Source organism: Synechococcus sp. JA-3-3Ab (assembly GCF_000013205.1).
GTDB lineage: Bacteria > Cyanobacteriota > Cyanobacteriia > Thermostichales > Thermostichaceae > Thermostichus.
Genome location: NC_007775.1, coordinates 453649 through 509214 on the forward strand (window position 1 = coordinate 453649; position 55566 = coordinate 509214).

The 55566-nt window shown below is 60.4% G+C and carries 54 protein-coding genes and 1 tRNA gene (1 of these 55 only partly in view); 22 read left to right on the plus strand and 33 right to left on the minus strand.

Annotated elements, in window-relative coordinates:
- From CYA_RS02050 to CYA_RS02060, 3 genes are all read right to left on the minus strand, one after another.
- Nucleotides 1–751 carry the beginning of an efflux RND transporter permease subunit gene (locus tag CYA_RS02050; protein ID WP_011429342.1) on the minus strand. It extends 2450 nt beyond the left edge of the window, so only the first 751 of its 3201 coding nucleotides appear in the window; the start codon lies at nt 749–751; the stop codon falls past the left edge of the window.
- 67 nt (nt 752–818) lie between these two features.
- Complete coding sequence (locus tag CYA_RS02055) at nt 819–2102, minus strand: efflux RND transporter periplasmic adaptor subunit (protein ID WP_011429343.1); 1284 nt, start codon at nt 2100–2102, stop codon at nt 819–821.
- A gap of 170 nt (nt 2103–2272) precedes the next feature.
- Nucleotides 2273–3523, minus strand: a complete 1251-nt coding sequence (locus CYA_RS02060) for an RNA-guided endonuclease InsQ/TnpB family protein (RefSeq protein ID WP_011429344.1) — start codon at nt 3521–3523, stop codon at nt 2273–2275.
- Nucleotides 3524–3573: 50 nt separating this feature from the next.
- On the opposite strand from CYA_RS02060, the gene tnpA reads away from it, so the two are divergent.
- Nucleotides 3574–3978 carry an IS200/IS605-like element ISSoc6 family transposase gene (gene tnpA / locus CYA_RS13930; RefSeq protein WP_011429345.1) on the plus strand — a complete coding sequence of 135 codons (405 nt, stop codon included), beginning with the start codon at nt 3574–3576 and terminating at the stop codon, nt 3976–3978.
- Between the two features lie 222 nt (nt 3979–4200).
- The gene (locus tag CYA_RS02065; RefSeq protein WP_041438081.1) at nt 4201–4980 is read left to right on the plus strand and encodes a hypothetical protein; all 780 of its coding nucleotides are present in this window, start codon (nt 4201–4203) and stop codon (nt 4978–4980) included.
- A 48-nt stretch (nt 4981–5028) separates the two neighbouring features.
- Here CYA_RS02065 and CYA_RS02070 read toward each other — a convergent pair whose 3' ends face one another.
- The 7 genes from CYA_RS02070 to CYA_RS02100 form a co-directional block, all read right to left on the minus strand.
- A complete protein-coding gene (locus tag CYA_RS02070; protein WP_011429347.1) occupies nt 5029–6324 on the minus strand; it encodes a class I SAM-dependent methyltransferase in 1296 nt (431 codons plus the stop codon).
- 30 nt (nt 6325–6354) lie between these two features.
- Nucleotides 6355–7437 carry a hypothetical protein gene (locus tag CYA_RS02075; protein WP_011429348.1) on the minus strand — a complete coding sequence of 361 codons (1083 nt, stop codon included), beginning with the start codon at nt 7435–7437 and terminating at the stop codon, nt 6355–6357.
- Nucleotides 7438–7441: 4 nt separating this feature from the next.
- Entirely contained in the window at nt 7442–8335 is an 894-nt protein-coding gene (locus CYA_RS02080) for a DMT family transporter (RefSeq protein ID WP_011429349.1), read from the minus strand.
- Entirely contained in the window at nt 8335–8673 is a 339-nt protein-coding gene (locus CYA_RS02085; protein ID WP_011429350.1) for a hypothetical protein, read from the minus strand. Before CYA_RS02085 ends, CYA_RS02080 begins: the two co-directional genes overlap by 1 nt.
- Nucleotides 8674–8737: 64 nt before the next feature.
- Nucleotides 8738–9025 (minus strand): hypothetical protein, encoded by a 288-nt coding sequence (locus tag CYA_RS02090; RefSeq protein WP_099834676.1) that lies wholly within the window; start codon nt 9023–9025, stop codon nt 8738–8740.
- A 95-nt stretch (nt 9026–9120) separates the two neighbouring features.
- Nucleotides 9121–10176 (minus strand): leishmanolysin-related zinc metalloendopeptidase, encoded by a 1056-nt coding sequence (locus CYA_RS02095; RefSeq protein ID WP_228375409.1) that lies wholly within the window; start codon nt 10174–10176, stop codon nt 9121–9123.
- A 534-nt stretch (nt 10177–10710) separates the two neighbouring features.
- Complete coding sequence (locus CYA_RS02100; protein ID WP_228375410.1) at nt 10711–11136, minus strand: hypothetical protein; 426 nt, start codon at nt 11134–11136, stop codon at nt 10711–10713.
- 724 nt (nt 11137–11860) lie between these two features.
- Here CYA_RS02100 and CYA_RS02105 point away from each other — a divergent pair.
- From CYA_RS02105 to CYA_RS02115, 3 genes are read left to right on the plus strand one after another with little or no spacing between them, the layout of a single operon-like run.
- Nucleotides 11861–14068 carry a transketolase gene (locus CYA_RS02105; RefSeq protein WP_011429355.1) on the plus strand — a complete coding sequence of 736 codons (2208 nt, stop codon included), beginning with the start codon at nt 11861–11863 and terminating at the stop codon, nt 14066–14068.
- Nucleotides 14069–14114: 46 nt separating this feature from the next.
- Nucleotides 14115–15437 carry an AAA family ATPase gene (locus tag CYA_RS02110; protein ID WP_011429356.1) on the plus strand — a complete coding sequence of 441 codons (1323 nt, stop codon included), beginning with the start codon at nt 14115–14117 and terminating at the stop codon, nt 15435–15437.
- Nucleotides 15430–16074 (plus strand): hypothetical protein, encoded by a 645-nt coding sequence (locus CYA_RS02115; protein ID WP_011429357.1) that lies wholly within the window; start codon nt 15430–15432, stop codon nt 16072–16074. The genes CYA_RS02110 and CYA_RS02115 overlap by 8 nt, the downstream gene beginning before the upstream one ends.
- A gap of 36 nt (nt 16075–16110) precedes the next feature.
- Here CYA_RS02115 and CYA_RS02120 read toward each other — a convergent pair whose 3' ends face one another.
- A complete protein-coding gene (locus CYA_RS02120; RefSeq protein WP_011429358.1) occupies nt 16111–16656 on the minus strand; it encodes a GDYXXLXY domain-containing protein in 546 nt (181 codons plus the stop codon).
- A 59-nt stretch (nt 16657–16715) separates the two neighbouring features.
- Between CYA_RS02120 and CYA_RS02125 the strand changes: the two genes are divergently transcribed.
- A tRNA-Met gene (locus CYA_RS02125) sits at nt 16716–16787 on the plus strand.
- A gap of 112 nt (nt 16788–16899) precedes the next feature.
- Here CYA_RS02125 and CYA_RS02130 read toward each other — a convergent pair.
- Both CYA_RS02130 and CYA_RS02135 read right to left on the minus strand, forming a co-directional pair.
- Nucleotides 16900–17310 (minus strand): DUF29 domain-containing protein, encoded by a 411-nt coding sequence (locus tag CYA_RS02130; RefSeq protein ID WP_011429359.1) that lies wholly within the window; start codon nt 17308–17310, stop codon nt 16900–16902.
- A gap of 106 nt (nt 17311–17416) precedes the next feature.
- Nucleotides 17417–17932: a TIGR02652 family protein gene (locus tag CYA_RS02135; RefSeq protein WP_011429361.1), complete on the minus strand. Its 516-nt coding sequence runs from the start codon at nt 17930–17932 to the stop codon at nt 17417–17419.
- A 321-nt stretch (nt 17933–18253) separates the two neighbouring features.
- Here CYA_RS02135 and rimP point away from each other — a divergent pair, with 321 nt between their 5' ends.
- From rimP to CYA_RS02150, 3 genes are all read left to right on the plus strand, one after another.
- Nucleotides 18254–18727 carry a ribosome maturation factor RimP gene (gene rimP / locus CYA_RS02140; protein ID WP_011429363.1) on the plus strand — a complete coding sequence of 158 codons (474 nt, stop codon included), beginning with the start codon at nt 18254–18256 and terminating at the stop codon, nt 18725–18727.
- 159 nt (nt 18728–18886) lie between these two features.
- Nucleotides 18887–20254, plus strand: coding sequence for a transcription termination factor NusA (gene nusA / locus CYA_RS02145; protein WP_011429364.1), 1368 nt, complete (start codon nt 18887–18889; stop codon nt 20252–20254).
- Nucleotides 20255–20309: 55 nt separating this feature from the next.
- Complete coding sequence (locus CYA_RS02150) at nt 20310–20957, plus strand: flavin prenyltransferase UbiX (RefSeq protein ID WP_011429365.1); 648 nt, start codon at nt 20310–20312, stop codon at nt 20955–20957.
- Nucleotides 20958–21098: 141 nt separating this feature from the next.
- Here CYA_RS02150 and CYA_RS02155 read toward each other — a convergent pair whose 3' ends face one another.
- On the minus strand, nt 21099–22169 hold the full coding sequence (locus CYA_RS02155) for an alpha/beta fold hydrolase (protein WP_011429366.1): 1071 nt from the start codon (nt 22167–22169) through the stop codon (nt 21099–21101).
- 493 nt (nt 22170–22662) lie between these two features.
- Here CYA_RS02155 and CYA_RS02160 point away from each other — a divergent pair, with 493 nt between their 5' ends.
- Genes CYA_RS02160 through CYA_RS02170 form a run of 3 tightly spaced genes read left to right on the plus strand, consistent with a single transcriptional unit; the run spans nt 22663 to nt 25473 of the window.
- The gene (locus CYA_RS02160; RefSeq protein ID WP_011429368.1) at nt 22663–23292 is read left to right on the plus strand and encodes a cobalt-precorrin-8X methylmutase; all 630 of its coding nucleotides are present in this window, start codon (nt 22663–22665) and stop codon (nt 23290–23292) included.
- Between the two features lie 33 nt (nt 23293–23325).
- On the plus strand, nt 23326–24213 hold the full coding sequence (locus tag CYA_RS02165; protein ID WP_228375411.1) for a hypothetical protein: 888 nt from the start codon (nt 23326–23328) through the stop codon (nt 24211–24213).
- Nucleotides 24214–25473, plus strand: coding sequence for a bifunctional cobalt-precorrin-7 (C(5))-methyltransferase/cobalt-precorrin-6B (C(15))-methyltransferase (locus CYA_RS02170; protein ID WP_011429370.1), 1260 nt, complete (start codon nt 24214–24216; stop codon nt 25471–25473).
- 34 nt (nt 25474–25507) lie between these two features.
- On the opposite strand, the gene CYA_RS02175 is transcribed toward CYA_RS02170, so the two are convergent.
- Nucleotides 25508–26104 carry an NYN domain-containing protein gene (locus CYA_RS02175; RefSeq protein WP_011429371.1) on the minus strand — a complete coding sequence of 199 codons (597 nt, stop codon included), beginning with the start codon at nt 26102–26104 and terminating at the stop codon, nt 25508–25510.
- A 190-nt stretch (nt 26105–26294) separates the two neighbouring features.
- On the opposite strand from CYA_RS02175, the gene sfsA reads away from it, so the two are divergent.
- The 3 genes from sfsA (at nt 26295) to msrA (ending at nt 28580) form a co-directional block, all read left to right on the plus strand.
- The gene (gene sfsA, locus CYA_RS02180; RefSeq protein WP_011429372.1) at nt 26295–27014 is read left to right on the plus strand and encodes a DNA/RNA nuclease SfsA; all 720 of its coding nucleotides are present in this window, start codon (nt 26295–26297) and stop codon (nt 27012–27014) included.
- Nucleotides 27015–27038: 24 nt separating this feature from the next.
- Complete coding sequence (gene xth / locus CYA_RS02185; RefSeq protein ID WP_011429373.1) at nt 27039–27824, plus strand: exodeoxyribonuclease III; 786 nt, start codon at nt 27039–27041, stop codon at nt 27822–27824.
- An 81-nt stretch (nt 27825–27905) separates the two neighbouring features.
- Nucleotides 27906–28580 carry a peptide-methionine (S)-S-oxide reductase MsrA gene (gene msrA / locus CYA_RS02190; RefSeq protein WP_011429374.1) on the plus strand — a complete coding sequence of 225 codons (675 nt, stop codon included), beginning with the start codon at nt 27906–27908 and terminating at the stop codon, nt 28578–28580.
- Between the two features lie 13 nt (nt 28581–28593).
- On the opposite strand, the gene cysW is transcribed toward msrA, so the two are convergent.
- The 10 genes from cysW to pflB all read right to left on the minus strand — a co-directional run bounded on the left by cysW (nt 28594) and on the right by pflB (nt 42407).
- A complete protein-coding gene (gene cysW / locus CYA_RS02195; RefSeq protein ID WP_011429375.1) occupies nt 28594–29433 on the minus strand; it encodes a sulfate ABC transporter permease subunit CysW in 840 nt (279 codons plus the stop codon).
- Nucleotides 29423–30235: a sulfate ABC transporter permease subunit CysT gene (cysT, locus tag CYA_RS02200; protein WP_011429376.1), complete on the minus strand. Its 813-nt coding sequence runs from the start codon at nt 30233–30235 to the stop codon at nt 29423–29425. The genes cysW and cysT overlap by 11 nt, the downstream gene beginning before the upstream one ends.
- A 6-nt stretch (nt 30236–30241) precedes the next feature.
- Nucleotides 30242–31285, minus strand: a complete 1044-nt coding sequence (locus CYA_RS02205) for a sulfate/molybdate ABC transporter ATP-binding protein (RefSeq protein WP_011429377.1) — start codon at nt 31283–31285, stop codon at nt 30242–30244.
- A gap of 174 nt (nt 31286–31459) precedes the next feature.
- Entirely contained in the window at nt 31460–32548 is a 1089-nt protein-coding gene (locus CYA_RS02210) for a sulfate ABC transporter substrate-binding protein (RefSeq protein WP_228375412.1), read from the minus strand.
- Between the two features lie 39 nt (nt 32549–32587).
- Nucleotides 32588–35383 (minus strand): bifunctional acetate--CoA ligase family protein/GNAT family N-acetyltransferase, encoded by a 2796-nt coding sequence (locus tag CYA_RS02215; protein WP_011429379.1) that lies wholly within the window; start codon nt 35381–35383, stop codon nt 32588–32590.
- A 25-nt stretch (nt 35384–35408) separates the two neighbouring features.
- Complete coding sequence (adhE, locus tag CYA_RS02220; protein ID WP_011429380.1) at nt 35409–38039, minus strand: bifunctional acetaldehyde-CoA/alcohol dehydrogenase; 2631 nt, start codon at nt 38037–38039, stop codon at nt 35409–35411.
- A gap of 90 nt (nt 38040–38129) precedes the next feature.
- Entirely contained in the window at nt 38130–38540 is a 411-nt protein-coding gene (locus CYA_RS02225; protein WP_011429381.1) for an OsmC family protein, read from the minus strand.
- 181 nt (nt 38541–38721) lie between these two features.
- Nucleotides 38722–39474 carry a pyruvate formate-lyase-activating protein gene (gene pflA, locus CYA_RS02230; RefSeq protein ID WP_011429382.1) on the minus strand — a complete coding sequence of 251 codons (753 nt, stop codon included), beginning with the start codon at nt 39472–39474 and terminating at the stop codon, nt 38722–38724.
- A 161-nt stretch (nt 39475–39635) separates the two neighbouring features.
- Nucleotides 39636–40013, minus strand: coding sequence for a pentapeptide repeat-containing protein (locus tag CYA_RS02235; RefSeq protein WP_011429383.1), 378 nt, complete (start codon nt 40011–40013; stop codon nt 39636–39638).
- A gap of 87 nt (nt 40014–40100) precedes the next feature.
- Nucleotides 40101–42407, minus strand: coding sequence for a formate C-acetyltransferase (pflB, locus tag CYA_RS02240; protein WP_011429384.1), 2307 nt, complete (start codon nt 42405–42407; stop codon nt 40101–40103).
- Nucleotides 42408–42804: 397 nt separating this feature from the next.
- Here pflB and CYA_RS02245 point away from each other — a divergent pair, with 397 nt between their 5' ends.
- Nucleotides 42805–43857 (plus strand): VOC family protein, encoded by a 1053-nt coding sequence (locus CYA_RS02245; RefSeq protein WP_011429385.1) that lies wholly within the window; start codon nt 42805–42807, stop codon nt 43855–43857.
- Nucleotides 43858–43938: 81 nt separating this feature from the next.
- Here CYA_RS02245 and CYA_RS02250 read toward each other — a convergent pair whose 3' ends face one another.
- Nucleotides 43939–44304, minus strand: a complete 366-nt coding sequence (locus CYA_RS02250) for a response regulator (protein ID WP_011429386.1) — start codon at nt 44302–44304, stop codon at nt 43939–43941.
- Nucleotides 44305–44615: 311 nt separating this feature from the next.
- Nucleotides 44616–45548 carry an NAD(P)H-dependent glycerol-3-phosphate dehydrogenase gene (locus tag CYA_RS02255; protein ID WP_011429387.1) on the minus strand — a complete coding sequence of 311 codons (933 nt, stop codon included), beginning with the start codon at nt 45546–45548 and terminating at the stop codon, nt 44616–44618.
- A 119-nt stretch (nt 45549–45667) separates the two neighbouring features.
- Between CYA_RS02255 and CYA_RS02260 the strand changes: the two genes are divergently transcribed.
- On the plus strand, nt 45668–46573 hold the full coding sequence (locus tag CYA_RS02260) for an alpha/beta fold hydrolase (RefSeq protein WP_011429388.1): 906 nt from the start codon (nt 45668–45670) through the stop codon (nt 46571–46573).
- 78 nt (nt 46574–46651) lie between these two features.
- Complete coding sequence (gene gcvH, locus CYA_RS02265; RefSeq protein WP_011429389.1) at nt 46652–47041, plus strand: glycine cleavage system protein GcvH; 390 nt, start codon at nt 46652–46654, stop codon at nt 47039–47041.
- A 3-nt stretch (nt 47042–47044) separates the two neighbouring features.
- Here the strand turns inward: gcvH and CYA_RS02270 are convergent, their stop codons facing one another.
- From CYA_RS02270 to CYA_RS02280, 3 genes are all read right to left on the minus strand, one after another.
- The gene (locus tag CYA_RS02270; protein WP_228375413.1) at nt 47045–47935 is read right to left on the minus strand and encodes a diguanylate cyclase; all 891 of its coding nucleotides are present in this window, start codon (nt 47933–47935) and stop codon (nt 47045–47047) included.
- Between the two features lie 139 nt (nt 47936–48074).
- Nucleotides 48075–49022, minus strand: a complete 948-nt coding sequence (locus CYA_RS02275) for a UDP-glucuronic acid decarboxylase family protein (RefSeq protein ID WP_011429391.1) — start codon at nt 49020–49022, stop codon at nt 48075–48077.
- Nucleotides 49019–50437, minus strand: coding sequence for a UDP-glucose dehydrogenase family protein (locus tag CYA_RS02280; protein WP_011429392.1), 1419 nt, complete (start codon nt 50435–50437; stop codon nt 49019–49021). The genes CYA_RS02275 and CYA_RS02280 overlap by 4 nt, the downstream gene beginning before the upstream one ends.
- 141 nt (nt 50438–50578) lie before the next feature.
- On the opposite strand from CYA_RS02280, the gene CYA_RS02285 reads away from it, so the two are divergent.
- The gene (locus CYA_RS02285) at nt 50579–51493 is read left to right on the plus strand and encodes a cation diffusion facilitator family transporter (RefSeq protein WP_011429393.1); all 915 of its coding nucleotides are present in this window, start codon (nt 50579–50581) and stop codon (nt 51491–51493) included.
- Here the strand turns inward: CYA_RS02285 and CYA_RS15205 are convergent.
- Nucleotides 51444–51791, minus strand: coding sequence for a metallophosphoesterase family protein (locus tag CYA_RS15205; protein WP_228375496.1), 348 nt, complete (start codon nt 51789–51791; stop codon nt 51444–51446). The genes CYA_RS02285 and CYA_RS15205 overlap by 50 nt on opposite strands.
- Before the next feature lie 514 nt (nt 51792–52305).
- Between CYA_RS15205 and CYA_RS02290 the strand changes: the two genes are divergently transcribed.
- Entirely contained in the window at nt 52306–52842 is a 537-nt protein-coding gene (locus tag CYA_RS02290) for an HNH endonuclease (RefSeq protein WP_011429395.1), read from the plus strand.
- A gap of 9 nt (nt 52843–52851) precedes the next feature.
- Here the strand turns inward: CYA_RS02290 and CYA_RS02295 are convergent, their stop codons facing one another.
- Nucleotides 52852–53787 (minus strand): alpha/beta fold hydrolase, encoded by a 936-nt coding sequence (locus CYA_RS02295; protein ID WP_011429396.1) that lies wholly within the window; start codon nt 53785–53787, stop codon nt 52852–52854.
- A 116-nt stretch (nt 53788–53903) separates the two neighbouring features.
- Here CYA_RS02295 and ruvA point away from each other — a divergent pair, with 116 nt between their 5' ends.
- The gene (ruvA, locus tag CYA_RS02300) at nt 53904–54518 is read left to right on the plus strand and encodes a Holliday junction branch migration protein RuvA (RefSeq protein ID WP_011429397.1); all 615 of its coding nucleotides are present in this window, start codon (nt 53904–53906) and stop codon (nt 54516–54518) included.
- On the plus strand, nt 54515–55138 hold the full coding sequence (gene nadD / locus CYA_RS02305; RefSeq protein WP_011429398.1) for a nicotinate-nucleotide adenylyltransferase: 624 nt from the start codon (nt 54515–54517) through the stop codon (nt 55136–55138). Before ruvA ends, nadD begins: the two co-directional genes overlap by 4 nt.
- Before the next feature lie 160 nt (nt 55139–55298).
- Here the strand turns inward: nadD and psaC are convergent, their stop codons facing one another.
- Nucleotides 55299–55547 carry a photosystem I iron-sulfur center protein PsaC gene (gene psaC / locus CYA_RS02310; protein ID WP_011429399.1) on the minus strand — a complete coding sequence of 83 codons (249 nt, stop codon included), beginning with the start codon at nt 55545–55547 and terminating at the stop codon, nt 55299–55301.
- Between the last annotated feature and the right edge of the window lie 19 nt (nt 55548–55566).

The following is a 55566-nucleotide window of genomic DNA, read 5'->3' on the forward strand; positions in this document are numbered from 1 at the left end:
GGGCAAACTCCTCCGGCTGCGACAGCCGCCCCGTAGCCTGGACGCTGATCTGAACCTCCTGATCCGGGGGGCTGGGCTGGCTGCCGATCTGTCCGGCAGGCACCTGGATGTTTTGCTGGCGCACGGCGTTCACCACATCCAGCGCCGTCAGCCCATAGCCGGCCAGCCGCGTCGGATCCAGCCAGATGCGCATGGCATAGGTGCGCTCCCCGAAGACGATGACATCGCTGACGCCGCGAATGCGCCGCAGGGCATCGCGCACGAACAGCTCGGCGTAGTTGCTCACAAACAGCTCGTCGTATTCCCCTGCCTCTGAGCGCAGCGCCACCACCTGCACAAAAGCGCTATCGCCGGCCTTTTCTACACTAAGGCCGTTTTGGATCACCTCTGCCGGCAGCCGCGCCTGCACCCGTGCCACCCGGTTTTGCACATCCACAGCCGCCGTGTCCAGATCCCGATCCGGGCTGAAAGTGACGGTGATCTGGCTGGTGCCGTTGCTGCTGCTCACCGAAGAGATGTAGCGGATGCCCTCGACGCCGTTGATCTCCTGCTCCAGCACATTGGTTACCGCCGTCTCCACCGTCTCGGCATCGGCTCCAGGGTAAACGGCGGTCACCCTCACCGCCGGCGGCGCCACCTGCGGGTAGTAGTCCACCGGCAATAGGGGAATGCTCACCGCTCCCACCAGCACAATGATGATGGAGCAGACGCTGGCAAAAACAGGACGGCGAATGAAAAAGTCGACAAACATAGGCCAGGGATCCGCGTAAGGAGTAGAAGGGGATGACCAAGTTGGGAAACCGCTCAAGAGGAGAAATCTAGGGCGGGGATCCAGGCGGTCTCCCCTCCCCTTGCATCCTCTGCTGCAAAAGCACCTCATCGACAATCGGGGCGCCATCGCGGATTTTTTGCAGGCCGCTCAGCACAATCGGCTCGTTGGCCTTCAGCCCCTCCAGCACCTCGTAGCTGTTGCCGTAGAGGGATCCCAGCCGCACCGGCCTTTGCACCGCCACCGCCCCGGGGGGCTTGCCCTCCTCAGGTGGCTCTGTCGTCTGCACCGTGTAGACAAAGGTTTGGGCGCCCAGACGGGCTACCGCCGTTGCCGGCACCAGCAAAGCTGGCCGCTCCTCCCAGATGACCCGAATCCGCACAAACTGGGCCGAGCGCAACTGGCCGGCAGGGTTCTCCAGAAGAGCCTTGGCCAGCACCGATTGCGTGGCGGCGTTGGCTTCGGGAGCAATGAAAGAGATTTGGCTGCTGCCGATCACCTCGCCGCGGCTATCCAGGATCTGCACCGGCGTGCCAATGCGCAGCTGGGGGGCCCGCTGCAACGGGATGTTGAGGTTCAGCTCCAGCGCCTGGGTTTGGGTCAAGGTGGTCAAAACCGTCTGAGGCGTCACGTAGTCTCCCTGCCTCACCAAAACATCCCCCACAATGCCCGCAAAGGGAGCCGTGACCTGGAAAAACTGCAATTGCACCTGCTGCCGCTCCGCCTCGGCCCGGGCCCGCTCCACCTCCCGCTCTGCCCGCACAATGGCCGCCTCTTGGGCCCGGATCTGCTCCTGTTGCGCCGCCAAGGCCGCCTCCGCCTGGCGCAGATCGCGGCTGGACTGATCCACTTGCGCCTGGCTGATGGCCCCCTCGGCCAAGAGGCGCAGGTTGCGCTGGTGTTGATCCCGGGCGAACTCCGCCGCTGCCTCCAGCCGCAGGCGATCCGCCCGCAATTGGCTGAGCACGGCTCGGCTGCTCTCCAGGTTGGCCTGAGCCGCCGCGATCCCGGCCGCTTGGCCGGCCACCGCCGCCTGTTGTTGCCGGCTGTCGATGGCAAACAGAGGCGCCCCGGCAGAAACCTGGGATCCCAGCCGCACGAACACCTGGGTCACCTGGCCGCTCACCTGGGGCCGAATACTGGCCACCTGCTGGGATCCGAGGCTGGTGATGAACTCCGACGTCTCCTGAATGAGCCGTTCTTCCACGGCGCCGATGGCCACCGGTGTCGGCTGGCCTTCTCCACTCTCCATGCCGCGAGGGGGCCCGCCGGGCCGACAGGCAGCCAGGAGCAAAGAAAAACCCAACAGCGGCAGAACTGTTCGCAATCGCATCCTCAACCTGCTCCCCCAACGAGCACCCAAACAGAGGGATCCCCCATCTGCATTGGCTCAACCAACCAAGGTAATGAGCCTGTGCCTTCCTGTGCCTGTGCAAAAGCGCTGGCCATCCTTCCCAATCCAGAACTAAGTTGACACTCCCGCCGCCTGAAGGCGGGGGATTCTTACGCAGTCCACAGAAGGACCCGTAACGGCGTTGTCAAAGCGCCTCTAGACAGTTCCTTAAGGCAAAGCCCCAAGGTTCTGCTTACTTTCTTAAGCAGGTTGGCGGCAGCATTAGCATCAGCGTTGACCAACCACCCCTTTGCCGTTTGGTACAGGCCCCGCTTGACACGCTTCCCAGAGGGTCTCCACCCGTCGGGTTTTTCACCATAATTAGGTAGCTCATCTCCATCTAGGAAGCTCGCCTGCGAACTGTACGCCTCCTCCGCCTCGATAAACTCAATGCCATAGTGCTGACATAATTCCGCAATACGCTCCTTTAACCAACCTGTTGGAATTAAAACAAAGTTTTGGTTATTGACCTTCCCTAAACCGCATTCTTGCTTTTGTTCTTTGTTCCAACCAAAGATGATTCTCCCAATCGAGTGGTGCAAACAGAAGTCAATGACCTTGCGCGCAGCTTTGTGAATTGCATCTCGCATCCTCCGGCTTCTTTTTTCCGTAATTCGCTCAAGTTTCTGCGACCAAAACCCCTGCGGCTTGTCAGTCTTAAGCCTAGCCACCTCCTTGTTGTACCACTGGTTAAAGGATTTGACTTTGCGTCCGTCAATGATGAAGCTATGCCCTAAGTTGCTAACGCACGTAAGCCAGTTGTTTACTCCGTGGTCAATTGCTAGTACCTTTTTTGGATCCAGCGATTGCGGTTGAGCGGGCTTAGCATAGATCCACTCCAAGTAGAACACCCCATGCCTGGGCAGAATTCTTAGCTCCTTAATATTTTTCCAATCTAAGTTGGTAGGAAATCGTATCCAGAAAGCGTCTATCCCAAACCAAGCTTTGACCTGGTTGCCGAGCGGCACTCTGACTCTTCCTTCTTGGAACTTAAGCCACTTCTTCGGGTATGCTACCGTGAACATTCCCTTCTTACGGTAGCGCGGTAGGTTTGGTCTTAAGCTAATCTCTTCTTGCAAGAAAAGTTTCAGCTTTGTCTTAAAACTACTTAGTGCCTCAGCTACAGACTTACACGTCTGTTGTGCGGCGGAAACATACATTGCGATAAAGTGCTTGTTTTTGGTTCTCACCATTTCAGCGCAAAGCTCACCATAGCTTGCCAATCGCTTTGTTTTGAAATAGACTTGTCGCGCATAGTACAAAGCGCAGTTGTACACCTTATTAGACTGTTGACACAAGTACTCTAATACGGGGAGTAGCTCCCTGTCCCTGACGAGAACCTGCTGACAGCCGTACCCCATACTTGTTGGTAAGTGGCATGATAACTGCAGTCTAACATAAGTAAGCAACAATGCGAGAGGGAAGCCAACGGTACAATCACTACAACCATGCTGTGGGGCTAGCGGTTGTTCGCCTCGTTTTTTGCCCAAAGAGAAGGAAAAAGGTCTTGGTAGGAGAAGTCAGGAACAGGTTGTTTGAGCTATGGCAGGAGCTGTCTAGCGAGAAGGGTTGGCATGTGAGAGCGATTGAAATAGCTCCAGACCATGTCCACCTGTTTCTTGAGATTAAGCCTACCGACCCAATTCATCTTGTGGTAAAAGCATTCAAAGGTAGAGCTTCCAAATATTTAAGGCAGAAGTTTCCTAACCTGCGAAAACTACCTAGCCTTTGGAGCAGAAGTTATTTTTTCTGTACTGCGGGGAATGCTAGCGCTGAGGTAATTCAAAACTATATCAATGACCCACATCATTGGTAAGCGACTAAAGTCGCTCTCGGGCTTTTCCGCCCCGCGCTAAAGTGCGAGGCTACCAAGCTATCCCTCTGTGTAGGCTTAGCCAAAAGCCCAGCTTCGGGATCCAGAGCCCCAACTGGCCGGACAACGGCCATCTTCGGCTAGACTGTTCCAAAGTTGTCGCGCAAGCAGCGGGTCTTTTGTTGCCTGGCGCGAAGGCGAGTTGCCGGGGTTAAAAAAGCTGACATGAGAACTGTGGCCGTAACCTGGTTTCGCCCACCGCAGCTTCAGCTTCGTCCTCAGCACTGGCTGTGGAGCTGCCTCGGGGCAGCAGCCATCACAGCCCTCACGGCGGCTGCCGCTTGGGCGCGGCCGGTGTTGGAAGTGCGCATGACCATGGGCTTGCCCATCAGCCCCAACTACTGGTACCTGGTGGCCCTCAGCCGGGCCGGCAGCCCCGGCCCCACCGCCAATCTGGTGGATCCCAATGTCCGCGTCGGGCCCAATGAGTATGCTTTTGTCCAGAACTGGGACTACCTGATCCGGGTTACCCCCCTCAACGAAGAGTCGGTCTTGCAGTCCACCATCCAGCGGTTTGGCGAGCCGGAGCGGGAGTTTGCCGTCGGCTTCAACCAGGTGCGGGTGGAGCGCCTCAGCCGCGACCGCGACACCCTCCGCTTGCAGATCGACATCTCCGAGCTAGAGGGCCTCGACGGGCGGGATCAGGATATCCAGGTGGCTCTCCTCACCGCCCGCGCCCCCTTCCGCGTCGCCCCCGAGGAAACCAACTTGGCCATTGACGCCACCCGCGGCGAGCTGCCCCACTACTACCGCCTCAGCCTCTCCAACCAGCGGCAGGTGGTCGTGGACGATCCCCAGCGCCAGGAGACGATGCGCCGCAGCCGAGAATTGATCCAACAAAGTGGCTCCGGGGCTGCCCTCAGCCGCGAGCTCATCGAGGGGGGAGCCTTGGAAATTTTGGCCGCCAACATCCTCACCTTTGAGCTGCGCCTGGTGGATCGCTAGGGATCCGCTCCCCTGCGCGCCCAAGGCGGGGCCCAGATTGCCGCCATTTCAAGCCCCTTCTGCGCCAAGAGAAGCTGGGCTGGGATCCAACATCACAAACAGAAACGACTCCAGCCCCGCCAGGTAGGTGAGCGCCTGCTCCTGGGCCGCTTCCGGTTCTATCTGATGGGCTTGGGCCGCCTGCTCGATCAAGCTGGCCACCGCCACTGGCCCCTGCAAGAGGGATCCCAGCCAGGCCATCTGGGGAGCCGGAATGGCGAGGCGGCCGCGGCTGGCCCCCGGCCAGTTCATAGTAAACTCCAGCTTCTTTTCGTAGGCCTGGGCGAAGTTGCGGCGAAATTCGGCATTGTCCATCAGGATGGGGTTGAGCTGCACCCTGCCCTCCAGCCAGTCGGCGTCGCTCCAGGGCAAGACCAGGGAAGAGCCGGGGTGCTCGGCCCAAAAGTCGATCAGGCGGTGGTCGGGGTAGATCAGCTCGTAGAAGTGGTTTTGCTCGGCGGGAGAGAGCTTGTCCAGCTCCACCTGCAGCCAGGCCGGCATCGCCCTGTCTTTGAACAGCAGCGCCGGATCCCAGTCGGCGTAGTCCACCAGGCAAACCAAGCCCAGCTCCGCCTCCTGGAGCATACGCATCAAGTCTGGGATTAAAAACCCCTTGTCGCCGGGCAAGAGGTAGTTGGCGCGGATGTTGGTGTCGTCGCTGTAGATCTGGGGATCCCAGTGCAGGGAGACCCGCAGCTCGTCAGAGGCCAGGCTGGCCATGAACTCCCGCACCCGCCGGCAGGCTTCGGGCGTGGGCAGATCAAACAACCCCAGCAGCCGGAACGCCTCCTGCATGCGCAAGATCACCTGCCGCTGGTAGGCGTGGTGCAGGTTGGCCCGCAGGATGCCGTCCGGCTTGAGCACCCGCTTGAGCGCCTTCAAGCCCGCCACCGGATCCTCGAGCAAATAGAGCACGTCGTTGAGGCTGATGAAGTCAAACTGCTGCCCCAGTTGTTCAATTTCCAGCAGGTCGAGGGCGTACAGCTCCACCTCTCCGAAGCCGTGGTAGCGCAGGCGTCGCTCCGTCGCCCGCACCGACTCCGGCGAGAGGTCGCAGGCCACCAGCCGTGCCCCCGGGTTGGCCTCCGCCAAGATCAAGGTCTCCCAGCCGGAGCCACAGCCGACATTGAGGATGGCGATCCCCTCGCTGGGCAGGATGGCGCGGGTGCGGGCGTATTGGGCCGTCGTCCAGCTTGAGCGGTATAGGCTGCCGATGGCGTTGCGCCCTGAGGCCTCAACGGGCACGTTGGGATAGGGCAGTTCCTCGTAGACTTGCCGCAAAGACTCGGTCGTGCTGCCGGCCATGGGATCCGCTCCAAGAAGCTGCTCCCTATGCTACTGCCTCAGGAAGGCCGCGATGGCAGCGGCAATGGCCTCATTGCCCCCCCGATCCAACTTCTCCGACGCCTGGGGTGGGTAGGGGGGATCCCGCAGGAAGTCCCAGGATCCCGCAAAGAACTCTTCCGGCGAGAGGATGCGGTGCCATCCGTAGCGCCGCAATCCCTCCACCAACAGGGGCGACTCGGCAAACCCCGACCGGTTGACACAGGCCATGGGCGTGCCACAGCGCAGCGCCTCTGCCAAGGTGCCATAGCCCGGCTTGGACACCACCCAACGGCAGAGGGGCATGACATCCACCGGCCGCCACACCTGGCCGTCTAGAATCTGCAAGTTGGGCAGAGCAGGAGCCTTTGGGTCGAAGGTGAGAAACTGCCAGTCGGGAAAATCCGTCAGCCGCTCGTAAGGCAAGCCCTGCAACCCCAGCCCGCCAAAGGTTAACAAAACCGTGGGCCGCTCCCGCTCCAGCCCCAGGCGCCGGGCCACCTCCTCTCCTGAGTAGCGCGGATCCGACCCCGTCAGCCCCACTGCCTCTTGGTGAGGGAAGGCGGCCATAGGCTCGGCAAAGGGCAGGCGAAACAGCCGCTGGCAGCGCCCGTACAGCTCGCGGATCCAGGCCACCAAGGGCTGAAACTGGGGGCCGTAGTCTTGGTAGATAAAATCCCAGCCGAAGTTGCTGGCCATCCAGCAGGGGATCCCGGCGGCCTCGGCAATGGCGGTGGCGATGGGGGGCACATCCGCCAGGATCAACGGCACCCCCTGGCTGCGAATGAACTCGGCCTCCTCCCGGATGAGGTCGGCAGCCCCCGCTTGAAACGCCTTGAGAGCAGCCAGCGTGGCCGGCAGATCCGCCTGCAAGCCATCCGGCTGCACCACCCCCACATCCAAACCCCGCGGCCGGTGCACAAACTCCCCTTCCCCGTAGCGCTGCAGCAGCCAGGCGGGGGCCGGCGTCACCCAAATGGGCAGGATCTGCGCATCCTGCCGCCGCAAAGTGTTCACCACCGCCGCCAGCCGGGTGACGTGCCCAAACCCGTGGGCCGTTGCCGCTACATAGAGAGGAATGGGATTCACCGCCATAGCCTTAAGAAAGAACAGGCTGAGGTTTTTCCCGCCGGGATCCCCAGAGGTTGCCGGCCAAGATAAGTCCCAGGCCCAGCACCGATCCCGGCGCGATCGGCTCCCGCAACAGCACCCCAATCAGCCCCAGCGACAAGAATGGCGTTACATAGACCCAATTGGCCAGGGATCCGCGCTCGTGGGCCAGCTCCAGGGCCCGCAGCCAAAACACAAAAGTCAACCCCATCTCCGCCAAGCCGATGTAGGCTGCCCAGGCCAGCCCCGCCATTGTCCACCTCAGCTCCTGAAACGGCAAGAGCAGCAGGCAGTAGAAGCTGCCGAAGACAAACCCCATGAACAGCTTCAGCACCGCGTCCCGTCCATCCCGCACATTGAGCAGCCAGTAGAGGGCCCAAATGGCAGCGCTGCCCACCGCCAGCCCCACCCCCCAGGGATCCTCCACCTGCCAGGTGTCCCAGGATCCCCCCGTGGCCACCAGCACCGCCCCCACTAGGCTCATGCCCAAAGCCAGCAGCAGCCGCCCGCGCAGGCGCTCCCCCAACAGCGGCGCCGCCAAGAGAGCCAGCAGCAGCGGCCAGGTGTAATTCAAAGCCAGCGCCGCCTGGGCCGAGAGGCGATCATAGGCCTGGAACAGCACCCCGTAGTAGCCAAGCGGGTTAAGTAGCCCCTGCAGCGCCGACAAGGCAATCTGGGATCGCTTCTGCTGGCGGACAAGATGCGCCCGCCCTGTAGCCACCAGAACCATCCCCAAGATCAGGCAGGAGCTGCACGCGGAAAAAATTAGCAAAAGCGTTGGCGCAAGGTGTTGCAGGCCAAACTTAAAGGCGCTGGCCGCCGTGGCCCAGCCCAAGATAGCTGCCGCCAGGTAGGCATAAGCCCGCCAGGGATCCCTGCCCATCAAAAGCGGTCCAGATCCCTGTCGTCCGCCTTTGGCCTAGCTCCGGTGGAAAGGCCCAGCCGCGGCGCCACCACCCAAACGTAGAGCAGATAGCCCAGCCCCGCCACCACCGTCCACTTGAGAACGGTGCCGAAAACCCGGAAGATCAGCCCCACCAGCAGGATACAGCCCAAAATGGCCAAAACCGTCAGCAGCGGACGCCCCCACGTCTCAGCCCAAGCGCGAATGGCATTTCTCCCCTGAGACGAGCTCAGCTCCCCAGAGGCCCCAGTTGCCTGCTCCAGTTCAAGCTCAAGCTGTCTTAGCCGTTCTTGTTCTGAGAAAGAAAGATCCGACATAGGGAGCAGTCTCCAGAATCCAGCGCCATCTCCATCTTACGGGCTGCTCCCCAAACCCGGCAGGCTAGGCCCGCGCCGACGGGATCTCTTGGGCCATGGCGCGGAACAGATCCAGAGCCGGCCCAGGGCGACGGTTAGGACGCGGAGCCGGGATCTCGTTGGGCACAAACGGCTTCTCAACCACCACCTTGGGCTTGGCAGGCGTAGCCGTTGCCGCAGGGCTAGAGGACTGGGTTGGAGCGGATTGGGCAGGCGCCGGACGAAAAGGGCCGGTAACAAAATCCACTAGGCCGCCGAAGAGAATGCCAAAGAAGGAAAAAAGACCGCCGAACAGCTTTTTGAGGATGCCCATATAAGAGTTTGCCGATGTCGTAAAGTTCTGCAACTGGCCATTCATTATTGTTAAGAACGGGCAGCTTGGCTATAGGTAGATATGCTTTTTTCGACTCAGGGATCCCATACCTGCCTGCCGGTGGCATCAAACCGCCGCAGCGGCAGGGCCAACTCCAGCTCCTGCAGCTCCAGCGGCTCCGAGAAGCGCCGGCTGCGCCCCAGCTCAAAGCCATCCGCTGCCGCCGGATTCACCGCGTAGCCGATATCCGCCATGGCTCCCACCGTGAGGATGCTCAGGGGGTTGGGCACCCCCCGGTCGAGGCGGCTGGTCATCAGCTCGCGGCCCAAGACGCTCTCCCGCCAATGGGCATCGCGGGATCCCTCCCCAAACTGATTCTCTAAAGGAACAGAAGGGGCGTTCCCCCCCAATGTGATAAAAGCGTCAACTGCCCGCGGGCCGATAAAGCGGGGGTCATAGCCCGGCGGCGTCGGCTGATCCCGCCCCACCAACCCTACCGTCAGCCCCTTGGGATCCCAGACGCTGGGCAAAAAGCCAAGCGCATGGCCCAACTCGTGCAGGGCAGTAATGGGCAGATCCCCCCGCTCTTCCAAAGCCGAGAGGTTTTGGCTGTTGAAGAGCACAATTGAATAGAACGGCAAGCCATTCGAGGCCCGCACAAAGCAAGGAGCCGCCCCCCCCAAAACCCGCTCGTTGCCTAGGTCTCTCGCCCTCACCTCTACCAACAGATCGTCAATGGGGAAATTGAGCGGCGTGCTGGGAAATCCCCGATTGCATGCGTCGGCCTGAATAGAGGTGGGGGGCAAATCTGGCTGGTCCCCGACAATGATCTGCTGCCATCTCAAGGCCGCGCTGCGGACAATGGCTTGCTGACTGGGAGTGAGGCTGTTGTCGGGAAAGCGAAGGTCGATCGTGAACTGGGGAACAGAGGTAGGCGTCAGCGAAGGCAGAACAGTCGGGGTAGGGGTGAGGACGACAGCTGGAGTAGAGGTGGGAACGATGGTTGGAATGGGAGTAGGAATGACACTTACCGAAGAGGAACCACCACTTCTCCCGCAAGCCTTGAGCGCCAGCAGCAAGAGCATCGCCACCAGGGATCCGATCGGGCGCAAGCTCCACGTTCTGCCGCCAAGCTTCCGAAAATCCTTCACACTGCCTCCCAACCCAAAAGCCCCACAGCCCAGACAGATCATACCGGTTGCCTCCATTTGCCGAGCAGGATTGGCCCTGGGCTCTGCCACCCATACCCATTCTCAATGGGCGATGTCTAGGAGGCTGGGGAAACCTCTGTGGATCCTCATGAACAAAAACTGGGGCCTGAATGACACAGCAAGGATAGCTTGGTAGCCCCGTATTTTAGTGCGGCGAGGAAAAGCCCGTAAGCAAGTTGCTCGCCAATGGTGTGATTGTTGATGAGGCGTGCCCTTCCTAGGCAAGCACCCAAAACGGTGAAAAACCCGAGTAGGGGCAAGCGCCCAGGAGATGTCTCAGCTAACTTGCTAAGTAGGCAGAACTTTGGGGCTTTGCCCCAAGGAACTGTCTAGAAGCGTCTTGACAGCCCCCTTGCGAGTCCGTTCCTGGACTGCGTAAGAATCCCCTGCCTTTAGGCAGTGGGAGTGTGAATAATAACAGTCACCTCAAGAGTGAGCGAAGATGGGCCTGGCGGCACGTTTTTTTGAGCCCTTTCAATCCAGCAGGTCGGAAGAACCGTCTTCCTCTTCTAGGCTCCAACCCGCCCCCAAAGCGTCCGCTGCTGCCGCCCGCAACGCCTGAGTGTCCGCCCACAACTGCGCAGGATCCGATAGCGGATCCGACAAAGGCACCAAACGCAAGATGCGGCTCTCTTGAACCAGATCGATCACCACACTGGGCCGTTCCCCCTCCAGGCCTGCCACCTCCGAGGGGGAGGGATCCCGCAAGCAGGCGTAGTCAAAGCTGTTTAGGTTGAGATAAAGGCTGCGATTGGCCACCAAGGTAGCCGCCGTTGCATCCTGAAACACCTCCATCACATAGCCCTCCCCCTGCTTTCGTACCCGACCATCGACAATATCGAAGTAGCGAACCCGCCCCAGATCCGCCAGAAGACGGTAAATATCCCGCTTATTAACCAAAATTCCGCTATCTACGATACAGGGGGCACAAGGACGAGTGTCTGTCATGGAGCAGTCGGTCTTGGGGAGCAAGCGGATCGACAACAGGCAAGAAGCAATTAGAAGTAATGCTCAACAACAGCTAGCAACCATCGCAAATCCTCTAGAAAATAGCAACCCCCCACAAGTCTAAGACTCGGGCAAACAAAACCAGAGAACCTCAGGCAATCAAGACGAGAAAAAGTCAACAGCCCTACAAACTTAAGCCATTGCAGTACAGCCCTTTGCTTTGCTCCAAAAAGCCTCTAGCCTGCTTCTCGGAAAGGCTCAGTTCTGGCCTCCCTCGAATGTACCACAGCTTTCCAAAAAGGGGCACCGATCCCTCCCAGGTAAAGGACAAGGGAAACTGGTCAATAGCCAGCAGATTTTCATCTGTATATTGTGGGAAAATAGGTGATTAAAGGGTTTGAGACACTAGATATTGTAGGTAAGGGTGAGGACGGGCCATCGCGACCGAACCTCTGCCCTAGGATGGATCTTGGCTACCCTTTTGATTTACTTGTCCAGATCGTCTGTCATCGATGACGAAAGCTTGCCAACAGCCTGTTGGGCCGCACCACCCACCGCTTGACCAACTTGGGGGCCGAGAGGGGTAGCCTCAGTTAGACGAGTTCTGCTTAGAACATCCAAGAGGCTCTATTAGGTTTAAAGTGAGGAGTAACCCGACAAAGAGTGAGGCTCGACCATGACGCTGGCTCAGGAGGCAACCGCCCAAATCCCCGCCTTTTGCGAAGGGATCCGCTACTTTGGCGATCCCTGGCCGGAATTCGACCGCCTGGGTCAGGAGCCTGCAGTGGATGCTGCCACCGGCAAGCTGCGGGATCCGGGCAGTCGCATGGCCGCCTACCAAACCCTGCTCTATGCCGATGCGCTGCGCTATCTCACGCTGCAGATGACCGCCAGCAAAGCCTCGGGCCACCCGGGCGGCTTTGCCAGCCAAGCGGAAGCCTACGCCGCTTTGGTGTACTTGGGCCAAAAGAACATCCCTACCGAAGTGGGCCACCACGCGCCCGGATTCTATGCCGCCATGTTCTTGGATGGATCCCTATCAGAAATGGGCATCCACACCGTCGCCGACTTGCAGGCCCGCTTTCGGGAACGAGAAGGGCTGCTGGGGCACCTGTCGGGCTACATCCCCGGCCTGCTGGCGCCAGCAGGGCCGCTGGGGCAGGGGCAGCACTTTGCTATGGCCGCCGCTCTGCTTTACCCAGACCGTCTCTTCCCCGTCACCATCGGCGATGGGGGCCTGGGGGAGCCCTACGTGATGAGCTCCATGATCCACTTTCACACCGCCTTCCCGCAGCGCACCAACTTCCTGCCGGTGCTGGTCTGGAACGGCTACAGCCAAGAGCACCACAGCATGATCTCTACCTTCACCAACGCTCAGATGGCCGAGTACTGGCGGGGCAACGGCTTTGAGGAAGTGGTGCTGGTGGATGCCAAAGACTTCGACGATGCCCAACAGCCTGGCCCCTACGTGGATAGCACCCAATTTTCCCTGGAAGCCCGCTTGGCCTTTGTCCAAAGAGTGCTGGTAGAGATGGAACGGGCCATCCAGTGCGCTCTAGGCGGCCACCTGACGGTTTTCATCCTCAAGCAACTGAAGGGGGCAGGCGTGCACGCCAAGGGATCCAAATCCCACAACCTCTACGCCCACCACACCTTGGATCACCCCGACATCGTGGCCGCTCTGGAGGCACGGGCCCTGCACCCAGCCGCTTGGGCTCTGGTGCGCCAAAATTGTGAACGGGCTGCTGGCGGGCCAGCCGCCAAGGTAGCTGTCACGGAGTCCGTCCGGCCCTTGCCGCCGCTGGGATCCCTGAACTTAACCGAGTTCCCCCTCGGCGATAAGCAGGTTTCCACCACTGCCATCGGCGCCCTGGTGCTACAGGTGGGGCAGAAAGACCCCGACTTTCTGGTGGCCAACGCTGACGGCAATGAGGCCTCTGGCCTTGCCAATGTCAACCAGGGCCTGAAAGTGATCCACCCCACGGCGGATCCCCTCTACAACCAACAGCCCCAAGGGCAGGTCTACGAACCCCTTAGCGAAGATGCTTGTGCCGGCCTGACGGCAGGCCTGGCGCTCTTTGGCGGGCGCTCCCTGTGGTGTTCTTACGAATCCTTTGCCGTCAACGGCCTGCCCATCTGGCAGACGGTAACCCAGGCGATGGCCGAGCTGCGCCGCCCCACCCCTTCCGCCATTGCTCTCTACACCGCCGGAGCCCTGGAACAAGGCCGCAACGGCTGGACCCACCAGCGGCCGGAAATTGAGGCCTACCTAGCGGCCATGATGCGCAACGGCAACATTTTCCCCCTCTTTCCCCCCGACGCCAACTGCGCCCAAGCCGCCTACGAGTGGGCCTTGTCTACCTACAACAAAGGGATCCCGATCTTTGCCAGCAAAACCCCCCTGCCCATCCGCACCACCCTGGAACAGGCTCGCCAAGCAGTAGAGCAGGGCTGCACCGTGCTGCAGGAAGTGCCCGGATCCCGCACAGTGGTCTTTGCCGTGGTGGGGGATATGATCCTCCTGCCCGTCTTTGCCGCCGCTGAACAGCTCAAGGCCCAGGGGATCGGCAGCAAAATTGTCTCTGTGGTCAGCCCCCGCCGCCTCTATCGCCCCGTCGACGTGGCCTGGTCCACCTGTGCTCAGCCAGATGGGGAATTCATGTCCGACCAAGAATTTGCCGCTTGGTTTGCCGGCGAAGCCCTTATCGGCGTGACCGGCGGCTCCAGCCTGATGTTGGAGCCCCTGTTGCTGCGCTACACTGGCCCGCGCGACATCTTTGCCTGGAAACGCGGCGAAACCACCGCCACCCCTACTGAGCTCATGGACTACAACGGCCTGACAGCCCAGGCATTGGCGGAGCGAGCTAAGCAACTGCTAGGCTAAGGGCGAGCTTTTAGCTTGGTCAGCATTGTCCACCTTATTTTTTCCTATGACTGAGGCTAGCTATCTCCGAGAGAAGCTTGAGAGTATATCTCCCACCGAGAGGGTAGAGCGAATTGTTGTCCAACGCTTTGCTGTTCCTCTCCTGCAGGCGCTTGGCTTTGACGAGTTGGAAATTAGAGAAGAATTCGAGACAGGTTGCGGCCAGGTCGATCTCGCAGCAAGAAAGAACGTAGATCCTGAAGATATTTTCTTGAGATCCCCGAAGAATCCCTACTTGCTTTTGGAGGCAAAATCTAGAGCAGTTAATCTCAGAGAAGGATCTTACTATAGAGATGCAGTTTGTCAGATAGAAAGTTACTTGCTCGCCAAGAACTGCAAATCTGCAAAATGGGGAATTATCACCAATGCAAATAACATCCAGCTTTGGAGGAAGCACGGAAAAGTCGTTCACCCCGCTACAGCAAACCTTGATATTAGCTCAGATAACATTGAGAGCATAGTGCGTAACTTGCGAGACAAGATAGAAAACTATGAGCGCGCTCTGACTGTATGCGTGTATAACAATAAAGGGGGCGTAGGCAAAACAACGACGGTCATTAACCTTGCGGCAACACTAAAAACCAAGGGAAAAAAGGTCTTAGTTGTTGACTTTGATTCTCAGGGTGATCTGACAGGAAGTTCGGGAGTCACTCCTGGAAAAATTACACTGACGCAATGTTTAAAGGATCCCAAAATAGACGTCCATGCCATTGTCCAAACATATAGACTCAGGGGTATTCCCATCTTCGACATTATCCCAAGAGACCCTGAACTAGAGACGTTGACTGATAGCCGGGCAGTAGCATATATCCCAAAGGGAACTCGGCGCCTTCGCGATCTCATTGCCCCTCTTCGCAATGAGTATGATTACATCCTAATCGACTGCCCAACTCAATGGCTTTACTTTAGCCAGAGTGGTGTTTTTGCTGCCGATGTTATTTTGATACCTACCCGCCCCGACGATCTGTCTTCCCTGAATAATGCTGCTAGAGTAATCACCCAGTTTATTCCAGAAACTGCTAGGTCACGACAGGATGGTGGCCCTATTGCTTTGCCTGCCTTTTTCAACGGCGTCTCTTCGAGAAGTGAATCCACTATTCAACTAGCTAACAAAGAGATATGGAAGCTTATCAACCAGGAGAAAAGTGTAGATCTACTTCATTTCTGGCCGCATTTTAAGAAAGGTAATGAAAACAAAAGCATTTTTAGGATACCTGACTATGCAGTGATATCCTCTGCAAAGTTTGATCGAGTTCCTGCCGTCTTTAAGGACAGGAGAGTTTTAGAATACTACCAGAGTCTTGCCCGTGAGTACTTTATCGATGAGTGAGTTTTCAGATCTAGGTAGGTTGGTTAACTTACCCCTTGAGAGCATTACGCCCGCCGACGGGTTTTCTGCTCCCTCCTTCCTTGTTGCCGCAGCCGCAGATCAGCTAAGGGCGACAGGAGGACACAACTGGGTTCCTCTGCTGGTGGTCGAGGCTGGCAACTATCAGTACAAGGCCATTGGTAACCATTTTGTCTATGCAGTTGCTCGAGAGGCAGGGCTGGAGAGGCTCTGGTGCATTGTTGTCGATCCCGACCCAGAGCAGGTTAAGCAGGCCCAAATCCTCACCAGAGAAATTGTCCCAAAGGTGAATCTGACAGAGGCCCCGAGAGAAACTATCTTGGCCGCGTTGAGATACCTGGCCGAGCAGCCCGGCACCCCCCTTAAGGGAGTTGATATAACCATTGCAGCCGCGCGAATTGCGGAGGCAGATAGGAGCTGGTGGCAGGACTTAACCCCCATAACCAAGCTGGGGTGCAAAATTACACGAGGCAAAAAGTTGGAGGCCCTGAAAGAAGTATTTTTTCTAGCTCCTACAGCGCCACCTCCTAGCCAGAAGAAGTCGTCTAAAAAATCCACAGCATCTGCCAGGGCCAAGAAAACAAGCGCAACTCGCTCCCGCAAAAAGAAAGAGGGCTAGAAGGGATCCTCCCCCCCTGCAGAACAAGGCCGGCCTTTAGTACCGTCGTTTTCCCGCCCAAAGGCCCACCAGCGCTGCCTGGCCCCAGGGATCCACCTTCACCTCTGCTCGCAGGGTTTCTGGATTGCGGCGGATCTCTGGTTCCAGATCATCGCCCAGCGCTTCTGGAATGAAAAACTCTTCGATCCCAAACCTAAGCTGCCGCCCATCAAACCACCCTTGCAGGACAACCTCCCCAGGCCGCAGCTCCCTGGGCCGGTCGCGACTGATGGCAATGGCCTGCCAGGGTCGAGCAGGATCCCCGGCAGGAGGGGCCAAGCGCAGGTAGAGGATCCCTGGCTTAGCGAGCTCAGGGGACCAGCCGGGCAGTTTCTCTAGGGTGGAAAGCTGGGCAACGGTGTAGCTCAAAGCTACGTAGCGGCCCCGCAAGGGGTCATAGGGATCCAGAGGAGCAATCTGCAAGTAGATCGGGGAGCCAGTGGCAAGGGTAAGCGCCTTCCGAGCTGGCACCAGCCCAACCAGGCCCACCTGCAGCACCAGGGCCAGCCAAAACAGGGATCCCTTAAGAAAAGGAGGCGACATTGCCAGCCGACGAGAGCAACTTCCTGCACAAAGATGCTATCCTAGTTAAGCATCTTCCCGGCTCAGTAGCTCAGCGGTAGAGCAGGGGACTCATAAGCCCTGGGTCGCGTGTTCAAATCACGCCTGAGCCATCCTTCCTAAGGCTCTGGTTACAGCTTGTGGAGGACAGTTAAGCTGGAGCTCCGGCTTTTGCTCTCAGGTTGCAAGAGGCGGCACTTCCAAGGGCGAGCAAAGCCCCTTGAGCTATTCCGATCCCGGATAAAAGCCGAGATCCATTACCTGCTCAAGCGTGTAGGGACACTCGGCGGGCAGATCCTCTTCCGAGAGCGGCGTTTCTTTCACCACCAACAGGATCCCGTCTTGGTAAGCCTCTGGCAGAGCTGCCAAAAGCTCAGGCTTTAGGCTAGGACTCTCTTTGAGCAATTGCTGGATTTGGCGACGTTGTTCGCTAATAGTTGCCCGCCAACTTTTGCCGCGAAGCTGGAGCTGGAACTGCCCCTTGAGGAGGTGTCCCGGCAGGATCCCCAAGCGATTGACCAATTCGCGGCGCTCTTGCCTGCCCAAAGCCTCGATTTCCTCTGCCAGATGGCCCGCTCGCTCCGAGAGGCAGGGTTTCGCTTTGAGCAGTTGGAACAATTCTACATGCCTAGCCAACCAAAGTGGGTCGGCTACACCTACTGGGGTATAGCCTCCCCTGAGCCGGAGGGGGGATCCCAGGCAGGTTAGCCGCTTCTAAAGCCCGACCTTGCCTTTCTCAGGGCTAGTCACAGAACTGCAGCCGGGATTGCGGCTGTCGCATGGCCGGATCCAGCTCGCAGATCAGCTCGAAGTTGATCACCCGCCAGCGCTGCGGCGAGCCACCGGCTCCTTCAGGAAGCTGGGAGCTGAAGCTAACCGGCAGGCCGTAGAGGCGGGGTGGGCCGGGGCGCCGCTGGGATCCCTGCTCCAGGTAGGGGGTGAGCAAAGAGCGGTAGCGCTCGGCCACGATCACCTGCGTGGCCCGCATCCCCTGCATGCGCAGGCGATCCAGCTCTTCGTGAATCTCGAAGCGGATCCCATCGGCATGGGTGTGCTGGCGGTACCAGCGGCCTTCCCAGAGGCGCCAACGCCGCCCTGATTGCAGGTGAACCAGCTCCTCTTGCTCGGGATCTGCCTCAAAGGCGCCGTGGCGATGGCAGAGGTAGGTATCGGTCAGGGTAAGGGCCGCAATCGTCTGCCGACAGTGGGGGCATTGAATGCTGGGGCCAAAGATGGGATAGGAGAAAGCAACGGTCATAGGAAACCCCACAGAATGCGGCTGGGTGTCTGGGCAAATCCGCGGCTGTCCACATTAATTATAGGTGTGGCCTTTTGCAGATCTGGCTCACGCGGATCCCTCTGGCCAAATCCGACAAAGTATTCTAAGATCATAGCCAGGGAAAAGCCTGCCCAAAGCCCCCCGCGACGGCAGGTAGATTCCCAAGGATCTCCGCAATGATAACGGGGAGTGGGTAGCGCCCACTTCTTTGCTTTTTTAGGGGGAAGATGCCCCCGCTGCCGGCTCCAGCTTCGCTGGGCTGGGATCTGGCCGTTACACCGAGTTGGCGATGAGTTGGCTATGGTTCACCCTCTGATCCCGCAGTTGGAGAGTCTGGCCCGTCCCTTGGCCGCTCGACTGGGGTACGAGTTGGTACAGATGGTTTTTCACACCAACCAGTATCCGCCGGTGCTGCGGGTGGATATCCGTCCGCTGGATCCGGAGCAGGAAACCAGCCACGCCGATTGCGAAGCTATGAGCCAGGCCTTGGAAGTGGAGCTGGATCGAGTGGATCTGATCCCCGGCCATTATGTGCTGGAGGTCTCCAGCCCCGGCATCAGCAACCTCCTCATCAGCGACCGCGACTTTGTGGTTTTCAAAGGGTTTGCGGTGGAGGTGACGGTGGATCCCCCCTACAAGGGCAAAGCTGTCTGGTCAGGGCATCTGCTGGGTCGGGATGAGGAGAAAGTTGCCCTATCCCTCAAGGGACGGCGCGTGCAGTTGCCCCGCGCCTCGGTGCAGCGGGTTGTCCTCTCAGGGGCGGAAACCGAGTAGAGGAATGGGGATAGAGAGGACGTTCGAGCGCGAAGTGTGTTGCCCTGTCTTCGCGTCGGAGCTGCCTGCTGTGCGGCGATGCATTTCCCGTCAGGATTGCGGAGCAACAGTGATAGCAGTTTCATCCCAGCTTAAGTTGCATTAGGAGGACAACAGCTTATGTCGATGGTGCCTCTGCCCGGTTTGGCAGAAATGGTGGAGATGATCTCGCGGGAGCGCAACTTGCCCCGCCATGCGGTCACCAACGCCTTGCGGGAGGCGCTGCTCAAGGGCTACGAACGCTACCGCAAAACCATTCAGCGAGATGTCGTCTTTGAAGAAGACCACTTCCGCAACTTCGATGTGGAGCTGGATGTGGAGGCAGGGGGCTTTCGCATTTTGGCCACCAAAACCATTGTCGAGGAGGTACGGGATCCAGATCACGAGATCTCCCTGTACGACGTGCAGCAGGACTACCCGGAAGCCGAAGTTGGCTGGGAAGTAACCAATGACGTCACTCCCCAACAGGCGGAGTTTGGCCGCATGGCGGCCATCCAAACCAAGCAGGTGCTGGCCCAGAAGTTGCGTGACCAGCAGCGCCGCCTGATTCAAGAAGAGTTCCGCGACCTGGAAAATACCGTGTTGCAGGCACGGGTGCTGCGCACGGAGCGGCAGACGGTGATCATGGCGGTATCCAGCGGTTTTGGGCAGCCGGAGGTGGAAGCCGAACTGCCCAAGAAGGAGCAGTTGGCCAGCGATCGCTACACCCCCAACGCGGTGATGAAGGTCTACCTCAAAAAGGTATACGAGGGATCCCGGCGGGGGCCGCAGCTTTTGGTTTCTCGGGCCGACGCCGGCTTGGTGGTGAACCTGTTCGCCAACGAGGTGCCGGAGATCGAAGAGGACATTGTGCGCATCGTGGCGGTGGCGCGGGAGGCCAACCCGCCTTCCCGCAACGTGGGGCCGCGCACCAAGATTGCCGTCGATACCGTGGAGCGGGACGTGGATCCGGTGGGGGCCTGTATTGGGGCAAGGGGATCCCGGATTCAGGCGGTGGTGGCAGAGCTGCGCAACGAGAAGATCGACGTCATCCGCTGGTCGCCGGATCCGGCCACCTACATCGCCAACGCCCTCAGCCCGGCCAAGGTGGTGGAGGTGCGGTTGGTGGATCCGGAGATCCAACAGGCCCATGTGCTGGTGACCAGCGACCAGCTCAGCCTGGCCATCGGCAAAGAGGGGCAAAATGTGCGCCTGGCCGCTCGCCTCACTGGCTGGAAAATTGACATCAAGGAAGTGGAGAGCTACCGGGCAGCGCTGGAGGAGGCGCAAGCGCAGGGGCTGCCGTATCCCTTCATCACGCCGGCGGCTTTGGAGCGCTTCCGGCGGCGGGAAGAGCGAGCCGCTTTGGGGCTGGACGAGGAGTACCCAGAGAAGCTTCGCCTAGAGGAGGAGCTGGAAGAGGACGATAGGCTGGAGGAAGACTGGGTCGAGGAAGACGAGGACTTCGACTACGACGCCGAGTTCGACATCGCCCAGCCCAAGGCCTAGAGCCGAGGGGCCTCGGCAGTCGGTAAACTGAGGTAAAGACCCTTTCCGCCTGCCCTTGAACTCCTCCCAGCCGATCATCCTTGGTATATCGGGCGCCTCCGGGATGCTCTACGCCGTGCGCGCCCTACACGTTCTGCTCAGCCTGGATTACCGCGTCGAGGTGGTGGCCTCCAAAGCGGCCTATCAGGTGTGGCAAGGGGAGCAAGGGGTGCCGTTGCCGGCAGATCCCCAGCGGCAGGCCCAGTTTTGGCGGCAGCAGGCCGAAAGCGAGGGCGGATCCTTGGTCTGCCACCGCTGGCAAGATGTGGGGGCAACCATTGCCAGCGGCTCCTACCGCACGCAGGGGATGTTGGTGATCCCATGCAGCATGGGCACGGTAGCCAAGTTGGCCGCTGGGCTGAGCTCTGACCTGCTGGAGCGGGCGGCTGACGTGCAGCTCAAAGAAGGCCGCCGCCTAGTCATCGTGCCGCGGGAAACCCCCTTCAGCCTCATTCACCTGCGCAACCTGACCATCCTGGCAGAGGCAGGGGCGCGCATCGTCCCGGCCATTCCGGCCTGGTACCACCAGCCGCGTACCCTCTTGGACTTGGTGGACTTTGTGGTGGTGAAGGCCCTGGATCAGTTTGGCATCGACAGCGACCTCATCCAGCGCTGGCAGGGGATGCGTCAGCGTCAGATCCTCAAGCTGCCCCCCGAGGACTAAAGGGATCCCTTGGCCCTCATCCCTAGCCGCTTTCCCAACCGGAGAGGGAGGTTCCCACCTAGCGCGATCATTCATCCATACATAAGGTTTCACCGCTAGCAGGGAGGGCACTGCTGAACCTGGGCAGGGGAACTGGCTGGACTAGCCAGCCGCGGGATTCTTGCGAAGGTGGGTGGACAAGTTAGGGCAAGTCTCCAGGCTAGCTGCCCACTCACTAATGAGGGTGTTGACCCAGTGGGGCAGCTCGTCGTGAGCGCAGTGGCCCACCCCTGGCAGCTTCACCAACGTAAGAGCCGGCTGCCAGCGCTTAAACTGATCCGCCAAAAAGCTGGGCACCGCCGGATCTTCCTGGCCCCAGAGGAGGAGAATGGGCATCTTGAGCGTGGGCAACAGGCGCTTGGGACTGTCGAAGCGGCGGCAGAGAATGGCCCTCAGGCTATCCAAAAACACGTGGGCTGCCCCCGGCTCAAAGGCCGGCCTCTGGAAGATCTGCACCAGCTCCTCGTCCACCTGCTCGTCCCGCTTGTAGACATTTTTGATCCAGGCCCGCAGCACCTCGGTTTGTCGCAGCCAGTTAAACAAATGAGGATAGGTGAGCGGGCAGCCCAAAACAGCCAGGATCCCTTCGCAAAGGGCCTGCACCAACACATCCCAAGGAGGGGACAATTCTTCGGGGTGAGGCCCATCGGCACAACTGATCAAGCACAAACCCTTCACCATCTGGGGATAGCGGGCAGCCACAATCACCCCCACCAGGCCCCCAATGGAATGGCCTACCAGGAGGCTGGGCTGCTGGATGTGGGTTCGCCAAAACTCGTACACCTGCTCGACCCACAGATCGACGCTGTAGGCGATCTCCGGCTTGGCACTCTCGCCAAATCCCAGCAGGTCGAGAGCATAGACGGAGCGCTGGGATCCCAGAGGAACAATGTTGTGGCGCCAATGGCCCACCGAGGCCCCAAAGCCATGGATCAAGATGGCCGGAGCCGCCGTCAAGTTCACCTGGCCGCTGGCGGTTTGGGCGCGACTGGGGGTGTAGGTGAAATGAATAGGCCAGCCGCGCCAGAGCCAGGTTTGGGAATGACCATAGCGAGGAAGCCCTGAGACGGGATCCCTGCTGCCGACCGAAGAGGGGGGCGTCGCAGGGGAGGGGAAACCTGCCCCGCCGACAGCAGCAGAGGGAGAAGAAGAAGGAGGGTTATGTTCAGGCAAGGGAGGATTGACACTCCCACCGCCTAAAGGCGGGGGATTCTTACGCAGTCCACAAAAGAACCCATAACGGCGTTGTCAAAGCGCCTCTAGACAGTTCCTTAAGGCAAAGCCCTAAGGTTCTGCTTACTTCTCGCTCCAGAGGATTTGTTGCTGCTCGGGTTTTTCACCGTAGTTAGCGTTTTCCCCTGGTCTGGCTAGGATTATAGCAGTTAGCAACTAAAGTCGCTAGCGGGCTTTTCCGCCCCGCACTAAAGTGCGGGGCTACCAAGCTATCCTTTTGTATGTGACAACAGCAGGCCCACCTCCATCAGGATAGACCGATCTTAGCGGTTGCTGGAGGGCGTCTAGAGTGGACTGGAGGGGCGTTTCTCTCAGATAACCCTCTTGAGCGGCTTTTTCTGGACATTCCCCACCCCTTTTTCCAAACAAAACCGCTTGCGTCAACAGGATGGAGAAAACCCTCCTGCCAGATGTGGCTCTGCCTACCGATCCCATGATGGATGAAACAGCTTGGATAGACCCCATTACAGCGGCCAGCTTCCGCCAGATTGACCAAGAGATCGGCCCCCACCCCTGGCAAGGGATCCCCTATGAGATCGTGCGCCGCGCCATCCACGCCACCGCTGACTTCGAGCTGCGGGATCGCTTTGTGTTCAGCCCCACGGCAGTTGAGGCGGGACTGGCGGCCCTGCGGCAACGGCGGCCGCTGGTGGTGGATGTGCGGATGGTGGCCGCCGGGATCCAAGCTGGCCTCGCGGCGCAGGGGATCCCGCTCCATTGCGCTTTGGACTGGGCAGAAGAGCCTCTTGAAGCCGGGCAAACGCGCACGGCCCAGGGGATGGTCAAGGTAGCCCGGCGCTACCCGGAAGCGATCTTTGTCGTCGGCAACGCGCCCACGGCGCTGCTGGCGCTGGTGGAAGAGATGCGGGCCCAGCGGATCCGGCCCAGCCTGGTGATCGGGGTGCCAGTGGGCTTTGTGGCAGTGGAAGAGGCCAAACGGGCGCTAGCGCAAACGGATGTCCCCCAGATTCGGGTGGAGGGCCGCAAAGGCGGATCCCCGGTGGCCGCTGCCATCGTCAATGCCCTACTGCTGGCCGCCCGCCGGGATCCCATCCCCAACTGACTAGAATTGGAACGACATCTTCAGACCTTTCCCATGACCCCCGAACAAGAGGAGTGGCTGATCCGCAACCTTCAGCTTCAACAAGAACAGCTTCAAGAGATCCGAGCCGAACAGCAGAGAGCTGCCGAGCGGTTTGAGGCCCAGATGACGGAGATGCGGCAGGCCTTTGCAGCCCAAATTGCCGAGATCCGAGCCGAGCAGCAGCGGGCCGCCGAGCGTTTCTCCGCCGAGATCGCCGAGATCCGAACTGAGCAGCAGCGGGCTGCCGAGCGCTTTGAGGCTCAGATGACGGAGATGCGGCAGGCCTTTGCAGCCCAAATTGCCGAGATCCGAGCCGAGCAGCAGCGGGCCGCCGAGCGTTTCTCCGCCGAGATCGCCGAGATCCGAACTGAGCAGCAGCGGGCTGCCGAGCGCTTTGAGGCTCAGATGACGGAGATGCGGCAGGCCTTTGCAGCCCAAATTGCCGAGATCCGGGCCGAGCAGCAGCGGGCCGCCGAGCGTTTCTCTGCCGAGATCGCCGAGATCCGAACTGAGCAGCAGCGGGCTGCCGAGCGCTTTGAGGTCCAGATGGCCGCAATGCGAGCCGAGCGGCAGGCCATCGAAGCCCAGCTCCAGACCGAAATCCAGGAGATCCGGACGCTGATTCAGCACAACCAGGAGCGGATTCGCCAGAACGAAGAGCGGGGAGATGAGCTGGAGAGGGCCATCCAGGAATCCCGCCGCGATATGCAGGCCGGCTTTGCCGAGCTGAGGGAGGCGCAAGCCCTGATGATGGAGCAATTCCGGGAGCGGGATGGCCGCCTGATCGAGGCTCATCTGGGCTTTATTCGGGAAATGCGGGAGATGCAGCGGGAAGTGGCGGAGTTGCGCCTGGATTTTCTCAACCACATGCGCCAGTACCACCCGCCTGTCGAACGCTAGATGGCTACGACAACATCTGGCCGATCACCTCAGCTTGCGGTTATAGGGGTAGCAGCAGATGGCTCGGTGGCCTCTTGGGCGATTCCCCCCCTCTCCCAAGCGCAAACCTTGGCCGGGCCCTCCAGCTTGCTGCAGCACTTTGCTGACCATCCGGCCCGCCAGATCCGGCTTACTGGACCAGTGGAAAGTTGGATCCCGCTTTTGCAAAAGGAGCTGGCGCAGGGATCCCTGGTTTTGTTGGCCAGCGGGGATCCGCTGTTTTTTGGGATTGGGCGCCTGTTAACGCAGTACTTCCCGGCGGAGCAACTGGCCTTTTATCCCCAAGTCAGCTCAGTGCAGTTGGCCCTCAACCGCCTGCAGATCCCCTGGCAGGAGGCCACCATCCTCAGCCTGCACGGGCGGGGGGTGGAGCGGTTGCAAGACGCCCTTAGGCAGGGATCCCCTCTTATTGTGGCCCTGACCGATCCGGAGCACACCCCGGCGGCGGTGGCCCAGTTTATCGCCGACCTGCGGCTGCCGGTGCGCTACCAGGGCTGGGTGTGCAGCCAACTGGGATCCCCCCACGAGCAGATCCTGCCCCTGCAAGAAGGGGAGAAATCTGCCTTCCCCAGCCCCAACTTGGTGGTGTTGCGGCGCGTTGAGCCGGAACCGGATCCCCGCCGCTGGCCTTTGGTGGGGATCCCGGACGACCAGTTCCACACCTTTCCCGACCAGCCCGGCCTGATCACCAAGCAGCCCATCCGACTGCTCACGCTGGGGGCGCTGCAACTGCCGCGGCAGGGAGTGGTGTGGGATATCGGGGCCGGCACCGGTTCCGTAGCCGTGGAGATCGCCCGCCTCTCCCCCCAGCTCCAGGTCTATGCCATCGAGCGCAACGCCACAGGCATTTGTCTTATCCGGCGCAACCGCCAACGCTTCGATCTGGAAAACCTGCACGTGATCCCGGGGACAGCGCCCCGGGTGCTGGCCGACCTGCCGGATCCGGAGCGGGTGTTGCTGGGGGGAGGCGGCAAAGGGATCCGCGATCTGCTGCCGGCGGTGGCGGCCCGCCTGCGGCCTGAGGGGATCTTGGTGGCTAACTTCGCCACCCTGGAAACCTGCAGCGAAGCTCTGCAATGGCTGCGCTCGCGGAGCTGGCAGGTGCGGGTGGAACACATCCAGATCTCCCGTTCCACGGCCTTGGCCGAGGGCACCCGCTTTTCCCCGCTCAACCCCGTTTACCTGCTGCAAGGGATCCCTTCAAATTTGAGGTTGCAGTAACGGCCTCGTCGCCCTGCCCCCAGCTGGGGGCAATTTACCCCTCGTCCTCCTCATCGGTGGTGAAGCTCGGTCGGTACAGGTAGGAGGGGCGGTTGGTCTTCTTAATTTGATCCTTGATGGACTCCAGGTCGATGTAGCGATCCGCCAAGTTAATTAGCTGGTCGCTGGTCATCGAGCGCAGGCTAACTACCTCCACCCGCGCCCCTTGGTAGCTGACGGCATTGACTGCATAGGCCAGATCCCCATCGCCGCTCACCAGCACCGCCGTCTCGTACCAGCGCACCAGCGACAACATGTCCACAGCGATTTCCACATCTAGATTGGCCCGCTTGGAGCCATCGGGCAGTTGGGTCAGCTCTTTGGTAACCACACGGTAGCCGTTGCGGCGCATCCAGAGCAAAAACCCCTGCTGCTTTTCGTTGTTGCGATCGACGCCGGTGTAGAAAAAGGAGCGCAGGAGGGGAGAACGGCCGGTCAGCGTCTTCAGCAGGCGGGTGTAGTCGATCTCAATGCCCATCTGTAGGGCGGCATAGAAGAGGTTGGATCCGTCGATAAAGATGGCCACGCGCCCACGGTCGTCCTGGAAGGGATCCGGGGGCTGAAAGCCGGGCTCAGGATCAAGACGCAACATTCGGGCTTTCTTCTCCAAGTTTTGGCAAAGGGATAGAAAAAGATAAAGTATTAAAAGCTATAGGAACAAGGCGTCGGCAAAAAAGGCCCTGGCTGGAGAGATACGTCATTTACCCTAGCGCAGGAAGCTCCCTCCACCCGGAAGACTTCCAAAATCCTAAAGAAAAATACTCACCGGAGGACGCTTGCAGATGCCCGCCCAAGAGGGGCCGCCCCCTTACTGTTTTTCCACCCCCTTGCGCAGGGGGGTGTTGCGCAGCCGCTACCGGCGCTTCTTTGCCGAGGTGGAGCTGGAAAATGGGCAACCGGTAACCGCTCACTGCCCCAACACCGGGCCGATGACGGGGGTTTGCCAGGTGGGAGCGCCTGTGTACCTCTCCTATCACCCCGATCCCAAGCGCAAATTGGCCTACACCTGGGAGATGATCCAGGTGGAAGGGGTGTGGGTGGGGATCAACACCGGCCTGCCCAATCGCCTGGTGGAATGGGGGCTGGCACGAGGGTGGTTTCCCCAATTGGCGGAGTTCTCCCGCTGGCAACGGGAAGTGACTTGCGGCAGGAGCAAAATCGACTTCCTGCTGATGGGAGACTCTGGCTTGGCCTACCTAGAGGTTAAAAATACCACTTGGGCCGTGGGATCCCGCGCCCTGTTTCCCGATACGGTGACGACTCGCGGCCAAAAGCACCTGGAAGATCTCATCGAGATCCGCCGGCAAGGGCAGCGGGCTCTGCTGCTGTATTGGATCAACCGCGCCGATTGCACCGAGTTTGCCCCCGGCGAAGAACGGGATCCCCGCTATGCCCATCTGTTTCGCCAGGCGCTGCAGGCTGGGGTTGAGGTGCTGCCCTACCGGATCGCGGTCTCGCCACAGGGGATCCGTCCGCTGGGTTTGGCCAAAATAGTGGCCTGAGCGTCGTCTTGGAAACCTGCTGCCATGCAAGTGGCCACCTGGAACGTCAACTCCATTCGCACCCGGCTGCCCCAGGTTTTGGCTTGGCTGGACAAGCAGGGATCCCTGGATGTGCTCTGCCTGCAGGAGACCAAGGTGGTGGATGCGGAGTTTCCCCGTGCCCCCTTTGAGGAGCGGGGCTTCCATGTGGAGGTGTACGGGCAGAAAGCCTACAACGGCGTTGCCCTCATCAGCCGGGAGGTGCCGGAAAAGGTGGAGCGGGGCTTTGCTGCCCTGCTGCCGGCAGCCGCAGAGCTGGATGAGCAAAAGCGGCTTATTGGCGGCCTCTACCGCGGCATCCGCATCCTCAACCTCTACGTGCCCAATGGCGAGGCGGTGGGATCTGACAAGTACGCCTACAAGTTGCGCTGGCTGGCCTGCCTGAAAGACTACCTCCAGGTGGCCCTCGACCAAGGGCAGCCTATTCTGCTCTGTGGCGACTTCAACATCGCCCCGGAAGATCGGGATATCTACGATCCCGGCAAAGCCGGAGAAATCATGGCCTCTGAGCCGGAGCGGCAGGCCCTGCAGAAGATCCTGGCTTTGGGCTTTGAGGATGCCTTTCGCAAGTTTAACCCGGACCCTGGACATTTTAGCTGGTGGGACTACCGCGGGGGTGGATTCCAGAAGAATCGGGGCTGGCGCATTGACCACCTCTACCTTTCCCCCTTGCTTCAGGACAAAGCTACGGCTTGCTGGATCGACGTCGAGCCGCGGCGGGCAGAAAAGCCCAGCGACCATGCCCCTGTGGTTGTGGAGCTGGCAGTCTAAAACCCTAAGCCGCTCCCTTGAGACAACAGCGGCTATCTACGCTAGGCTGGTAGACGTTAACGAATGTATCGGGCTGCCGCCATGGCGCTCTTTGGTTTCGGCAAACTGAGCAAGAAACTGACCCTGCCTACCCCGGAGGAGGCTTTGCCGGGCCGCTCCGAGCCAATGGCAATCGTTAACCGGCACTACGTCAAGGGCACGCCCCTGAAGCCCCCTTTTCCCGAGGGGATGGAGCTAGCCATGTTTGGCATGGGCTGCTTCTGGGGAGCGGAGCGCAGGTTTTGGCAGTTGCCTGGGGTGTTCACCACTGCAGTGGGCTATGCGGGCGGGTATACTCCCAACCCCACCTATGAAGAGGTCTGCACTGGCTTGACTGGCCACAACGAGGTGGTGCGGGTGGTTTACGATCCCAGCCAGATTAGCTACCTCCAGCTCTTGAAAGTCTTTTGGGAAAACCACGATCCCACCCAGGGGATGCGCCAGGGCAATGATGTGGGCACTCAGTATCGCTCCGGCATCTACGTCTATTCCCAGACCCAGCGGGAGCTGGCGGAAAAAACCCGCGACCTCTACCAGCAAGTCCTGAGCGCCCACGGCTGCGGCCCCATCACCACTGAGATCCTGGAGGCTCCAGAGTTCTACTACGCCGAAGACTACCACCAGCAGTACCTCGCCAAAAACCCGCGCGGCTACTGCGGCCTGGGGGGAACTGGGGTACCGCTGCCGGAGCTCCTCACCCCCGACCTTTCTCCCTAGAGAGAGAGGGAACCTAAAAGATGCGGCGGGAAGGGGATCCCCGCTCCAGCAGCTCCCTGGCCACTAGGGTCACCACCGCCAGCAAAGAAAGCACCACCGCGGCTGCATAGGCTGATCCTGTGGCATAGCTGCGATAGGCATCTTCCACAAACAGAGGCAGGGTTTGGGTGCGCCCAACGATGTTGCCCGAGACCACCGCCACAGCGCCAAACTCCCCCATGGCGCGGGCATTGGTGAGGATGACTCCATACAAGAGGCCCCAGCGGATGTTGGGCAGGGTAATCCGCCAGAAGACCTGCCAGGAATTGGCCCCCAGAGTTTTGGCGGCTTCTTCTTCCTCGGTGCCGGCCTCTTCCAACACCGGCAATACTTCCCGCACCACAAAGGGCAAGGTGATGAAAGCCGTGGCCAGCACAATGCCTGGAAACGCAAAAATGACCCGCAGGTTCCAGGATCCCAGCCAACCTTGACGGCCAAAGATCAGCACCAGCATCAGGCCGGCTACTACCGGCGAAATGGAAAAGGGCAGGTCAATGAGGCTAAGCAGCAAGGCCCGCCCTGGAAAGCGGCGGCGTGCTAGCGCTATGGCAGCGCAGAGGCCAAAAAGAGTATTGAGAGGCACGACAACCAGGGCAGTTAGCAAAGTCAAGCGGGCTGCGCTGAGAAACTCTCGCTCCCCCAGGTGCTGAAAAAAACTGGGGATCCCTTCCCGCAACGCCTGGTAGAAGACATTCACCAGGGGGATCCCGATGAGCAGCCCCACATAGAGCAAGACGATCCCAATCAGCAGGCCAGCCAGCCAAGGGTTGGCGGGTGGCTTCCCTTGAACCTCGGCAACTCCCTTAGGTCTCATGGCGACTTGCCCAGCCTTGCAGAAGGTTAATCACCGCCAGCAAAAGGAAGGAGATCACCAGCATCACCGTCCCAATCACCGTGGCGCCGGCGTAGTCGTACTGTTCCAGTCTTTGGATGACCAGCACCGCCGCAATCAAATCCTCGAAGGGGATGCTGGCGGCAATAATGACGATGGAGCCATACTCACCGACAGCGCGAGAAAACCCCAGCGCCACCCCCGTTAGGATAGACGGCAGAATTTGCGGCAGTACCACTCGGCAAAAGGTCTGCCAGCGGGAGGCGCCCAAGCTCCAGGCAGCTTCCTCCACATCCGGTTCCAGTTCCTGCAGCACCGGCTGCACGGTCCGCACCACAAAGGGAAAAGAGATAAACAGCATTGCTACCCCCACCCCCCAGCGGGTAAAGGCAATGCGGATTCCCAAGGGAGCCAGCAGGGATCCTATCCAGCCGTTGCTGCTGTAGACGGTCGCCAGGGTGAGGCCGGCCACAGCCGTGGGCAGGGCAAAGGGCAGATCAATCAACCCCTCGAGGAGCTTTTTCCCAGGGAAGGCGTAGCGCACCAACACCCAGGCGGTCAGAGTGCCCATCACACCGTTCACTAAGGCCGCCAGCAAGGCGGTTACAAAAGTAACCTCATAGGCAGAGAGGGCCAGGGGATCGGTGGCAATCCGCCAAAACTCTGCCCAGCCCAAGGTGCTGGCCTTGGCAACCAAGGCAGCTAGTGGCAAGACCAACATCAGGAAGAGATAGCCCAGGGTCAGCCACCAGGGCCAAGACACTGGAAACACCGCCTGCAGCAAGGTTCCCTAAGCTCCCACCGCCATGGCTGTCATTTCCGTTTTCTTGATGGGGAAGGCTTTGATTACCCTGGGGCGCACGTAAACCTGCTGCCCTATGTGCAGGGGCTGGCTGGCGTATTGCTCGCGGCTAAGGTGGGCCCAAAGGGATCCGCCATCGCTCAAGACCAGCTCCGCCTGGATCTCCCGCCCTAGGTGGATGATCTCTTTGACCCAAGCCGAGACACCGCTGCTGGTGGGGCTGAGCTCAATTTGGACATCATGGGGGCGCAAGAAAAGCCGATGCGGGCCGGCCTGCGCTTCAGGGAGCTGGCAGGATAATACGGAGCGGGGCGAGAGCTCGTTGACCGGGCCAATAAAGCTCATGACAAAGGGAGTGGCCGGATGATCGTAGATCTCGGCAGGGGATCCCACCTGTTCGATCCGCCCCTGGTTCATGACCACAATTTGGTCGGCCACCTCCATAGCCTCTTCTTGGTCGTGGGTAACCAGGACGGTGGTGACATGCACCTCGTCGTGTAGGCGCCGCAGCCACTGGCGCAGCTCCTTGCGCACTCTGGCATCCAGCGCCCCGAAGGGCTCATCCAAAAGCAACACCTGCGGCTCCACCGCCAGAGCACGGGCCAGGGCCACCCGCTGCCGCTGCCCCCCCGAAAGCTGGGAGGGGTAGTGATCCCCAAACCCCGACAGTTGCACCAGCTCCAGCAGCTCGTCCACCCGTGCCCGAATTTCAGCTCTTGGCAGCCTGCGGATCTCCAGGCCAAAGGCAATGTTCTGCCGCACCGTCATGTGCTTAAACAGGGCGTAGTGCTGGAAGACAAAGCCGACGTTGCGCTCCTGGACGCTGGCGTGGGTGGCATCCCGCCCGGTGAGGAAAATCCGCCCCGTGTCTGGCTTCTCCAGGCCGGCAATCAGGCGCAGCAGGGTAGATTTGCCAGAACCCGACGGCCCCAACAAAGCCACTAGGGATCCCGTGGGGATGGTGAGATCGGTAGGGTAGAGCGCCTGAAACTCGCCGAAGCGCTTCGATACCCCTGCAATGGTGATGCCCATAGGCTCTGCCTAGCTAGTGGTTTGCCTGAGAAGTTGCTGGATTGGTTGCCGGCTGAGTTTCTCAAAAGGTTGAGGGAAGTTAAACGCCCACCTAATCTACGGTAAACCTGTCAACAAACCGTTGATACAGCTCCCAGAATAACTTGAATGGGAATCCAAAACAAGGGAGCCTCCCTACAACTCGGCTTGAATGCGGTCAAACAAAGCTCCATCGGCAAAGAAGCGGTTTTGGATTGTCTCCCAGCCGCCTAGGTCGGCAACGGTTACCAGTTTCTCAACAGGAGGGTAACGCCAGGCAAACTCTTGCGCCACCGTGGGCTCCACTGGCCGAAAACCCACCTTGGCAAAGGCCCGCTGCGCCTCGGGCGTAAAGAGATAGTCCACAAAGGCTTCGGCCACGGCGCGGGTGCCCTTGCGGTCTACGTTGGCATCCACCACCGCTACCGGGTTGTCGATGGAAATGTTGGGATCCGGCACCACGTAGGGCAAGGGCTGGCCGCGCAAGCCCGCCAGGATCACCTCATGTTCGTAGGTGAGCAGGGCATCCCCCTGCCCTTTTTGGAAAAAGACATCCGTAGCCTCCCGCGAGTCCCGCGGCAGGACGCGGACGTTTTTGTAGACCTGAGTAGTGAAGGCTAGGGCCTGCGGCTCAGGGACAGCGCTCCAGAGGGCCAAAAAGTTCCAGCGGGCACCCCCGGAGGTTTTGGGGTTGGCGGTAATCACCTGCAGGCCGGGCCGAGCCAGATCCAGCCAAGAGCGGATACCACGGGGGTTGCCCTGTCGCGTGACGATGGCCGCCACCGAGCGGGTGACGATCCCCTGGTTGGGGGTGCGGCTTTCCCAGCCTGGCCGAATCAGGCCGGCAGCCACAATGCGCTCCACATCCAGGCCTAGGGCCAGGGCCACCACATCGGCATCCAGCCCCTCGATGACCGCCCGCGCCTGCGTTGCCGAGCCGGCGTAGCTGCTTTCCACCCGCACCCGTTGTCCGGTCTGGGCCAGCCAATGGGCCTCAAAGGCAGGGATGATCTGGCGGTAGGCATCGCGGGTCACCGCAAAAGAAGCCAGAAGAATCCTCACTTCCCCGTGGGATCCCACCCCACAGCCACCTAGCCCCAGCAGAAGGAATCCCACCGCCAGCCACCGCCCCGCTCTCCCCCACCAGGCCACCGCGACGGGTGAAGGGATCCCCAATGGCTTCCCCGCTGCCCCTTCCATCTTCACCGCCATCCCCAAAAACTTCTCCACTTCTCCGTCCCTCACCCCCAACCCCTCTCCCAAAAGGCGAGGGGAGGTTGGAGGCTAAGGAACTATTCTACGGTAATCCAGTCGGCAAACCGTTTTTAGACCAGGGATCCCTAGGCGGGGCAGGGGGTGGGGGGGCGCCGCGTCGGCAGCGAGATCCAGCGTGGCATTGAGGAGGCCGGGATCCTCCGGGGAGGGGAGCAACTGGAACCCTAGCCGCTTGCACAGGCGGCGCATGCCCTCGTTTTCGCTGAGCACCTCGCCGGCCAGACGCCGGATTCCTTCGCAGCGGGCCACCTGAATCAGGCGGGTCAGCAGCTCCGTGCCGATCCCCTGCCGTTGATAGGGATCCGCCACCAGCAGGGCAAACTCCGCCTCTTCGGGGAGGCCGTGTCTTTTGGAGAGGCGGCTGATGCCGAGGATTGTGGCTTCTGGCTCCTGTTTTTCCGCCACCAGGGCGATCTCGCGGTCGTAGTCGTTGAAGCAGATGCGGATTAAGCGCTCGTGGGCGATGCGGGCGCTGTATTTGATGGGGTGGAAGTAGCGCAGGTAGATGCTGTAGTCGGAGACGTGGCGATGAAACTGGATTACCAGCGGCTCGTCTTCAGGGCGGATGGGGCGGATGGTGATGCCGTCCCGGAAGCTCCAGATGTACTGGGTGGGATAGGGGCGGATGGCCAACGGCACGGGTGGTTCTTGCTCCGCGCGCAAAATGACGCGGGCATCCAAAGCCAGCAGGCCCTCGCTGGAAGCCAGCAGCGGATTGATGTCGATCTCTTTAATCTCCCGCTGCTCGGCCACCAGTTGGCTGAAGCGCACCAAAAGCTGCTCCAGGGCCTCCAGATCCACGGCTCGGCGTCCCCGCACCCCCTTGAGGGCCTTGTAGATGAGGGTATTCTCCATCAAGCGCCGCGCCAAGGTAGTGTTGAGGGGGGGAAGGCCGATGGAGCGATCTTGAAACACCTCCACCAGTTGGCCGCCGCTGCCAAAGAGCAACACCGGCCCAAACTGGGGATCCTCGCTGCTGCCCAGGATCAGCTCGTAGCCGTTGGTGGGAACCATGGGCTGCACCGTCACCCCTTGAAAGTGCTGGGATCCGGCTTTTTCGGCAACATTAGTCTGGATCTGCTGGTAGGCCCGCCGCACGGCTTCGGCATCGGGCAGGTTGAGCTGCACGCCGCCTACGTCGCTTTTGTGGGTGAGGGTGTGGGAGTAAAGCTTCAGCACCACCGGGTAGCCTATGGCCTCAGCAGCTTCCACCGCCGCTTCCGAACTTGCTGCCACCCGCGTGGGCACCACCGGGATCCCGTAGGCGGCTAGGATCTCCTTGGACTCGACCTCGGTTAAGAGCGTGCGACCTTGCTGCCGGGCTTGGCTGAGGATTTGGTGCACCCTATCCCGCTCGACCGCTCTTGCAGGGGGCAAAGTGGGAGTTTCGTAGAGGGCCTTGAGGTTGTCGCTAAAGCGCCACAAGTAGCTAAACACCCGCGCCGCCTGGTCGGGGTAGCGGTAGGTGGGGATCCCGGCCTGGTTGAGGATCTGCTCGCCGGCATCCACCAGGGCTCCCCCCATCCAACTGGCCAGGATGGGTTGGCGAGATCCGCTGCGCCGCCAGGTCTCCACCACCTTGGCGGCCGTGGCGGTGGGATCTGTCATCGCCTGGGGGGTGAGGATCACCAGACAGCCCTGGCTGCCGGGATCCCGCAGCACGATCTCCAGCGCCTGGGCAAAGCGCTCCGGCCCGGCATCGCCCAAAACGTCGATGGGGTTGCCGTGGCTCCAGTGGGGCGGCAGGATCTGGCTGAGCTGCTCCAGCGTCTCCGGGGCAAGAGAGGCCAGGGATCCGCCGGCGCGAATGAGGGCGTCGGTGGCCAGCACCCCTGGCCCGCCGGCATTGGTGAGGATGCTGAGGTGGGGCCCTTGCGGACGGGGCTGTTTGGCCAGCACCTCTGCCATGTCGAAGAGATCTTCAATGTGATCCACCCGCAGCACGCCGCAGCGGCGGAAGGCCGCATCCAAAACCGCGTCGCTGCCGGTGAGGGATCCCGTGTGGGAGGCCGCCGCCTGGGCCGCCGCCTGGGTGCGCCCCGCCTTGATGACGATGATGGGCTTGCTCAGCGCCACCTCGCGGGCCGCCGACAAAAACGACCGCGCATCCCCGACGGATTCCATGTAGAGGACGATGCTGTGGGTATGGGGATCCTGGCCCAGGTAGTCGATGAGATCCCCCCAGCCCACATCCAGCATCGATCCCAGGGAGATAAAGGCGCTAAAGCCGACATTTTCCTGCAGGCTCCAGTCTAGGATCGAGGTGCAGAGGGCCCCGCTTTGGCTGATAAAGCCCACGTTGCCGGGCCGGGCCATCTGGGCCGCAAAGGTGGCATTTAGGCCCGTGTGGGGGTTTTGGATCCCCAGGCAGTTGGGGCCAATCAGGCGCAGCTTGCCGCGGGCAGCCTCTTGGATGGCCTTTTCCAGCTCCAGCCCCTCGGGGCCGATTTCCTTAAAGCCCGCCGAGAGGACAATAGCTCCCTTGACGCCGGCCTCGACGCATTCTTGAATAACCGCCGGCACCCCGGCTGCCGGGATGGCGATGATGGCCAGATCCACCGGCTCCGGCAAAGCAGACAGCCGCTCATAGGCCCGGATGCCCAACACCTGGTGCCGCTTGGGGTTGACCGGGTAGACCGTGCCCCCAAACGGGTGGCTGATCAGGTTCCACAAGACCGTGCGCCCAACACTGCCCTCCCGCTCTGTTGCCCCCACCACCGCCACCGAGCGGGGCAGAAAAATGGGATCTAAGGGGTGGGATCTGGCCTTCCAGATGTCGAGGCTGGGGTCAGGGCGGCGCCGCATGGGCTTACTCCTCAATGTCTGGTGACTAGGCCAACACCGGCTCCGGCTGGTGGTAGAGGGCAGCCTCCACCCGGCAGCCCCGGTAGGCCAAGACGTACAGCTCCTTCATGTCCTGAATCAGCGGGTAGCGGGGGTTGGCGCCGGTGCATTGATCATCGAAAGCCTGCTCCGCCATCGCCTCCAGACGGTCGTAGAACGCCTGCTCGCTCTCGCTGAGGGCCTCGCGGATGGTAGCCGGGATCCCTAGCTTCCGCTTTAGCTCCTCGATGGCCTCAATGAGGCGCATGACCTTTTCATCATCATTGGCTCCGCCCAACTGCAGGTAATCGGCAATCTCGGCATAGCGGTGCTTGGCGTTGGGGTAGCGGTATTGGGGGAAGATGGCCTGCTTAAAGGGGGCGTCGGTGGCGTTGTAGCGGATGACGTGGGTAATCATCAGGGCATTGGCCAGGCCGTGGGGCAGGTGGAAGGTGGATCCCAGCTTGTGGGCCAAGGAGTGGCACACCCCCAAAAAGGCGTTGGCAAAGGCCATGCCGGCAATGGTGGCGGCGTAGTGGACTTTTTCTCTGGCTTCTGGATCTTCGGCCCCCTTCTCGTAGGCCCGCGGCAGGTAGGTCATCAGCAGCTTAATCGCCTGCAGCGCCAGCCCATCGGTAAACTCGCTGGCCATCACCGAGACATAGGCTTCCAGGGCATGGGTAAGGGCATCGAGGCCGCCGTAGGCGGTTAGCTTCTTGGGCATCTTCAAAGTGAGATCCGGATCCACAATGGCCATGCTGGGGGTGAGGGCGTAGTCGGCCAGTGGGTACTTGATCCCCACCCGGTCGTCGGTGACTACGGCAAAGGGCGTCACCTCGGATCCCGTCCCGGAAGTGGTGGGGATGCAGACCAGTTGGGCTTTTTGCCCCAGCGGCGGCAGCTCGTAGACCCGCTTGCGGATGTCCATAAAGCGCGTGGCCAGGCCTTCAAACTCCAGCTGGGGCTGCTCGTACATCAGCCACATCACCTTGGCCGCGTCCATGGGGGATCCGCCGCCCACGGCGATGATGACATCCGGCTGAAACTGGCGCAGCTGCTCCAGGCCGCGGTTGACGGCGCTGAGGGTGGGATCCGGCTCCACGTCGTGGTAGACATCCCACTTGATCTGCAGTTCGTCCAAAACCCGGGTAACCGCCTGCAGCACGCCCAGCTCGAAGAGGGGCCTATCGGTAACCAAAAAAGCCCGTTTTTTGCCGGCCAACTCCCGCAGCGCCACCGGTAGACATCCCGGCTTGAAGTAGATCTTGGGCGGCACCCGAAACCAGAGCATATTTTCCCGCCGGTAGGCCACCGTTTTAATGTTGAGCAGGTGGCGCGGCCCCACATTGTCCGAGACCGAATTGCCCCCCCAAGTGCCACAGCCTAGGGTGAGCGAGGGATCCAGCCTGAAGTTATAGAGATCCCCAATTGCTCCCTGGGAAGAGGGGGTGTTGATCAGCACCCGCGCTGTTTGTAGGGCATTTTCAAAGTAGGCAATATCGTCCCGATTGGCGGGATCGGTATACAAAACAGAGGTGTGGCCCCGCCCCCCGAAATTGACCACTTGGACGGCCATATCGACAGCGCTGGGGAAATCCTTGGCGCGGTAGAGGGCCAAAACAGGAGCCAATTTTTCGTAGGAAAACGGCTCTTCGGGCCCCACCTTCTCCACTTCCCCAATCAGCAGCTTGCTGCCTTCGGGTACCTGGATCCCGGCCAGAGCAGCGATGGTCTGCACCGATTGGCCAACAATAGCTGGATTGAGACGGCCATCCTTGAGGAGAATGCGGCGCACCGCTTGCGTCTGTTCCGGATCCAAAAAGTAGGCCCCTCGATGGCAAAACTCCGCCTTCACCTGCTCATAAACGGCCTCCACCACGATCACCGCCTGTTCCGAGGCGCAGATCATGCCGTTGTCAAAAGTTTTGCTGAGCAAGATCGAGCTGACAGCTGTGGGAATGTCGGCGCTGGCGTCGATCACCGCCGGCGTGTTGCCCGCCCCCACACCCAGCGAGGGGTGGCCGGAGGAATAGGCCGCCTTGACCATGCCAGGGCCCCCGGTGGCCAGGATCAACTTCACCTCCGGATGTTGCATCAAAGCCTGAGACAGCTCGATGGTGGGCTCGTCGATCCAGCCGATCAACCCCACAGGCGCACCGGCTGCCTCAGCCGCCTCCTTGACCACCTTGGCCGCGGCAATGGTGCATCGTTTGGCGCGGGGGTGAGGGGAAAAGATGATGGCGTTGCGGGTTTTCAGGGTGATGAGAGCTTTGAAAATGGTTGTCGAAGTGGGGTTGGTGACTGGCACAATGCCCGCCAAAAGCCCCACCGGCTCGGCAATGCGCTCGTAGCCAAAACTCTCGTCCCGCTCGATGACGCCACAGGTTTTCTCGTGTTTGTATTTGTTGTAAATGTATTCAGAGGCAAAGTGATTTTTGATCACCTTGTCTTCCACAATCCCCATGCCGGTCTCTTCCACGGCCAGCTTGGCCAGCGGGATCCGTTCGTTGTTGGCGGCCAGGGCAGCTTTGTGAAAGATCCGATCCACCTGTTCCTGGGTGAAGGTGGCATACTCAGCCTGGGCAGCTTTTACCTGTTGGATCAGAGCTTCCAGTTCCTCGAGGTTGGTGACAGGCATAGGTGGATCCTCCAAAATTACATCCATACAGGTTAAAAGTTGAGGCAACCGTTAGAAATTGCTGCAAGACTCCATGGGCCTGCTGACCGGCTAAGCGCCAACAGGCGCGGGAACCTGGATCTCAGTGGTCATTTTTGGGGGATGGGTAAGGGTGTTGTGGATGATGCACGCATCGACTGCCTTTTCCAACCCTTTTTGGTGTTTTTCGTCGAGCGGGATCCCACTTTTCACCCGAATGCAAATGTTGTCTAGGCGGGCAGGGTGCTCGACTTTATCTGCGGTAACAACCACTTCCAGCCCTTTGGGATCCAACTGCCGCGCTTCCAAATACTTGACGGCATAGAACCCCACACAAGCACCCAAAGAGGCCAAAAACCACTCCGGCGGCGTCATTCCCTGATCTTGGCCGTGGTTGTCCAAAGGCTGATCGCTGAGGATGCGATGGCCGCGGCTTTGGGCTTGAAATTGAACGCCATTTTGGTAGGTTACGCGCACTTCCACCAGGGATCCCTCCTCATTTTTGGAGCTACCAGAGTTGGCAAGCTGCTAGACTATTGGGTTCAACTAAGTTCAACTTAGCATTACCTTGGAGACAGCCTAAGGACTTTAGAGATGACTTTGGGATCAGGCTGGCTCAAGTCAGAATTGGCTCTAGTTTTGTTGCTGTCGCTCCAGCGATAAACTAAACTGCCACCAATCCCCGCTCGCGAAAGATCTGCAAAGCGTGGTTGATCTGTTCCGGGGTGGGCGGCTGAACATCGCTGAGGGTATAGGGCAATCCCAACTGCTGCCATTTGTATTCCCCCATCTTGTGAAAGGGCAAAACTTCCACCCGCTCCACGTTGGAGAGCGTGGCCACAAACTCGGCCAAGCCCTTGATGTTTTCCTCGGGATCTGTTAGCCCGGGAACCAGCACAAAACGAATCCAGGTGGGCTTGTGAATCTGATCCAAATAGCGAGCCAGATCGAGAGTGGGCTGCAGCGAAACGCCGGTAACTTTGCGATAGAGCTCCGGCAGATAGGACTTGATATCCAGTAGCACCAAGTCTGTATGGGCCAACACCGGCTTGGCCACGCCCAAGGGCGCATAGCCGGAAGTATCTAGAGCCGTGTGCAAGTCCAGCTCATGGCAGCGGCGGAAAATCTCCGCCACAAAGTTGGGCTGCATCAACGGTTCCCCCCCGCTGGCCGTGACTCCCCCGCCCTTGAGGTAGTAGTTGCGGCAGCGCTGGATCTCCGCCATGAGGGAATCCACCGTCACCACCTGGCCGGCATTGGGATCCCGACAGTCGGGATTGTGGCAGTACAGACAGCGCAGAGGACAGCCCTGCAGAAAGATGACAAAGCGGATCCCTGGCCCATCTACCGTGCCACAGGTCTCGACCGAGTGAATGCGGCCGGTTATCGGCGTCAAGGGGTTGAGCGGGGTATCCATACTTCTATCCTCAACAGCTTTTGCAAAATATCAATTAATCTTGAGGTTTTCTTCCCAATTGCTGTCTATGCTGCGCACACCATGGTTTTGTCTCTTTTGAGATTTGGGCTTTACCCGAACTGGGTTTTGCTTAACAGTTGACAACCCCTGGAAAGACCCCCCTACTGGGAAACACCTGCCGAGATGTTGTGCAGGCGATGGGCTTTGGGATCAAAGCCCGCCGGGAAATGGGTATAGGCATCGTAATCGGCGTGATCCAGCAAAGCCCCCTCCAAGAGGGCACCGCGGAAATCGCTGCCGAAAAGCAGGCATCCCCGCAGATCCGCTCCCGATAGGTTGGCGCCGGTGAAATCGGCAAAGCTGAGGTCACACCCCCGCAGGTTGGCGCCTGCCAGGTTGGCCCCTCTGAAATCAGCAGAGCGCAGGTCGGCACCGGCTAGGTGGATGCCCCGCAAGTCGGCCTGGGGCAGCTCGATCTCCTGGAAATCGCGCCGTCCCGCCGCGTAGTCTCTAACCAAGTCCAAAACGCTATAGCTCATCGAACCTCCTTGCTTGGGGAGGGGGGATCCCTTCCCTCGACCCTGCTACGGGCAGCCTTCCGGGATCCCCCACTCCGCCGTTTTCCGTTAGAAGTGTTGGTGGAAGGTGCGGTTAATCACATCCAGTTGTTGCTCGCGGGTGAGCTTGATGAAGTTCACCGCGTAGCCAGACACTCGGATGGTGAGCTGGGGATAGAGCTCGGGGTGCTCCATGGCCTGCAGCAGGGTCTCGCGGTTGAGGACGTTGACGTTGAGGTGAAAGCCGCCATCCCGCATGTAGCCGTCCAGCAGCCCCACCAGGTTAGCAACCCGCTCCTCGGCGGTGCGACCTAGGGCCGCCGGCACAATCGAGAAGGTGTTGGAGATGCCATCCAGGGCGTCGTCGTAGGGCAGCTTGGCCACCGAAGCCAGCGAGGCCACCGCCCCCTTGGTGTCCCGGCCGTGCATGGGGTTGGCCCCTGGGGCAAAGGGCTCGCCGGCTCGCCGCCCGTCGGGGGTGTTGCCGGTTTTCTTGCCGTAGACCACGTTGGAGGTGATGGTGAGGATGGACTGGGTGGGGATGGCATTGCGGTAGGTCTTGTGCTTGCGCAGCTCGGCCATGAAGGTCTGCACCAGTTGCACCGCAATGGAGTCAACCCGGTCATCGTTGTTGCCGTATTTGGGGAAGTCGCCATCCACCGCGTAATCCACCACTAGGCCCCGCTCATCCCGGATGGCCCGTACCCGCGCGTATTTGATGGCGGATAGGGAGTCGGCTGTTACCGACAGGCCGGCCAGGCCAAAGGCCATGGTGCGCAGCACGTCCCGGTCGTGCAGGGCCATCTCCAGGCGCTCGTAGCAGTACTTGTCGTGCATGTAGTGGATGATGTTCATGGTGTTGACGTAGGTCTTGGCCAGCCAGGCCATCATCTGCACCAGGCGCGGCCACACCTCGTCATACTCCAGCACCTCAGAAGTAATGGGGGCATAGGCCGGGGCCACCTGCTCGCCGGAGATCTCGTCCCGGCCGCCATTGATGGCATAGAGTAGGCACTTGGCCAGGTTGACCCGCGCTCCAAAAAACTGCATCTGCTTGCCGATGCGCATGGCCGACACACAGCAGGCGATGCCGTAGTCATCCCCCCAGTAGGGGCGCATCAAGTCGTCGTTTTCGTACTGGATGGAGCTGGTTTCAATGGAGACCTTGGCGCAGTAGCGCTTGAAGGCTTCCGGCAGCCGCTCCGACCAGAGCACCGTCAGGTTGGGCTCCGGTGCCGGCCCCAGGTTGTAGAGGGTATGCAGCATGCGGAAGCTGGTCTTGGTAACCAGAGGCCGCCCATCCAGCCCCATGCCGCCGATGCACTCGGTAACCCAGGTGGGATCCCCGCTAAAGAGCTCGTTGTACTCCGGCGTGCGCAAAAACCTGACCATGCGCAGCTTCATGACAAAGTGGTCGATGAGCTCTTGGGCCTCTTCCTCGGTGAGGATCCCGGCCTGCAGATCCCGCTCGATGTAGATGTCTAGGAACGTGGAAACCCGCCCCAGGGACATGGCAGCGCCATTTTGCTCTTTGACGGCTGCCAGGTAGGCCAGGTACAGCCACTGGATGGCCTCGCGGGCGTTGCTGGCCGGACGGCCCAGGTCAAAGCCGTAGCTGGCCCCCATCTCCTTGAGCTCGTACAGGGCTTTGATCTGCTCTGAGAGCTCCTCCCGCAGGCGGATGGTTTCTTCATCCATCGTGTCCACCTCTAGGCTGGCCTTCTGCGCCTCCTTGTCCTCAATCAGCCGATCCACGCCATAGAGAGGTACCCGCCGGTAGTCGCCGATGATGCGGCCCCGTCCATAGGCGTCCGGCAAGCCGGTGATGATGCCAGAGCGGCGGCAGCGGCGCATCTCCTCCGTGTAGGCGTCGAAAACCCCGTCGTTGTGGGTCTTGCGGTACTTGGTAAAGATTTCCTTAACCTTTGGATCCAGCTCGTAGCCGTAGGCCTTGAGGGCCGTCTCCACCATGCGGATGCCGCCGAACGGCATAATGGCCCGCTTCAGGGGCTTGTCGGTCTGTAGGCCTACAATTTGCTCCAGCTCCCGGTCGATATAGCCCGGCGGGTGGCTGGTGATGCTGGAAGGAAGGTCCGTGTCGGCATCCAAAACCCCCCGCTCCCGCTCCAGCGCCATCAAATCCTTAACCTTGGCCCACAGCCGCTGCGTGCGTTCGCTGGCCGGCGCCAAGAAGCTTTCGTCGCCGGTGTAGGGAGTGTAATTGCGCTGAATAAAATCTCGGACATCAATGCAGCGTTGCCACCGTCCCGGCAGAAAATCTCTCCCAATCGTTTGATCGGATACTTTGCGTTCTGTGGTTTTTTGGGCCTTCGATTCTGTAGATAAAGCTACAGAACGCTGCGCGCTTGCTATCATAACAATCCTCCCGGCTATTACGCCTAACAACTCCGCCAATAGGCTGGCGACAGGGCGAGGCGACGCCTCAGCAGCTGCCAAAAGCTACAACAATCTTTGCAAAAGGGAAGGCCTAGCCACTCACTTGAGGGAGAGCTTTTAGCAACTCTGCTGTTTCTTTTTTTAGATGTTGGCCCTACACCTCGCCCACTTCAATTTTAGTCTCTTGCCCTGGGAAGATGTTTTTGTGGGCGCATTTTTAACCGTGTTTTTTAATGTTGTCTTAAGAGTTTGCTGGAAAGAGTTTTGACCTTTTCCCTCGCCGAAGGGCCGACCTATGCTGAGGTAGGGCAGCCCCGGTTGCCCCACCAGAAGACCTGGTGTTCGCGTTAGCAGTGCGTTTTCTATGAAGTTTTCTATGAACCCGTCCATTCGAATTGTCCAAGGGATCCACCACCTGCACTTCTACCTTTGGGATCTGCCCCGTTGGCGGGAACACTTTTGTCGGGTTTGGGGCTTCCGGGTGGCAAGCGACGCCGGCAACACCCTGGAGCTGGAGCAGGGATCCCTGCGCTTGCGCCTGTCTCAGCCGGCACGGGCGGGGGACGAGGTGGACCGCCATTTGCAGCGGCATGGGCCGGGGGTGGTGGATGTGGCCTTGGCGGTGGGAGAGCAGGAGCTACCGGCCTTGGCGGAGCTGTTGCGGGGCCGAGGCGCCCAACTGGCGTGGATCCCGGCAGCAGCGGCGCTCTGCCTCCACACCCCCTACGGGATCCGGCATTCTCTGATCCCTGGCCCCTTGGATGCCGCCCCTGCCGAAGCGGGCCTGTTTTCCCACTGGGATCACGTGGTGTTGAACGTGGAGCAGGGATCCCTGCAGGCGGCAGCCGACTGGTATGGGCGGGTGCTGGGCTGGCGGCGGCTGTACCGCTACAGCATCGGCACCGCCACCTCCGGCCTGGAAAGCGTGGTGGTGGGGGATCCGGAAGCGGGGATCCAATGGGCCATCAACGAGCCCACCTGTGCCGCTTCCCAGATTCAGGAGTTTTTGCATGCCCATGGCGGCCCGGGCATTCAGCACGCGGCGCTGCACAGCTCAGACATTGTTGCCAGCCTGCGCCGGTTGCGGCAGGGGGGAGTGGACTTTTTGCAAGTGGCGCCGCAGTACTACACCAGCCTGGAAAGGGAGCTGGGGTTGGCGCTCCGTTCTGCCCTTGGGCAGGCCATCTCCTGGCAAGACCTGGTGGAGCAGCAGATCCTTCTGGATGCTACCCTGCCCGCTTCTGATGGCCAGGATCGCCCCCTTCTGCTGCAGACCTTTACCCAGCCCCTCTTTGGTCGGCCCACCTTTTTCTTTGAAGTCATTCAACGGCTAGGCGGGGCCACGGGCTTTGGCGAGGCCAATTTTCAGGCTTTGTTCGAGGCCCTGGAACGGCAACAGCGACAGCGACACCAGGCGCTGACCCCTTAGCTACAGCCGGCAGGGATCCGGAAAACTTTTCTCGGTTCCCTGGAAGTTTTATCCCAATAGTAAATGGCTATAGCTAAGAGTTCAGAGCAGTTGGGCGGCGATTGCTCTCAACAGGTGATTTTGGTCGATGGGCTTGGTTAAGTAGGCATTAGAGCCAAGCCGCAGCCCTTCTTCCATGTCTTCTCGGCTGGTTTTCGAGGAGAGAAAGACAAAGGGGATGTGGGCAGTGGACCGACCCCATCTCACGGCATCTAACACTCCATAGCCGTTCAGCTTGGGCATGACCACATCGCACAACACCAAATCCGGCAGGAGAGCGTGCACCATCTGTAATCCTTCCTCCCCATCGCTGGCCGCGACAGTGTCGTACCCAGCTCGTTGCAACACTTTCTGCAAATAGGTGCGGATGGCGGGTTCGTCTTCAATCACCAAGATGCGTTTGGACATGTGGCTTCGTAAAAAAGCAAACAAGAAACCCCCAATCCCTTGGGCTGGCCGTCGGCTTCCTGGAACAACCGAGAGCCGAGTTGATGCGGGAACGAACAGGGAAGCTACAGAGACAGCATAGAAAAACTCTGGGGAAAAAAGCTCCGCCAAATGGCTCATTCTGGTACCCTAACCCTCTGCAAAAATCCTGATACGGTGCAGAACCCCTTTCCTCATCCGCGGATTTGCGGCTATGGTCATTTCAAATAGCAATGCAACGTTTATCCCTAACTCCCCTCTCCCAGAGGGAGAGGGGCAGGGGGGTGAGGGTCTTATTCCGAGGTGAGTTGTCGCTCCATCAGCCTGGCCAGGGCAGCAGTGGGGGTGGTCTGTCCTTGCAACAACCGATGCACCTCCTGGGTGATAGGCACCCGGATGTTGTGTTGGGCGGCGATCTTGACCACGACAGGAGCGGTGTAAACTCCTTCGGCAGTGCCCTCGATTTCAGCCAGAACCTGGGACAAAGGCCTACCTTGGCCCAACCCGTAGCCCACCTGGTAGTTGCGGCTCAGAGGACTGTGACAGGTGGCCAGCAGATCCCCCAGGCCTGAGAGGCCGTTGAAGGTCTCAGGCCGCGCCCCTAAGCGGGATCCCACCCGGATCATCTCTGCCAAGCCGCGGGTAACCAGGGCAGCCCGAGCATTGGTGCCCAGGTGCAGCGCATCACACACCCCCACGGCGATGGCGATAACATTTTTCAGGATGCCTCCCAGCTCCACCCCCAGCGGATCGCTGCTGGTGTAGAGGCGAAAGCGCTCTGAAGCCAGGGCATGCTGCACCTGCACGGCTGCCCAGAGATCCCGGCTGGCTACCACTGCTGCTGCCGGCAAACCCTGGCGGATCTCGGCGGAAAGGTTAGGCCCGGAGAGCACCACCAACGGCTGGTTGGGGAAGGCAGCCCCCCAGATTTGGGCAGGAGTCAAAAGTTGGAGCGGATCCAGTCCCTTAGTGGCTGAGACCAAAATAACCTGCGGTGGGATCCCCACCTGGCGCACAACCTCGGCCACGGGGCGCACCCCTGCCATCGAGACTGCCGAGATGAGGATTTGGGATCCCTGGAGCACCTCTTTGAGATCCAGATCTTTGCGCCGGTCCCAAACCTGCACTCGGTGCCCCTGGGCCTGGGCCAGCAGAGCCAGCGTACTTCCCCAGGCTCCCGCCCCTAGAATGGCGATCTTCTGGGGGGATGTTGTGTTAGTTTTCATCTGACCTTTGCAGCCGCAGCTTCTCTCCCAGGATGCCTTAAACTCCCCGTTAGCAAGAGAGCGACAAAGGTTAGTATGGTTGGATACCAAATCATGGGTTCGGCCAAAGAGCAGACGAGATGACAGAAGCAGGGATCCGACGCCTTCCTGCTGAGGTAGCCGCCAAGATGGGGAGCTGGCGGCACGGCTATGCCCTCACCAATGGTATTCAACTGCACTACGTCACCCAGGGGGAAGGGGAGCTGGCCATCTTGCTGCATGGTTTCCCGGAGTTTTGGTACTCCTGGCGGCACCAGATCCCGGTGTTGGCGCAGCGGTTTTGCGTGGTGGCCCCCGATCTACGCGGCTACAACGATTCCGACAAGCCGGATCACGGCTACGACCTAGATACCCTCACGGCGGATGTCCGCGGCCTCCTGGATCACTTTGGGGCCAAGAGGGCGGTAGTGGTGGCCCACAACTGGGGAGGGGCTATTGCTTGGCACTGGGCGCAACTTTTTCCCCAGGAGATCCGCAAGCTGGCCGTGCTCAACTCTCCTCACCCCGCTTGCTTTCGCCGGGAGTTCCTGACCAATTTGGACCAGATGCGCCGCAGTTGGTACTTGTTTTTCTTCCAGTTGCCCTGGCTGCCGGAGTGGGTGCTCCAGTGGAACTTGGGCGATTGGGTGCAGCGCATCTTCCGAGAGACCTCGGTGCGCAAAAGCGCCTTCACCCGACACGACCTGAAGATCTACCAAGAGGCTCTCGCCAAACCCAAGGTGCTCACCTCTGCCCTTAACTACTACCGCCACCTGTTTAGCCTGCCCACTCTGCAGAACCTGTTTTTACAGCCCCTGCGGCAGATCCTCGCCCCCACCCTGCTCATTTGGGGAGAGGAAGACTTTGCCCTCAGCCGCGAGCTGACCGAGGGAATGGATCCCTTTTTCCCCAACGGCATTCGCAAAGAATACATCCCCGAGTGCGGCCACTGGGCGCAGCAGGAGGCGCCGCAAACCGTGAATCGGCTGCTGATGGAGTTCCTCTAGGTGTCAAGTTGGGAGAGCTTTACCAGCCCCAGGGGTTCACCCTAGAATAATCCACTGAATTCTAGCAGGGGAAACGGCATGGCCCTGGAGTATCCGCCCCATCTGCGCTATGTGGACACCCACGAGTACATCCGCGTTGAGGATGACATTGCGGTGATTGGGATCACGGCTTATGCCGTCGATCAGCTGGGAGACATCGTCTTCGTCGGCTTGCCCGAGGAAGGGACAGAAATTGAAAAGGGGGAGAGCTTTGGCTCCGTGGAGTCCGTCAAGGCCGTGGAGGATCTGTATGCCCCTGTTTCGGGGAAAGTGGTGGCGGTAAACAAAGCGGTGGTGGACAGCCCAGAGAGCATTGCCGACGATCCCTATGGAGACGGCTGGCTGATCAAGGTGCGCATGACCAACCCGGAAGATCTCGACGACACGATGAGCGCGGAGGCTTACGCCAGCTTGGTGGAGGGATCCTAAGCCCTACAGCAACACTTCCCGGTTGCCCCCCTGCCTTTTGGCCTGGTAGAGGGCTTGGTCGGCTGCCTCTAGAAAGCTTTGGACGGAAGTTTCTGCTGAAAGGCTGAGCCAAGAGGCGACGCCAATGCTACAGGTGAGGTGGATAACTTCCGCTCCCACCTGCAGAGGGAGGGATTGGACGGCCTGCCGCAGGCGCTTGGCCAACTGCAGGATTTGAGCTTCCGGAACCCCGCGCACCATGAGGACAAATTCGTCGCCCCCCATGCGGGCCAGCAGATCCTCTTGGCGAACCTGGTCCTGCAGTTGGCGGGCCACCTGGATCAGGGCTTGATCCCCGGCCAAGTGCCCCCAGCGGTCGTTGATGAGCTTGAAGTTGTCCAAGTCCAGGTAAAGCAAGTGGAGGGGAAAGCTATGGCGGCGGGCAAAGGCCATCTCCCTCTGCAGGTGCTCTAGGAAAAACCGACGGTTGTGCAGCCCCGTGAGCGGGTCGTAGAGAGCGGCGGCAGCGACCTGGAAAAAGAAAGCCTCCTCCAGCCGGTCATAATAGGCAAACTGCAGGAGGCTATTCCCCAGCTGGATGCGATCCCTATCGGCCAAGGGAAGGCGAGTTACCCTCTGCCAGTTGACATAGGTACCGTTGAGGCTGCCTAGGTCGGTGAGGATGTAGGTTCCCCCTTCTCTCTCCAGCCGACAGTGCTGCCGAGAAACGGCGTGATCCCAGAGCTGAATGTCAGCCTGGGAGCTGCGCCCCACTACCGCTGTTTCCCCCAAGGGAAAGGTCATGCCCATATTGGCCCCCCAGAGCACGGTCAAAAAGGCGCCCACAGGCTCTCTCTCCACTCCCAGCCCATAGCACTCCAGGGAGATGCAGGTGGTCGGCTCTTCGAGAGACAAAGGGTAAGTATCCAAAGTTACAGGGATCCCACCTAGGCAGAGGTTATGGAAGGCTTAAGACGGCCTCTCTCCGTATTATGACGGTTTTGTCGAGCTCTGCCCACCCTCCTGCCTGCCCCGCCAGGACAAGAGGGATCCTCTACTCCAGGCCCAGCCGGCGGCGAAAGTAGGGGATAGTCAGCTCCAGGCCAAGCTGCAGAGGAATCTGGGGATCCCAGCCCAGCAGGGCGCGGGCCTTGTTGATGTCGGGCCGGCGCTGCTTGGGATCGTCGGTTGGGAGAGGCCGGTGGACGATGGGAGAAGAGCTGCCGGTGAGGGCCAAAACCTGCCGAGCCAACTCTAGAATGGTGACCTCCTGCGGGTTGCCCAGGTTAAAGGGGCCGGGATAAGGGCTGTTCATCAGGCGCACCAGGCCCTCGATGAGGTCGGAGATGTAGCAGAAGCTACGGGTCTGGGAGCCATCTCCATAGACGGTGAGGGGATTCCCGCGCAGCGCCTGGACGATGAAGTTGCTGACCACACGGCCATCGTCTTCCCGCATGGCCGGGCCATAGGTGTTGAAGATGCGGGCCACGCGGATCTCGGTTTGGTGTTGCCGCTGCCAGTCAAAGGTCAGGGTTTCGGCCAGGCGCTTGGACTCGTCGTAGCAGGCCCGCGGGCCGATGGGGTTGACATGGCCCCAGTAGTCCTCCGGCTGGGGGTGCACCTGGGGATCCCCGTACACTTCTGAAGTGGAGGCCAGCAGGAACCTGGCCCCCGTTTTCTGGGCCAGCTCCAGCAGGTGGTAGGTGCCCCAGACGCCGGTGCGGATGGTGCGGATGGGATCCGCCTGGTAGTGGGGCGGCGAGGCGGGACAGGCCAGGTGGTAGATTTGCTCAATGCCAGCTTTCTCCAGCTCCGGCGGCAGCGGCTCGGCCACGTCGTGCCACAGCAAGGTCAAGGCAGGGTTGTTGCGGTGGGCCTGCAGGTTCTCCTCCCGCCCCGTGTAGCCGTTGTCGAGGCAGATCACCGTGTGGCCCTCCTGCAGCAGACGGCTGACCAGATGGGAGCCGATAAACCCCAAACCACCCGTAACCAGGATCTTCACCAGCCCACTCCAATCAGGGTAATGCCCGCCTGCTGAACGGCCTGCCGGTCAAGGCAGTTGCGGCCGTCGAGGATGAGGGGCCGCCGCATCAGCTCGGCAAGGCGCCGGTAATCCAGCGACAAAAACTCCGGCCACTCGGTCACCAGCACCAGGGCGTCGCAATCCTGGGCCAGGCGGAACACGTCCGTTTCCACCACCACGTGGGCCAGGCCCTCCCGCATCCCCGAAGCCGACACAATGGGATCATAGGCTTTTACCTTGGCCCCCAGCCGGTGGAGCTGCTCGATGAGGGTCAGGGACGGCGCATCCCGCAGGTCGTCGGTGTGGGGCTTGAAGGTGAGGCCCAGAAGGCCGATGGTCTTGCCCTTGAGCACCTTGAGGGCCTGCTGCAGCTTTTCCAGCAGGCGCTGCCGCTGCTCGCGGTTGACCTCGACGGTGGCCCGCAACAGCTTGGCCTCATAGCCGTAGTCGGCTGCCGTCTGGATCAAAGCGGCCAGATCCTTGGGAAAGCAGCTCCCTCCCCAGCCTAGACCAGCGTTGAGGAAGGCGCGGCCAATGCGCTTATCGAGGCCGATCCCTTCGGCCACCTGGGTGATGTCGGCGCCAGTGCGCTCGCAGATGTTGGCGATCTCGTTGATGAAGCTGATCTTGGTGGCCAGGAAGGCGTTGGCCGCATATTTGATCATCTCGGCCGAGGCCAGGTCGGTGACCAGCAAGGGCACGGGATCCCCGCCCAAGCCCTGCTGGCGGCTGAGGATGGGCTCGTAAAGCTGCCGCAGGATCTCGATGGCCCGGGGGCTGTTGGAGCCAATCACGATGCGGTCGGGGTAAAAGGTATCCTGGATGGCGCTGCCCTCCCGCAGAAACTCGGGGTTGCTCACCACGTCGAAGGGCGGCACCCAGGAAGACCTGTCCAGGGTGGCCAGGGAGGAGGGGGTGGGATCCCCCCCAGCCAGGGCCATCTGTTGGCTGCTTAGGCGCTGCTGGACAGCCTCGGCGGCGCCGTCGAGGATGAGCATGCGCACCCAGTCGCCGGAGCCGATGGGCACGGTGGACTTGTTGACGATGACGCGGTAGCGGTTGTCCAGGTGCTGGCCGATCCCTCGCGCCACGGCCTCTACGTAGCGCAGGTCTGGCTCGCCGCTGGGCAAAGCCGGGGTGCCCACGGCAATGAAGATCACTTCGCTGGCCTTCACCCCCAGGCCCAGGTCGGTGGTAAAGTGCAGCCGGCCAGCCTCGGCGCCTTCCCGCACCAGCTCTTCCAGGCCGGGCTCGTAGATGGGCAGACGACCTCGCTGCAGGTTTTCGATTTTGACAGGGTTGTTGTCTATACAAATAACGCTGTGGCCCAGGTGGGCCAGACAGGCGCCGGTTACCAACCCCACATAGCCAGCTCCCACGACCGCCATGTCCATGGCCGCCTCCCCCTCGCGTCGGTGCTTGGTTCTAAAATACCCCGCCGGCCCGCATTTCCTATCCCCTCGAAGAAGGTCGGCCCCTAGGGGGAGTCGGTGGCAAAATAAAGCTGAACCGGCTTGGTCTGAGGCTCCCCAGCGGTGAGCTTCCCCGATTCTGCTGCCATAGCCAGCCGCCGTCAGCGCCAGGTGCAGAGGGTGCTCTATGTCACCCTGGGGCTCAATCTTTTGGTGTTTTCGGTCAAGTTGATCCTGGGATTGGCGACGGGATCCCTCAGCTTGGTGGCCGATGCCCTGCACAGTGTTACCGACAGCGCCAGCAACATTCTTGCCCTGCTGGCAGCCCGCTTTTCCTCGCCAGAGCCGGACGAAGACCATCCCTATGGCCGCAGCAAGTTTGAGGCCATTGGAGCGCTGGGGATCGCCGCCTTTTTGGGAGTGGCCAGCTTCGAGATCCTCAGCGCAGCGGTGGGGCGGTTTTTTGCACCCCAGCCGCCGCAGCTCCGGATCGAGGGGTTGACCTTGACGCTGATGCTGGGCGTGCTGGGGATCAACCTCTTCGTGGCCGTCTATGAACGTTTCTGGGGCAGGGCGCTGGCCAGCTCGCTGCTCTTGGCCGATGCCCGCCATACCCTCAGCGATGTCTGGGTAACCCTGACGGTATTGCTGGGTCTGGCCGGGATCCACTTCTGGGGGATCCCTTGGCTGGACCAGGTGCTGGCGGTGCCGGTGGGGCTGCTGGTGTTCTGGAGCGGCTGGGAAGTGCTGCGGGAAAACGTTCCCTTCTTAACCGACCGGGTGGCTATCCCCCCCAAAACCTTGCGGGAGCTGGTTCTCAGCCTGCCCGGGATCCTCGACTGCCACGACATCACCTCCCGCGGCATCCCGGGGCAGATGATCTTTATCGAAATGCACATGGTGGTGGAGCCGCTGGATGTGGAGTCGGCCCATCGCCTTACCGAAGCGGTGGAGCAACTGCTGCAGCAGCGCTACGGGCCGGTGCGGGTCACCATCCACCTGGAGCCCTACTCCCACATCGAGGGATCCCGTTCCTAGCCACAATGGGCCTTGCATTCCTTGCTCTGCGCGGGTTTAATGGGGGTAGATTTCCCCCTTCGGGGGGATTCCTAGAGAGTGGAAAGAAAGTGGAAAGCCCGTCCTCATAGCCAAAAGCTCGGTAGTAGCGGGGAAACTCTGCCAATGCCTCGGGCTGGGGCACGTCGTGGTTGCCGGGCACCACAAAAGCCGGAAAAGGTAAACGGGCCAGCCGCTCTGCCAACCAAGCGTGGTTTTCTGGCTCCCCGTGCTGGGTCAGATCCCTCGGCAGCAGCAAAAAATCCAAGAGCAACTGCATCCGGTGTTGCAAAACCTGCTCCAGAGCCGGGATGCTTAGCTTCACCAAATGAAACCGGTTGAGATGATCCCAAAGGACAGATCCGGCGCAAGGCCCGATTGCCCCTGGGGGGATTCCGGTCTTTTGGCAGAGGATCTCCGGGATAACCTCGGCAAGGCCACCTTACAGGTGACGGCTGGGGAGGCCGACGGGGAGCAAATCGAGCTGAAAAAGCCCAATCTCTAACTCTGATTACCAACTTCGGCCGCGAGCCGGAGCAGCCTCAGCAGCCGAAGCCCACCCTGCCTGGGATTAGGGCCGGCTCTAACAGCAAGGGCTAGAAAGTGCCTCGGGATCTCGATCCACCACGTCGGGATCCTGTTGTGCTGAGCCGGCAGAGGGAAGGGAACCCGAGGTTTTACCGGAGTGAAGTGGGCTACCTCGCCTCTAAAGCTGTGTTAAGATTTTGCGTAACTTCAAGAGAGCTGGCGCCTTTCAGATCCGGTAGGGGATTTCGTCAGCGGTGCGTAGCACTATGGGCAAGGTTTTGGTTTTAAATGCCTCCTACGATCCGCTCAACATCACCAGTTGGCGCAGAGCTGTTGTCCTTTTGCTCAAGGGCAAGGCCGAGCAAATCGAGCACAATGGCAAAGTAGTCTACGGCAACATCCCTCTGCCCACCGTCATCCGCCTGCGCCACTACGTTCACGTTCCCCACAAGGAGATCCCCCTGACGCGGCGCAATGTCCTCTACCGCGATGGGCACCGCTGCCAGTACTGCGGCTGTTACGGCGAAGACCTAACCCTGGATCACGTGATCCCGCGCTCCCGCGGCGGTGAAGATACCTGGGAGAATGTAGTCAGCGCCTGTGTGCGCTGCAACGTGAAAAAAGGGAATCGCACCCCTTGGGAGGCCGGCATGCCCTTGCTCCGCCAGCCCCGCCGCCCCCACAGCACCCTTTACTTTGAAATCTCCAAAGCCGTCGGCAGCGGATCCCATCGGGAATGGCTGAAGTACGCCATCGGCCTGGAAGGGGATCCGCCGCCGGAGCTGGCAGTCAAGCCCGCCTAGCTCCCAAGGCTAAGGATGCAGGTCTGAGACCGGCGCTGCTTTGGAAAGGGGAGGAGAGGTGGTGGCCGGGATCCCCAGCTCGATCCAGCGATGGATCAGGGCGTTGACCTCTTCGGGGCGCTCATCGTGAGGGCAGTGGCCGGCCTCCAGGAAGTATTCCACCGCCTGAGGGTAGTGAGCCCGGTAGAGCTTAGAGCGCTCGCGGACCCGCATCCAGGGATCCCGTTCGCCCCAAATCAACAACAGGGGGCGCACCAAGCTGCGCAGCAGCTCGTCCACATAGCGCCCCTTCTGCCCGCCCCGCATCAGGGCCACGAACACATCGGCAGCCCCCGGATCCCGCGTGGGGCGATGAATGTCTTCCACCAGTTGATCCGTCACTGCCGCCGGGTCGTAATAGACCTGCTTCAGCTTGGAGCGAATCACCCGCGGCTGCCGCAAATACTGAAACAATAGGTAAGACACCAGGCGCTGGCGCAGGCCCCAGCCTACCAGGCCACCCAGCCATTGCCGCCAGCCAGATGGGGATCCCTTAACCGTGGAAAAGCCGCCTGCCCCGTTAAGCAGCACCACCCCCCGCACCCACTCCGGCCACTCTGCCGCCAGGCTGAGCACCACATAGCCGCCCAGGGAGTTGCCAATGGCCACCACAGGCCGCCGGATCACCTGTTGACAGAAATCCCGCAGTTGATCCCGCCAGATCTCGGCGCGATAGTCCCAGTTGGGCTTGGCCGAACGGCCAAAGCCGAGCAAATCGATGGCATAGACCTGGTAGTGTTGAGCCAATTCGGGAATGTTTTTACGCCAGTGGTCGGTGGAAGCCCCAAAGCCGTGCACCAAAAGCAAAGGCTGCCCCTGCTCGCCCTGTTTGACGTAATGGACGGATTGCCCCCGCCAAATCCAGCGTGCCGAGATAGGAGTGGCCGATGCCGATGTTGAAGCCATAGAGGTCGCTTGTAAGCTTTTGTTATTTAAGTATTCTAGATTCTTTTAGATTCTGCTCGGCCGACTCTGGAGCTGTAGCCGAGCAGCGTATCCTAAACACGGATTGGACTCGCAGCATGATCGCGTTTTTGAGCGGCCACCTCGTCGCCATCGAATGGGGAGAGCGCAGTAGCCTCACCGTTGAGGTGCAGGGGATCGGCTATCGGGTCAAGGCCCCGGCGCGTTTTCTCAAGCAACTGCCCCCCATCGGAGAGCCCGTGCGGGTGTTTACCCACTTGGTGGTGCGAGAGACCGAGCTGGTGTTGTACGGGTTTGGCTCGCCAGCCGAGCGCGATGTGTTTGTGGAGCTCATCAAAGTTTCGGGGGTGGGGCCGGCTTTGGGCTTGGCTCTGCTGAATACCTTCGGCCTGCCGGAGCTGGTTCAGGCAGTGGTGACCGAAAACGTGCGCCTACTTTCCCTCACGCCAGGGGTAGGGCACAAAACGGCCCAACGGCTAGCCTTGGAGCTGAAAACCAAGCTGGCCCACTGGCGACAAGGCCTGGAGAACGCCGATCGCCCCCTGGCCGGCGGGCCGCCTCCGGCCATCCGGGAAGAGGTGGAAATGGCCTTGCTGGCCCTCGGCTACAGCCTCCAAGAAATTCAAGCGGCCCTGCAAGCTTTGCCCTCCCAACCCCGCCCAACGGAAGAGTGGCTGCGGGATGCCATCACCTACCTCAGCCGGCAGCCATGAGCCCTCCGGATCCCCAGCAGCGCCGCATTGGCATTCTGGGCGGCACCTTCAACCCCGTCCACCACGGCCATCTGATCATGGCGGAGCAGGCCCTCTGGCAGTTCAACCTGGATCAGGTGCTGTGGATGCCGGCAGGGGATCCTCCCCACAAGCCCTTGGCCGCCGGCGCCAGCAAAGCCGATCGCCTGGCCATGGTGAAGCTGGCCATTGCCGACCACGAGCGCTTTGCCTGCTCCGACCTGGAGATCCGCCGTCCCGGCCCCTCCTACACCATCGAGACGCTGCGCAGCCTGATGCAAGAGCAGCCGGATACCCAGTGGTATTGGATTATCGGCGTGGATGCCCTGCGGGATCTGCCCCAGTGGTACCAGGCGGAAGAATTGGCCCGCCTCTGCCATTGGATTGTTGCCCCCCGTATCGATGCCGGCGACGCCGCCCAAGTGCTGCGGTCGGTGGCCGCAAAGCTGCCCATCCGGGCAGCAATCCTGGACGCCCCCACCCTAACGCTCTCTTCCACCTACCTGCGCCAGCAAATCCAAAAGGGGGGATCCATCCGCTACCTGGTGCCCCCTGCTGTGGAGCACTACATTCGCCAACACCGGCTCTACCTCGACCCTTGAAGAAAAAAAGAGGAGGGATCCCTCCTCTCCGATAAACCCGTTCACTAGAGCAACAGCCCGCCCAACTTTTTCCCAGCCAGGAGGGGCTGAAGAGAGGCTGTTTCGCTGAAAGTAGGAAGGCTTGTCTCAAATGAAAATTGCAACCCAACCTGCCGATGGCTTAGTAAGCCAAGCCCATGCTGCGGGTGGTTTCGGGGCCAAGGTAGACGCGGATGCTCAAGAAGTCCGTGGGGCAGGCAGTCTCACAGCGTTTGCAGCCAACACAGTCTTCGGTGCGGGGGGCTGCGGCAATCATGCCGGCCTTGTTGTTCCCCTTCCAGGGCACCATTTCCAACACATCAGTAGGGCAGGCCCGCACACACTGAGTACAGCCGATGCAGGTGTCGTAGATCTTGACCGTGTGAGCCATTAGCGTTCTCCAGTCGAGC

Coding starts and splice junctions, on each gene's coding strand:
- CYA_RS02080 (WP_011429349.1), bottom strand. CDS start 8,335: ATGGGCAGGGATCCCTGGCGGGCTTATGCCTACCTGGCGGCAGCTATC.
- ruvA (WP_011429397.1), top strand. CDS start 53,904: ATGATCGCGTTTTTGAGCGGCCACCTCGTCGCCATCGAATGGGGAGAG.
- CYA_RS02235 (WP_011429383.1), bottom strand. CDS start 40,013: ATGAGCTATAGCGTTTTGGACTTGGTTAGAGACTACGCGGCGGGACGG.
- CYA_RS02255 (WP_011429387.1), bottom strand. CDS start 45,548: ATGAAAACTAACACAACATCCCCCCAGAAGATCGCCATTCTAGGGGCG.
- CYA_RS02070 (WP_011429347.1), bottom strand. CDS start 6,324: ATGGCCGGCAGCACGACCGAGTCTTTGCGGCAAGTCTACGAGGAACTG.
- CYA_RS02205 (WP_011429377.1), bottom strand. CDS start 31,285: ATGGGCATCACCATTGCAGGGGTATCGAAGCGCTTCGGCGAGTTTCAG.
- tnpA (WP_011429345.1), top strand. CDS start 3,574: ATGCGAGAGGGAAGCCAACGGTACAATCACTACAACCATGCTGTGGGG.
- CYA_RS02215 (WP_011429379.1), bottom strand. CDS start 35,383: ATGCGGCGCCGCCCTGACCCCAGCCTCGACATCTGGAAGGCCAGATCC.
- CYA_RS02280 (WP_011429392.1), bottom strand. CDS start 50,437: ATGGACATGGCGGTCGTGGGAGCTGGCTATGTGGGGTTGGTAACCGGC.
- CYA_RS02165 (WP_228375411.1), top strand. CDS start 23,326: ATGACCCCCGAACAAGAGGAGTGGCTGATCCGCAACCTTCAGCTTCAA.
- psaC (WP_011429399.1), bottom strand. CDS start 55,547: ATGGCTCACACGGTCAAGATCTACGACACCTGCATCGGCTGTACTCAG.
- adhE (WP_011429380.1), bottom strand. CDS start 38,039: ATGCCTGTCACCAACCTCGAGGAACTGGAAGCTCTGATCCAACAGGTA.
- CYA_RS02090 (WP_099834676.1), bottom strand. CDS start 9,025: ATGGGCATCCTCAAAAAGCTGTTCGGCGGTCTTTTTTCCTTCTTTGGC.
- sfsA (WP_011429372.1), top strand. CDS start 26,295: ATGCCCGCCCAAGAGGGGCCGCCCCCTTACTGTTTTTCCACCCCCTTG.
- msrA (WP_011429374.1), top strand. CDS start 27,906: ATGGCGCTCTTTGGTTTCGGCAAACTGAGCAAGAAACTGACCCTGCCT.
- CYA_RS02110 (WP_011429356.1), top strand. CDS start 14,115: ATGACTGAGGCTAGCTATCTCCGAGAGAAGCTTGAGAGTATATCTCCC.
- CYA_RS02105 (WP_011429355.1), top strand. CDS start 11,861: ATGACGCTGGCTCAGGAGGCAACCGCCCAAATCCCCGCCTTTTGCGAA.
- CYA_RS02060 (WP_011429344.1), bottom strand. CDS start 3,523: ATGGGGTACGGCTGTCAGCAGGTTCTCGTCAGGGACAGGGAGCTACTC.
- CYA_RS02055 (WP_011429343.1), bottom strand. CDS start 2,102: ATGCGATTGCGAACAGTTCTGCCGCTGTTGGGTTTTTCTTTGCTCCTG.
- CYA_RS15205 (WP_228375496.1), bottom strand. CDS start 51,791: ATGCAGTTGCTCTTGGATTTTTTGCTGCTGCCGAGGGATCTGACCCAG.
- CYA_RS02065 (WP_041438081.1), top strand. CDS start 4,201: ATGAGAACTGTGGCCGTAACCTGGTTTCGCCCACCGCAGCTTCAGCTT.
- CYA_RS02175 (WP_011429371.1), bottom strand. CDS start 26,104: ATGTTGCGTCTTGATCCTGAGCCCGGCTTTCAGCCCCCGGATCCCTTC.
- CYA_RS02260 (WP_011429388.1), top strand. CDS start 45,668: ATGACAGAAGCAGGGATCCGACGCCTTCCTGCTGAGGTAGCCGCCAAG.
- nusA (WP_011429364.1), top strand. CDS start 18,887: ATGTCGATGGTGCCTCTGCCCGGTTTGGCAGAAATGGTGGAGATGATC.
- CYA_RS02135 (WP_011429361.1), bottom strand. CDS start 17,932: ATGACCGTTGCTTTCTCCTATCCCATCTTTGGCCCCAGCATTCAATGC.
- nadD (WP_011429398.1), top strand. CDS start 54,515: ATGAGCCCTCCGGATCCCCAGCAGCGCCGCATTGGCATTCTGGGCGGC.
- rimP (WP_011429363.1), top strand. CDS start 18,254: ATGGTTCACCCTCTGATCCCGCAGTTGGAGAGTCTGGCCCGTCCCTTG.
- CYA_RS02250 (WP_011429386.1), bottom strand. CDS start 44,304: ATGTCCAAACGCATCTTGGTGATTGAAGACGAACCCGCCATCCGCACC.
- CYA_RS02170 (WP_011429370.1), top strand. CDS start 24,214: ATGGCTACGACAACATCTGGCCGATCACCTCAGCTTGCGGTTATAGGG.
- gcvH (WP_011429389.1), top strand. CDS start 46,652: ATGGCCCTGGAGTATCCGCCCCATCTGCGCTATGTGGACACCCACGAG.
- cysW (WP_011429375.1), bottom strand. CDS start 29,433: ATGAGACCTAAGGGAGTTGCCGAGGTTCAAGGGAAGCCACCCGCCAAC.
- CYA_RS02120 (WP_011429358.1), bottom strand. CDS start 16,656: ATGTCGCCTCCTTTTCTTAAGGGATCCCTGTTTTGGCTGGCCCTGGTG.
- CYA_RS02075 (WP_011429348.1), bottom strand. CDS start 7,437: ATGGCGGTGAATCCCATTCCTCTCTATGTAGCGGCAACGGCCCACGGG.
- pflA (WP_011429382.1), bottom strand. CDS start 39,474: ATGGATACCCCGCTCAACCCCTTGACGCCGATAACCGGCCGCATTCAC.
- xth (WP_011429373.1), top strand. CDS start 27,039: ATGCAAGTGGCCACCTGGAACGTCAACTCCATTCGCACCCGGCTGCCC.
- CYA_RS02085 (WP_011429350.1), bottom strand. CDS start 8,673: ATGTCGGATCTTTCTTTCTCAGAACAAGAACGGCTAAGACAGCTTGAG.
- CYA_RS02160 (WP_011429368.1), top strand. CDS start 22,663: ATGATGGATGAAACAGCTTGGATAGACCCCATTACAGCGGCCAGCTTC.
- CYA_RS02295 (WP_011429396.1), bottom strand. CDS start 53,787: ATGGCTTCAACATCGGCATCGGCCACTCCTATCTCGGCACGCTGGATT.
- CYA_RS02245 (WP_011429385.1), top strand. CDS start 42,805: ATGAACCCGTCCATTCGAATTGTCCAAGGGATCCACCACCTGCACTTC.
- CYA_RS02290 (WP_011429395.1), top strand. CDS start 52,306: ATGGGCAAGGTTTTGGTTTTAAATGCCTCCTACGATCCGCTCAACATC.
- pflB (WP_011429384.1), bottom strand. CDS start 42,407: ATGATAGCAAGCGCGCAGCGTTCTGTAGCTTTATCTACAGAATCGAAG.
- CYA_RS02115 (WP_011429357.1), top strand. CDS start 15,430: ATGAGTGAGTTTTCAGATCTAGGTAGGTTGGTTAACTTACCCCTTGAG.